56 protein-coding genes (1 of these 56 running past the window's edge) are annotated in these 57,671 nt (G+C 42.6%); 52 read left to right on the top strand and 4 right to left on the bottom strand.

Annotated elements, in window-relative coordinates; translation table 11 throughout:
- The 5 genes from CVV21_00280 to CVV21_00260 all read left to right on the top strand — a co-directional run.
- A protein-coding gene (locus CVV21_00280) for an MBL fold metallo-hydrolase (GenBank protein PKL92819.1) crosses the window boundary here: on the top strand, positions 1–97 show its 3' portion. The gene continues 674 nt to the left of window position 1, outside the view; the window shows 97 of its 771 coding nt (coding positions 675–771); its start codon lies off the left edge, out of view; its stop codon occupies positions 95–97.
- A 3-nt stretch (positions 98–100) separates the two neighbouring features.
- Positions 101–553 (top strand): ribosomal-protein-alanine N-acetyltransferase, encoded by a 453-nt coding sequence (gene rimI, locus CVV21_00275; protein ID PKL92818.1) that lies wholly within the window; start codon positions 101–103, stop codon positions 551–553.
- Positions 554–646: 93 nt separating this feature from the next.
- Entirely contained in the window at positions 647–1,222 is a 576-nt protein-coding gene (locus CVV21_00270; GenBank protein PKL92817.1) for a hypothetical protein, read from the top strand.
- Positions 1,219–1,692: a hypothetical protein gene (locus tag CVV21_00265; protein PKL92816.1), complete on the top strand. Its 474-nt coding sequence runs from the start codon at positions 1,219–1,221 to the stop codon at positions 1,690–1,692. Before CVV21_00270 ends, CVV21_00265 begins: the two co-directional genes overlap by 4 nt.
- 25 nt (positions 1,693–1,717) lie before the next feature.
- Positions 1,718–2,176 carry a hypothetical protein gene (locus tag CVV21_00260; protein PKL92815.1) on the top strand — a complete coding sequence of 153 codons (459 nt, stop codon included), beginning with the start codon at positions 1,718–1,720 and terminating at the stop codon, positions 2,174–2,176.
- 113 nt (positions 2,177–2,289) lie between these two features.
- On the opposite strand, the gene CVV21_00255 is transcribed toward CVV21_00260, so the two are convergent.
- Positions 2,290–2,556: a hypothetical protein gene (locus CVV21_00255; protein PKL92814.1), complete on the bottom strand. Its 267-nt coding sequence runs from the start codon at positions 2,554–2,556 to the stop codon at positions 2,290–2,292.
- A 431-nt stretch (positions 2,557–2,987) separates the two neighbouring features.
- Between CVV21_00255 and CVV21_00250 the strand changes: the two genes are divergently transcribed.
- The 13 genes from CVV21_00250 to CVV21_00190 all read left to right on the top strand — a co-directional run bounded on the left by CVV21_00250 (position 2,988) and on the right by CVV21_00190 (position 18,972).
- Positions 2,988–5,000, top strand: coding sequence for a hypothetical protein (locus CVV21_00250; protein ID PKL92813.1), 2,013 nt, complete (start codon positions 2,988–2,990; stop codon positions 4,998–5,000).
- A 33-nt stretch (positions 5,001–5,033) separates the two neighbouring features.
- Positions 5,034–7,172: a hypothetical protein gene (locus tag CVV21_00245; GenBank protein ID PKL92812.1), complete on the top strand. Its 2,139-nt coding sequence runs from the start codon at positions 5,034–5,036 to the stop codon at positions 7,170–7,172.
- Between the two features lies 1 nt (position 7,173).
- Positions 7,174–8,337, top strand: coding sequence for a hypothetical protein (locus CVV21_00240; protein ID PKL92811.1), 1,164 nt, complete (start codon positions 7,174–7,176; stop codon positions 8,335–8,337).
- Positions 8,334–9,383, top strand: coding sequence for a hypothetical protein (locus tag CVV21_00235; protein ID PKL92810.1), 1,050 nt, complete (start codon positions 8,334–8,336; stop codon positions 9,381–9,383). Before CVV21_00240 ends, CVV21_00235 begins: the two co-directional genes overlap by 4 nt.
- Positions 9,380–10,270: a hypothetical protein gene (locus CVV21_00230; GenBank protein ID PKL92809.1), complete on the top strand. Its 891-nt coding sequence runs from the start codon at positions 9,380–9,382 to the stop codon at positions 10,268–10,270. Before CVV21_00235 ends, CVV21_00230 begins: the two co-directional genes overlap by 4 nt.
- Positions 10,228–12,150: a hypothetical protein gene (locus CVV21_00225; protein PKL92808.1), complete on the top strand. Its 1,923-nt coding sequence runs from the start codon at positions 10,228–10,230 to the stop codon at positions 12,148–12,150. The genes CVV21_00230 and CVV21_00225 overlap by 43 nt, the downstream gene beginning before the upstream one ends.
- A 39-nt stretch (positions 12,151–12,189) precedes the next feature.
- A complete protein-coding gene (locus CVV21_00220; GenBank protein ID PKL92807.1) occupies positions 12,190–13,218 on the top strand; it encodes an undecaprenyl/decaprenyl-phosphate alpha-N-acetylglucosaminyl 1-phosphate transferase in 1,029 nt (342 codons plus the stop codon).
- Positions 13,215–14,483 carry a hypothetical protein gene (locus tag CVV21_00215; protein ID PKL92806.1) on the top strand — a complete coding sequence of 423 codons (1,269 nt, stop codon included), beginning with the start codon at positions 13,215–13,217 and terminating at the stop codon, positions 14,481–14,483. The genes CVV21_00220 and CVV21_00215 overlap by 4 nt, the downstream gene beginning before the upstream one ends.
- Positions 14,484–14,486: 3 nt before the next feature.
- Positions 14,487–15,611, top strand: a complete 1,125-nt coding sequence (locus tag CVV21_00210) for a hypothetical protein (protein ID PKL92805.1) — start codon at positions 14,487–14,489, stop codon at positions 15,609–15,611.
- A 197-nt stretch (positions 15,612–15,808) separates the two neighbouring features.
- On the top strand, positions 15,809–16,384 hold the full coding sequence (locus CVV21_00205; protein ID PKL92804.1) for a hypothetical protein: 576 nt from the start codon (positions 15,809–15,811) through the stop codon (positions 16,382–16,384).
- A gap of 30 nt (positions 16,385–16,414) precedes the next feature.
- Positions 16,415–17,017, top strand: a complete 603-nt coding sequence (locus tag CVV21_00200; GenBank protein PKL92803.1) for a penicillin-binding protein activator LpoB — start codon at positions 16,415–16,417, stop codon at positions 17,015–17,017.
- A 6-nt stretch (positions 17,018–17,023) separates the two neighbouring features.
- Positions 17,024–18,310: a hypothetical protein gene (locus CVV21_00195; protein ID PKL92802.1), complete on the top strand. Its 1,287-nt coding sequence runs from the start codon at positions 17,024–17,026 to the stop codon at positions 18,308–18,310.
- A 68-nt stretch (positions 18,311–18,378) separates the two neighbouring features.
- Entirely contained in the window at positions 18,379–18,972 is a 594-nt protein-coding gene (locus CVV21_00190) for a hypothetical protein (GenBank protein ID PKL92801.1), read from the top strand.
- Positions 18,973–19,019: 47 nt separating this feature from the next.
- On the opposite strand, the gene rsgA is transcribed toward CVV21_00190, so the two are convergent.
- Positions 19,020–20,102, bottom strand: a complete 1,083-nt coding sequence (rsgA, locus tag CVV21_00185) for a ribosome small subunit-dependent GTPase A (GenBank protein ID PKL92800.1) — start codon at positions 20,100–20,102, stop codon at positions 19,020–19,022.
- Positions 20,103–20,267: 165 nt separating this feature from the next.
- Here rsgA and CVV21_00180 point away from each other — a divergent pair, with 165 nt between their 5' ends.
- From CVV21_00180 to CVV21_00110, 15 genes are all read left to right on the top strand, one after another.
- Entirely contained in the window at positions 20,268–23,051 is a 2,784-nt protein-coding gene (locus CVV21_00180; GenBank protein PKL92799.1) for an isoleucine--tRNA ligase, read from the top strand.
- Between the two features lie 29 nt (positions 23,052–23,080).
- Positions 23,081–23,425, top strand: coding sequence for a hypothetical protein (locus CVV21_00175; protein PKL92798.1), 345 nt, complete (start codon positions 23,081–23,083; stop codon positions 23,423–23,425).
- 15 nt (positions 23,426–23,440) lie between these two features.
- Positions 23,441–24,367 carry a hypothetical protein gene (locus CVV21_00170; GenBank protein PKL92797.1) on the top strand — a complete coding sequence of 309 codons (927 nt, stop codon included), beginning with the start codon at positions 23,441–23,443 and terminating at the stop codon, positions 24,365–24,367.
- A gap of 10 nt (positions 24,368–24,377) precedes the next feature.
- Positions 24,378–24,866, top strand: coding sequence for a signal peptidase II (lspA, locus tag CVV21_00165; GenBank protein PKL92796.1), 489 nt, complete (start codon positions 24,378–24,380; stop codon positions 24,864–24,866).
- Positions 24,847–25,611: a prolipoprotein diacylglyceryl transferase gene (lgt, locus tag CVV21_00160; protein PKL92795.1), complete on the top strand. Its 765-nt coding sequence runs from the start codon at positions 24,847–24,849 to the stop codon at positions 25,609–25,611. Before lspA ends, lgt begins: the two co-directional genes overlap by 20 nt.
- Positions 25,587–26,549, top strand: a complete 963-nt coding sequence (locus tag CVV21_00155; protein PKL92794.1) for an RluA family pseudouridine synthase — start codon at positions 25,587–25,589, stop codon at positions 26,547–26,549. Before lgt ends, CVV21_00155 begins: the two co-directional genes overlap by 25 nt.
- A gap of 42 nt (positions 26,550–26,591) precedes the next feature.
- A complete protein-coding gene (locus CVV21_00150) occupies positions 26,592–27,119 on the top strand; it encodes an Appr-1-p processing protein (GenBank protein PKL92793.1) in 528 nt (175 codons plus the stop codon).
- Between the two features lie 161 nt (positions 27,120–27,280).
- Entirely contained in the window at positions 27,281–27,502 is a 222-nt protein-coding gene (locus CVV21_00145; GenBank protein PKL92792.1) for a SirA-like protein, read from the top strand.
- Between the two features lie 183 nt (positions 27,503–27,685).
- Complete coding sequence (locus tag CVV21_00140) at positions 27,686–28,153, top strand: hypothetical protein (GenBank protein ID PKL92791.1); 468 nt, start codon at positions 27,686–27,688, stop codon at positions 28,151–28,153.
- A gap of 63 nt (positions 28,154–28,216) precedes the next feature.
- Positions 28,217–29,488 (top strand): transcription termination factor NusA, encoded by a 1,272-nt coding sequence (gene nusA / locus CVV21_00135; GenBank protein PKL92790.1) that lies wholly within the window; start codon positions 28,217–28,219, stop codon positions 29,486–29,488.
- Entirely contained in the window at positions 29,489–31,678 is a 2,190-nt protein-coding gene (locus CVV21_00130) for a translation initiation factor IF-2 (protein PKL92789.1), read from the top strand. It begins immediately after the preceding gene.
- A 40-nt stretch (positions 31,679–31,718) separates the two neighbouring features.
- Complete coding sequence (locus tag CVV21_00125; protein ID PKL92788.1) at positions 31,719–32,090, top strand: ribosome-binding factor A; 372 nt, start codon at positions 31,719–31,721, stop codon at positions 32,088–32,090.
- Positions 32,068–33,039: a bifunctional oligoribonuclease/PAP phosphatase NrnA gene (locus CVV21_00120; GenBank protein PKL92787.1), complete on the top strand. Its 972-nt coding sequence runs from the start codon at positions 32,068–32,070 to the stop codon at positions 33,037–33,039. Before CVV21_00125 ends, CVV21_00120 begins: the two co-directional genes overlap by 23 nt.
- Positions 33,040–33,041: 2 nt before the next feature.
- Positions 33,042–33,986 carry a hypothetical protein gene (locus CVV21_00115; protein PKL92786.1) on the top strand — a complete coding sequence of 315 codons (945 nt, stop codon included), beginning with the start codon at positions 33,042–33,044 and terminating at the stop codon, positions 33,984–33,986.
- On the top strand, positions 33,983–34,582 hold the full coding sequence (locus CVV21_00110; GenBank protein ID PKL92785.1) for a hypothetical protein: 600 nt from the start codon (positions 33,983–33,985) through the stop codon (positions 34,580–34,582). The genes CVV21_00115 and CVV21_00110 overlap by 4 nt, the downstream gene beginning before the upstream one ends.
- A 124-nt stretch (positions 34,583–34,706) precedes the next feature.
- On the opposite strand, the gene CVV21_00105 is transcribed toward CVV21_00110, so the two are convergent.
- Positions 34,707–35,624, bottom strand: a complete 918-nt coding sequence (locus CVV21_00105) for a hypothetical protein (protein ID PKL92784.1) — start codon at positions 35,622–35,624, stop codon at positions 34,707–34,709.
- A 169-nt stretch (positions 35,625–35,793) separates the two neighbouring features.
- Between CVV21_00105 and CVV21_00100 the strand changes: the two genes are divergently transcribed.
- From CVV21_00100 to CVV21_00015, 18 genes are all read left to right on the top strand, one after another.
- Positions 35,794–37,098 carry an amine oxidase gene (locus CVV21_00100; GenBank protein ID PKL92783.1) on the top strand — a complete coding sequence of 435 codons (1,305 nt, stop codon included), beginning with the start codon at positions 35,794–35,796 and terminating at the stop codon, positions 37,096–37,098.
- Between the two features lie 12 nt (positions 37,099–37,110).
- Positions 37,111–37,815 carry a glycosyltransferase family 2 protein gene (locus CVV21_00095; protein PKL92782.1) on the top strand — a complete coding sequence of 235 codons (705 nt, stop codon included), beginning with the start codon at positions 37,111–37,113 and terminating at the stop codon, positions 37,813–37,815.
- A gap of 13 nt (positions 37,816–37,828) precedes the next feature.
- Positions 37,829–38,788, top strand: coding sequence for a hypothetical protein (locus CVV21_00090; GenBank protein ID PKL92781.1), 960 nt, complete (start codon positions 37,829–37,831; stop codon positions 38,786–38,788).
- A gap of 66 nt (positions 38,789–38,854) precedes the next feature.
- Entirely contained in the window at positions 38,855–40,315 is a 1,461-nt protein-coding gene (locus CVV21_00085) for a hypothetical protein (protein PKL92780.1), read from the top strand.
- Positions 40,316–40,390: 75 nt separating this feature from the next.
- The gene (locus CVV21_00080) at positions 40,391–41,302 is read left to right on the top strand and encodes a hypothetical protein (protein PKL92779.1); all 912 of its coding nucleotides are present in this window, start codon (positions 40,391–40,393) and stop codon (positions 41,300–41,302) included.
- 53 nt (positions 41,303–41,355) lie between these two features.
- On the top strand, positions 41,356–42,450 hold the full coding sequence (locus CVV21_00075; protein ID PKL92778.1) for a hypothetical protein: 1,095 nt from the start codon (positions 41,356–41,358) through the stop codon (positions 42,448–42,450).
- A 157-nt stretch (positions 42,451–42,607) separates the two neighbouring features.
- Entirely contained in the window at positions 42,608–43,162 is a 555-nt protein-coding gene (locus CVV21_00070; GenBank protein PKL92777.1) for a hypothetical protein, read from the top strand.
- A gap of 127 nt (positions 43,163–43,289) precedes the next feature.
- Positions 43,290–43,922: a site-2 protease family protein gene (locus tag CVV21_00065; GenBank protein PKL92776.1), complete on the top strand. Its 633-nt coding sequence runs from the start codon at positions 43,290–43,292 to the stop codon at positions 43,920–43,922.
- A 17-nt stretch (positions 43,923–43,939) separates the two neighbouring features.
- Complete coding sequence (trpS, locus tag CVV21_00060; protein ID PKL92775.1) at positions 43,940–44,917, top strand: tryptophan--tRNA ligase; 978 nt, start codon at positions 43,940–43,942, stop codon at positions 44,915–44,917.
- A gap of 3 nt (positions 44,918–44,920) precedes the next feature.
- Positions 44,921–45,664, top strand: coding sequence for a hypothetical protein (locus tag CVV21_00055; protein PKL92774.1), 744 nt, complete (start codon positions 44,921–44,923; stop codon positions 45,662–45,664).
- A gap of 40 nt (positions 45,665–45,704) precedes the next feature.
- Positions 45,705–46,535 (top strand): SMC-Scp complex subunit ScpB, encoded by an 831-nt coding sequence (gene scpB / locus CVV21_00050; GenBank protein PKL92773.1) that lies wholly within the window; start codon positions 45,705–45,707, stop codon positions 46,533–46,535.
- Positions 46,536–46,580: 45 nt separating this feature from the next.
- Entirely contained in the window at positions 46,581–47,336 is a 756-nt protein-coding gene (locus CVV21_00045; protein PKL92772.1) for a pseudouridine synthase, read from the top strand.
- Positions 47,314–48,387: a prephenate dehydratase gene (locus CVV21_00040; protein PKL92771.1), complete on the top strand. Its 1,074-nt coding sequence runs from the start codon at positions 47,314–47,316 to the stop codon at positions 48,385–48,387. Before CVV21_00045 ends, CVV21_00040 begins: the two co-directional genes overlap by 23 nt.
- Positions 48,388–48,424: 37 nt before the next feature.
- Complete coding sequence (locus CVV21_00035; GenBank protein PKL92770.1) at positions 48,425–49,444, top strand: phosphoribosylformylglycinamidine cyclo-ligase; 1,020 nt, start codon at positions 48,425–48,427, stop codon at positions 49,442–49,444.
- A gap of 75 nt (positions 49,445–49,519) precedes the next feature.
- Positions 49,520–53,326: a hypothetical protein gene (locus CVV21_00030; GenBank protein PKL92769.1), complete on the top strand. Its 3,807-nt coding sequence runs from the start codon at positions 49,520–49,522 to the stop codon at positions 53,324–53,326.
- Positions 53,327–53,876: 550 nt separating this feature from the next.
- Positions 53,877–54,431 carry a hypothetical protein gene (locus CVV21_00025; protein PKL92768.1) on the top strand — a complete coding sequence of 185 codons (555 nt, stop codon included), beginning with the start codon at positions 53,877–53,879 and terminating at the stop codon, positions 54,429–54,431.
- A gap of 15 nt (positions 54,432–54,446) precedes the next feature.
- The gene (locus tag CVV21_00020; protein PKL92767.1) at positions 54,447–55,334 is read left to right on the top strand and encodes a zinc metalloprotease HtpX; all 888 of its coding nucleotides are present in this window, start codon (positions 54,447–54,449) and stop codon (positions 55,332–55,334) included.
- Between the two features lie 108 nt (positions 55,335–55,442).
- Positions 55,443–55,670: a hypothetical protein gene (locus tag CVV21_00015; GenBank protein PKL92766.1), complete on the top strand. Its 228-nt coding sequence runs from the start codon at positions 55,443–55,445 to the stop codon at positions 55,668–55,670.
- A 181-nt stretch (positions 55,671–55,851) separates the two neighbouring features.
- Here the strand turns inward: CVV21_00015 and CVV21_00010 are convergent, their stop codons facing one another.
- The gene (locus tag CVV21_00010) at positions 55,852–56,799 is read right to left on the bottom strand and encodes an NAD(P)-dependent oxidoreductase (GenBank protein ID PKL92765.1); all 948 of its coding nucleotides are present in this window, start codon (positions 56,797–56,799) and stop codon (positions 55,852–55,854) included.
- A 46-nt stretch (positions 56,800–56,845) separates the two neighbouring features.
- Here CVV21_00010 and CVV21_00005 point away from each other — a divergent pair, with 46 nt between their 5' ends.
- Positions 56,846–57,454 carry a hypothetical protein gene (locus CVV21_00005; GenBank protein PKL92764.1) on the top strand — a complete coding sequence of 203 codons (609 nt, stop codon included), beginning with the start codon at positions 56,846–56,848 and terminating at the stop codon, positions 57,452–57,454.
- Positions 57,455–57,671 lie beyond the last annotated feature (217 nt).

The raw sequence follows: 57,671 nt of genomic DNA, 5'->3' as shown, positions 1-57,671 counted from the left end.
TAAACCGGAATACTTTAAAAAAGTAAAAAAAGAACTTGCCGCCATACCGGGGCTTAAAGTGACGCCTTTGCAGGAAAAAAAGGAGTACACAGTTTAATATATGGATTTTTATATAAAGAATGTATCCAAGAATGACCTTGCTGAAATACTGGAAATTGAAAAGGTATGCCACGCCAGGCCGTGGGATGAAAAAGCTTTTAATGTGGAAATTTCAAAGTTTTTCAGCGCCCTTTCATTTTTCTTTGCCGCCAGGGATAAGGCGTCAGACAGGCTTTTGGGTTATATAATTGCTGATAAAATTGCGGATTACGCACATATTTCAAACGTGGCTGTCGCGCCGGAATTCAGAAAAAACGGCATAGCCACAGGGCTTTTAAAGCAGGTGGAAAGGCAGGTGTTTGCTGCCGGGCTGTCTTCGCTGACCCTTGAAGTAAGGGAAAATAATGAAGCTGCGCTTGAAATGTATAAAAAATTCGGGTACGAAATTAAGGGCAGACGGCCTAAATTCTATGAGGATAAATACGACGGCCTTATAATGTGGAAAAGGCTTTAATTTATACCGGTTGACAGGGTCTGTTTTTGCTATAAAATAAGGTGTAATCAAAAAAACGGTTACGGGCGTCTAATTTTTAAGAAAGGATACTAAATGGACAGAGCGGATCTGGAAATTATAATGGATATAAAGTCCGGCAAAAAGGGCGCGGCAGATGAGCTTATTATAAGATACCAGAAAAGGGTATATAATATGGCTTTTGGCCTGACGGCTGATTACAATAAAGCCTGGGATATTTCCCAGGAAGTGTTCATTAAAGTCATAAGAAATATAGGCTCTTTCAGGGGCGACAGTTCTTTCTGGACATATTTATACCGTATTACAATGAACGCTTTTTATGACAACGGCAGAAAACAGAAAGTGCAGTCACGGTTCAGGAATATGACAGATATGGAAAGTGATGACCCGGATGACCGCGGGTTTGACATAAAGGACTGCGTTAATATAGAAGAAGATTACGAAAAAAAATCACTAAAAGAGAATATAACTGACGCCATGCAGGGATTGACAGATATTCAGCGGCAGGTGTTCATGTTAAAGAATCTTGAAGGGTATAAGATAAGGGAAATTTCAGGAATTATCGGAATATCAGAAGGTACTGTAAAGTCCCATTTAAACAGAGCGATGGAAAAGATAAAGAATGCTACAGAAGGAGGTAATCAAAAATGAACAAAGAGTGTAATGATAAAAAAGAGCTGATTCTGGATTATATATACGGCGAGATTCATGACGCTGCAGAGGTTTCAAAAGTAAAGAAACACATAGAAACCTGTGCGGACTGCGCGGCTGTTTACGCGTCATATAAAAAAATAGCGGATGCGGCTTCTGAAATAAAAGTGGATTTTCCTGATTCGGTATGGGCCATGCACAGGAAAGGGATTCACGAAAAGATTGAAGCGCAGAAAAATAGAAAGTTCGCGTTTATAACCGATTTGTTCCGTTCCAGCACGTTTAAGAGGGCAGGCATAGCCACTATAATGGCGGTTTTTGTGGCGGGAGCGGCTTTTCAGTACGTAAGGACGCAGGATAACCTGCGCAGCCAGGCGGAAATCAGAGAAAAAATGGAAATAATACAGAACATTGAAATACTTGAAAGGCTTGATTTTTACGAATCTTTAAGCAGGGCAAACGGAGCATAATAAAAGATTTTTTATGGAGGTATAAATGTATAAAAAAATTATTCTGGCGGCGGTAATGGTTATTTTTGCTTCTTTTACTTTTGCGGCGGATGTTAAATCCGCGGCGGGTGATGAAAACGCAGCTTCAGTGAAAAAAGAAACAAAAGAGTCATGGGACGCGCTTGAACCCGGTGAAAAAGAAAAGATAAGAAAAATATACAGCGACTGGGAAGAGGTTTCCCCTGAAAAAAAGATGTGGATAATGAAGAACCATAAGAAACTTAAAGAGATGGACCCGGAAGAAAAAGAAAGGTTAAAAGAAGCGTACAAAGAATGGGAAAAACTTTCCCCTCAGATGAAGCAGATTTTAAAGGAAAAATACGAGCAGTGGAAAAAACTGTCTCCCGAAGAAAAAGAAAAGATAAAAAAGGCATATGAAAAATATCAGAAAATGTCGCCCGCAGAACGCAAGGCTTTAAGGGAAAAGGCAAAAGAAAAGAAATAGTTTTGAATTTATAATTTAAGGAAATAACCTTAACAGTTCGGCGGGTTTTATTATCTTAATCTTATTATAGTGTTTAAGGTTCAAAAGATGCTTATCTCCGGACACTATATAATCTAAATTGACTCCGGCCGCGTTTGTTTTGCACTTCTTTTAACCCTATGTACCGCTTTGTTGATATCTTCTTTGGTCATAATGGATGCGGCTTTTGCTTTTTTACCCCCAAAAGCAGCCAGTTCCTCATACTCTTCCCTAAGTACATATTCCCGCACAGCTTCTGTCACTATGGCGCTGCAATTTTTTGTTTTGTGTTTTTGAAGCTGTTTCAGAGAGCGCGCCAGTTCTGTTGGGATCGTAACGCTTATTGTCTGTGTGTTTTTCATTTCTCACCTCCATGTATTATATAGTTATATCATAAAATTTAATCATGTAAATATTGATGTTGTCTTTTTATTTATTTTAATAATAATAGTTATGTTCTGGTAGCCGCATCCCTTTAAGGCGCGTTGTTTAGAATTATGTAGTGGTAGACGCGGGTCTTCAGCCCGCGGCAGTTTATTTTGAGTTTTAGTATTGGTAGGCGCACCTTTTAAGGTGCGGCAGTTGATTTGACAGCACTAATTAAAACGCGCGGGCTAATGATCCGCGTCTACCAAACCTACACCCCGACGAACTGCCGCACGTTGAAGCGGATAACCATGGCTGTGAAATAGTATTAAACTATACCTGCCTTGAAAACCATCCCCCATAATGTTATTATAGTATTCATATATATGGTAAATATGAGGAAGCAGCTGAATGCGCGGGGTGATAAGTGAAATACGCGAAACTTGCGGAAAAGGGATTTGAAATATCTGTTTTATTAACCGCTTTTATGTCTGTGCTGGTGGTTAATCCTGCCGGTTCTGACCCTTTTTGGGTGGCTGAAAAATATTTCTTTACGGCGTCTGTTATGCTGTCAGCCGCTTTTTTTGCCGCGTCCTGTGCTTTATCGCGCAGGGTGATAATCCCGCGTTCCCCTTATGGATTCCCGTTGTTTATATTTATGGCGGTAAGTTTTTTTGGTGTTTTTGCTGTTTTTAACACGCATGAATTTTTTGACAGGTTATTCCTAAACCTCTGTTACATCATATTTATGTACCTTATCATTGCCGCTTCAGCGGCGGATGAAAAGGGGAGCTTTTTTGAAAAACTGCTGTCAGTATACCTTTTATCGGCATTTATTGCCGCGCTTTACGGGATAATGCAGTCTGCCGGAATGGATTTTATGCCGTGGTCTACCAACTTTGACCGTAGGGCATCTTCCACGCTTGGAAATCCCAATTTTCTTGCAGGGCACCTGCTGATTTTTATACCCGTTGCTTATATGTTTACCCTGGAAAAAAACGGGCTTCAAAGGCTGATATACGGTTTAATGGCGGCGGTTTTTACCGCGGCTCTTTTTCTGACACAGACAAGGGGTGCTTATCTTGGCTGGTCGGTTTCGGTTATTGCCGCCGCAATACTGTTATTAAAGATGAAGGTAATTAAAAAAAGGCTGGTACTTACATTATCGGCAGCGCTTATTTTTGCAGGCCTTTTGTTTATTGTAATGAACCCATCAGCTCTTGACAGGATAAAAAGCGCGGCTTCAATGGAAGACGAATCCGGCAGAATACGCGTGATACTTTGGAAGAATTCAATCAAACTGATTTCAGAAAAGCCAATATTCGGGACAGGCGCGGGAAACTTTCCCATTACCTATCCCTTTTATCAGTCGGCCAATATGAAGCCTGCGGATTTTGAAAAGGCGGATTATTACAAATCCGGCCACGCGCACAATGATTTTATTCAGTTTGCGGCTGAATACGGGCTGCCCGCGGCAGGTCTGTTTTTTATGTTTATTTTTATATTTTTCAGGAATGTGTTTATTGCATATAAAGAAAATGAAGAAGGCCGTTTTGTTGCCGCGGGAATATTTGCCGGCATATCCGGCTTAATGGTTCACGCGTTTTTTAATTTTCCTTTTCAGATCGTGCCCACGTGCGCGTCTTTTTTTGCCATGGCCGCGTATGCATGTGTTTTATCCGGCAGGGCTGAATTTGAAGAAAAAGAGATTAATAAAAAGGGTTTTATCCTATGGATAATTGCACTGCTGATAATTGTTATGGCAGCTTACGGGTCCAAAAGGTTAACGGCGGATGATTATTTGAGGAAGGCGAAAGAAGCGCAGCATTACGGAAATCTTAACGGCTCTTTTGAATATGCCAAAGACGCTGTCCGTGTTTTCCCCCAAGGCCACGAATACCTGTATTATGCCGGTACTGCCGCAAGGCTGGTTGAAGATTCAAATGTATCTATGGAGTATTTTAAAAAAGCATTTGATTTAAACAGGGGCGATTGGGATTACAGTATGAAATTGTTTGAAGAATACGTTCTAAGGCGTATGACTGCGGAAATGCTTCCTCCGGCAGCTTCGTTATATATGGTTTCACCGTATTCGCCCAGGGCGATAGGCGCTTTTGGATATTCGCTGTTTGTAAATTCCAAACTGCAGGAAGCATCTGTGGTCTTTGAAAAAGGAATGGCAATGTGGCCGGACAGTTATGATTTTCCTTACCAGGCATCCGCGGTATACGGGTCAATGGGTGATAATGAAAAGGCGCTGTCATACGCGTCCAAAGCCGTGGCTATGGCGCCAAACCATTCAGGCGCGCTTTTTAACCTTGCGGTGGCTTACTATAAAACCGGAAATAAAATACAGGCGGTAAAAATAGCGCGCGACCTTATCAGAATGTTTCCGGACGAAAAACAGAAAGCGGAAGATTTTATAAAAGCCGCAAAATAATACGTAATTAAATTTAATGAGAGGCAGTCCATTATGGCAGTGATGCCTGATAAAAAAGCCGTCATAGCAGCGTTTGTTTTTACCGCGGTATTTTTTATGTACCTGCATACCTTAAATCCGGTATTTCATGCCAATGATTCGCCTGAAACCGCGGCATGCGCGGTTACTCTTGGTATTCAGCATCCGCCCGGCTATCCGCTCTTTTCCCTTGCGGGAAAAATATTTACCTTTATCCCCGCGGGAAGTCCCGGGTTTCGGGTTAATCTTTTGGCTGCTTTCTGCGGCGCGTCAGGCGCTGTTCTGATATTTCTGATTATTGCCGGAATTTTCCGCAGAAAAGAAAAGATGCTTTCCGTTTACGCTGTATCAGCCGCGGCAGCATTTGTTTTTGCAATGACATATACCGTATGGTCGGAATCCCTGTCCTCCAAAGGCGGAATTTATACTTTAAACGCGATGCTGTTTTTACTGGTTGTTTATTTTCTTTTTAAATGGGATAAGACGGCAGAGAACCGGTATTTTTACGCGGCTTCCCTTATATACGGCATCTCTTTGGGAAATCACTGGGAAAGTATGGCGGTTGTGCTGCCGGGAATTTTTGTTTATGTGCTGCTTGTTTTTAAAAAAATGAAATTAAATATTACACAGATAATAAAAAAACTTGGCACCGCTTTTGTATTCGTGGTGCCGGGCATTTTTCTTTATATGTACCTGATAATAAGGTCCAATTCCGGCGCATTATTAAACTGGGGAAATCCCGCGGATTTAAAACAGCTTTTATGGGTAATCTTCAGGGCGCAGTACACGGACATGGAAAAAGCCAGGGATTTGGCTGTAATCATAAAACAGTCGGCAAGGGTGGTGTCGCACCTTATAAATGAAATGACACCGGCAGGGCTGCTTCTGGCCATAACAGGGGCTGTTGTCCTTTATATATCTAAAAGAAGAAAAGAACTTGCGCTTTTCGGGGTAATTCTTATTTCTGTCTGCGGCGCGCTGGCTTTATATTTTAACCTTAAGGATGAGATGATATGGATAATGGATGTTTTTATGATTCCTGTTTATGCGTCAATGGCTGTTTTTGCAGCCGGGGCGGTTTTGTGGCTGGCTGACAAAGCCGGCAGAAAAGCGGTACTAGTCATCTGCATTTTTTTTATACTTCCTTTTGCCATGGCGTCATCGACATACAGAAAAGCTGACCAGTCCCGGTATTATTATAATTATGATTTTGGAATGAACATAATAAAGTCCGTGGATACTCCGGGAATCGCGCTTTTAGAAGGTGATTTTAACGTGATGCCGCAGATGTATTTTAAATACGTGGCGCATAAAACGGAATTTTGCCCGGTTACAACGCTTTTTCTTTATGTGCCATGGGGTATTGATAATTTAAAGAGGGAATGCCCCGGCGTGCTTTTAAATCCCGGCAAGGATTTCAACTACTCGCAGAAAATAGATAACCTTATGGCCAACAATTACCGTACTTCTGATATTTATGTCTCTGTTTTCAGGAAAGCTTTTGAAGAATTTTATCCGGCAGGTAATAATATGCTGGCGCCTAACGGGCTTATGATGAAATTCACCCCGGACAGAAAAGGTAATTTAAAAAAAGCAGAGGCAAATTTAAAAAAACTTTCATACAGAAATGTTTATTATGACAGGCTGTATATGAACAACACCACCGAATTCTGCGTGTCCAATTATTCCAGCGCTTATACCGAACTTGGCAACGCTTTCAGGGATTATAATATGGATGAGAAAGCGGCATATTATCTGGAACAGGCCGTACAGCTTGCGACATCGCCCACGAAAGCGGAAACTCTTACTCATCTGGGCGTGCAGTATTCAAAGATGCTAAGATATCATGACTCCATAAAAGTTTATCTTGAAGCAATATTGATAAAACCATCCGTCATAGAGGCGTATTCAAACCTTGCAGGGGTTTATAACAACATAAAAGAGTATGACAAGGCAATTGATATATGTGAAAAGGGAATACGGCAGAACCCCTCGTTTGCAGAGGTTTACAATAACATGGGTATAGCGTATTATTACAAGGGGAATAAGCAAAAAGCGGTTGAACTGCTGTCAAAATCACTTTCGCTTAATCCTCAAAGCGCAATGACAAGGCAGAATCTGGAAATAATAAAAAAAGAAGCCGGCGGTAGATGACATGAAAATTCTTGTGATTTCACCAGTGTATCCTTATCCGCCGCATGATGGCGACAGGATCCGCGTAAACAGTATTTTAAAAAGGCTGGCAAAGTCAAATACGATAAGGATTGTCACTTTTGCGGGTATTAATGAACTTACAAAGCCGGTGGACTTTAAGTGTGAAAAAACAGATGTGGTGCGGATAGGCAGGTTTGCCATACTGTCAAATGTAATACGGGCTTTTTTTACAGGCAAGCCGATGAATGTGGCGGCGTATGATTCCGCAGACATGAGAAAGGCCGTGAAAAAAGCCGTGGCGGAATTCAACCCTGATGTGATTTACTGCCACCGGATAAGAACCGCCCCTTATGCGGCGCTTTATAATATACCTGCTGTAATTGATGTTGTGGATTCGCTGGGGTTATACCTTCAGAGGCAGTCAAAAAAAAGCACAGGACTGATAAGAAAAATATATGCGGCCCTGGATAAAAACAGGGTGTTAAAGTTTGAAAAAAATCTTGGTAAAAAGTTTAAAAAAGTATTTATCAACTATGAAGAGGATGCGCAGTTTCTAAAACCAACAGATGTAATTCCGGCGCCAAATGGCGCGGACTTATACGGCGCGAAAAAAACGCAGGTTAAAAATAAAGGCGTATTTACCCTTGGTTTTTTTGGCGACTTTAATTACGCACCCAACAAAGACGGGCTTAAAATACTGCTTAAAAAGGTATGGCAAAAATATTATAAATCTGATAAAAGTATAAGGTTAATAATAGCCGGAAAAAACTCTGAAGCTCTGTGTTCTACGGGTAATAATATCCTGGTAAAAGGCTATATATCCGATATGGAAAAAGAGATAAAAAGCTGGGACGCGTCCATAGCCCCCGTATTTTACGGGGCTGGCAGGCAGAATAAAGTGCTGTTATCCTGGGCGTGCGGAGTGCCGGTAATTGCGTCCGATTTCGCCGCCAAAGGCGTGCTTGGTAAAGACGGCATAAACCTTTTATCCGCTGCTTCGCCGGAAGGCTTTGCAAAGGCGGTTGAAAAGTTAAGGCGTAATAAAACCCTTGGCTCAAAACTGGCAAAGGGCGGCAGAGTTACTTTAAAAAGAAATTTCAGCTGGGACAAATCAGCGCTGATAATTGAACGTGAAATTAAAAATGCGGTACGGAGAAAAAAATGAAAAGATTAGTGATAGCGGTATGCGCTGCGGCGGTTTTTACGGCTTCTTCGTGCACCACCATGCAGAAACATAAAGTGGTTCCGGAACCCAAGACAAAGCAGGAAGAGGTAAGCCTTGAAACGCAGGCTAAAAACTATTATGAAGACGGAAAATACCCCGAAGCTATAGATAATTTAAGGGCGCTGTTAAAAAAAGACCCAAAGAATCCCAAATACTGGAGCCAGCTTGGCAGCGCGTACGCGCAGATAAATCAGCTTGACTATTCTATTGAATCCTTTAAAAATGCCATTAAACATGACCCTAAAAATATTAAAGCGATGTACAACCTAAGCATTGTTTACGGCGAAAAAGGCAATCCTACACAGGCGTTAAAGACGGCAAAACAGGCGTTAAAACTTCAGCCTAAAAATCCCCTTCTGCAGGCAAGCCTTGGCAATTCGCTGATTGATACGGAAGATTATAAGAACGCGAAGAAGGTTTATACCAATATTGTAACCGCAAAACCGGACTTTGAAACCGGCCATTTTAACCTTGGCATAATTAATTATAAAGAACGCAACCTTGATGACGCGGAAAAAAATTATATGGAAGCTCTTTCTTTAAACGGCAGCGATGTGGACGCAAGGCAGAACCTTTCCGCCATATATATTCTGCAGAATAAATATGAAGAGGCGATACAGCAGCTTAATGAAGTTATTGCAATGAATCCTGAAGATGACATCACGCTGGAAAATGCCTATTTCAACCTGGGTGTTGCGAATTTAAGGCTTCAAAGGTATCCGCAGGCGCTGAAAGCTTTTGAAACCGCCATAGATATAGAACCGTGGGATATGGCGGCGTATGTTAACGCTGCTATACTGGCTGAAGAACTGGGGCAGAATGAAAAAGCAATCAAGTACTGGACAAGGTACGACAGGCTTCTTCCGGTTAACAAAAGAAAGAAAGAGATAAAGGCAAAATTAAAACAGCTTGGCGCAAAAACCAAAACGCAGGCTGAACCTGTCACCGGCACGGGCAAGCCCGTTTCAGAGGGAAACAAACAGTGAAACGGTTTCTTTTTGCGTTTGTTTTTCTTTTTGCGGCGGTAAGCGGGTTTTGTTCGCCGGCGGAAGAAATGGTTAACCGCGCTGATGTACTGATGGAAAAGGGAATGTTCAGCGAAGCCGCGGCTTCATATTTAATTGCGGAAAAAACCGCGCCTGATAATCTGCTTATGGGTATATACCTTAATCTGGGAATATGTTACAGGCAGATGAATGACAATGACAAAGCGATATCATATTATAAGAAGGCGGCGGTTATTTCGCCCAAAATGGCGGATATATATTACAACATAGGGCTGGCTTACTATTATAAAGGGGAATACAAAAATTCCATTCCTTTTTACAAGAAAGCAATAAAGATTTCCCCTGAATATACAGAAGCGTACGGCGCTCTTGCCATGGCTTACAGGGAAATGGGAAATTCAGGGGCTGCGGTTTCAACTATACTAAAAGCCATTAAAATAAATCCGGGATACGCCGGCGGGTATAATATTCTGGGCAATTGTTATGAAGACAGGAGAAATCATACAAAAGCCATAGAAATGTACAAGCGGGCCATAACCCTAAGGCCTAATTACAGTTCCGCGTTTTTTAACCTGGGCGTGGTTTATGATGAAATAGGGCAGTATATAAATGCCATTGACGCGTATAATCAGGCGGCGGCAATGGAAGTAAAAGATCCGGGTGTTTTTTATAACCTTGGCAATACTTTTATGAAAGTGGGAAACTGGTATGACGCGGAGGATTCTTTTAAGAAAGCGATAAGGCTTGATCCGGAACATGAGGCATCTTATTACAATCTTGTTATAAGCCTTAGAAAAAATAAAATGGGAAGGGAAGCGGATAAATGGGAGCAGATAAGAATACAGCGGTTTGGCGCAAAGCCTTAAATCTGACAGCGGCAGGCGCGGTACTTGCGGCGCTTGTGCTTTATTACGCGGCATATCCCGTACCTAAAAATATTTTATACCACTTTTCTTCTGCGGCCGGGGCCGCGGTAATTATTATTATCTACATTTTGACCGGTGCGGGAATAATGAAACTTTTCGGGGCAAAAGTTAAAACGGGCGGGGATTACGCCGCGGCATTCGGAATATCTTACATACTTACCGGTACTATTTTCTTTGCCGCGGGTTTTTTTCATCTCTATAACATATATTTTGCCTACGGGTATGCAATTGTAATGTGCGCGTTTTTTGCCCCGATGGCTTCGGAGCTTTTAGAAAATTTAAAAAAGAAGTACTTGGAGATAAAAGCATCAAAGTTTACCGCGGCAGATATTGTATTTGGCGCTTTTATCGGCGCGGCAGTGCTGCTGGTTTTTCTTACCGTGATTACACCCGGGACTTATTATGACCAGCTTGTTTATCATCAGGGAATACCCGCAAGGTATGCCGCGGAAGGCGGGTTTGTAAGCACTCCCGAAAACATCTTTTCATTCTTCCCGCAGCTGCACATGATGAATAATCTTTTTATATCATTTTTTGCCTATGAGCTGACGGTTAAAATAATAAGTTTTGCCATGCTTGTTTTTTCGTTTCTGGCATTAAGAAGCGCCGTAAAAGCGGTTAAAGGTAATCAAAAAGTGCTTGCAGCGCTGTTTTTTACCGCCCCTTTGGTAATAATAAACGCGACAAGGACCGGCGCGGAATTTCCAATGGTATTTTTTACCGCCTTAATTATTTATGCCGTATATTCCGGCAATAAAGAACGCTATCTGCTGGCATCGCTGTTTGCGGGGGCATGCATGGCTGTAAAATACACAGGTATTTATATATATGTTTTTACCGCGTTTTATTTTGTTTATGAAGGTTTAAAACGAAGGGAAAAAGCTTTGCGGCTGCTGATTTATCTTGCGGTAGGGGCGCTTATAACTGTGCCGTACCTGGCAAAAAATTTTGTTTTAACGGGAGACCCCGTGTATCCGTTTTTTGCGGGACTTTTTGGCGTTAACGGCTATATGTTGTCAGACGCGCAGAATTACATAAAACATGTATCAGATTTTGGTATTGGAACAGGAATAAAAGAGTTTTTAATTTCGCCGTTTATTGCCGTGTTTAAAAATATGGCGTTTGGAGGCGATGCGGTTTCTGCGGCGCTTGTAATAGCTCCGCTTGCCTTGCTTGTAAGCGGAATAAAGAATATGTGGTTTCCAGCGGCTTTCGCGGTTTTTTATTATACGGTATGGTTTTTTACCGCAGGCGTTTTAAGGTTTATGGCGCCTGTAGAGGCGGCTGCGGTGTTTATAATTGCCGCTTCATACGCCCGTTTTGCGGAGCGTAATAAAGGGGCATTTCTGAAAATTCTGGCTGTTCTTCTTGTAATTTCTCAGGCCTCAATGACCTTGTATTTTGCGGAAAAATATTTATCTCCGCTGTCGTTTTTTACTCAGGACAGGGAAAGCTATCTGGCAGGTAAACTTTCTTATTATGAGCCGTGCAGAAAAATAAACGCGTTACCTGAAAATGGAAGGGTATTATTTTTGGGAGAGGCAAGGACTTTTTACTGTGAAAAACCGGTTATAGCGCATACGGTTTTTAACACAAGGGAGTACCTGCCGCTGGAAGAAAAAAACTTTATAACTTATTTAAAGGAAAAAAACGTGGGATATGTATTTGTTAACAGGGTAGAACTGCAAAGGCTGAAAGACGGCGGCTTTGGCGACATATATGAAGCTGTTAATTCTTCTGTTTTTAAGAATATTATGGACAAAAATTTTGAAAGTATATATAGTGATAACAATTGGGGAATATTTGAACTTAAAAAGTAACATTTAAGAACCGCTTATTACTTAATTTATGGAGGCAATATGGAATATTTTGTAATTGGAACCGCTTCTTTTATTCTTGGGCTTATACTTGTGCCGCTGGCCATGAAAATAGCCGGCGTATACGGCGTTGTGGACAAACCCGGAGGAAACCTTAAAAAACATAAAAAACCGGTGCCGTATCTGGGCGGGCTTGCGATATTTCTGGCTTTTGCCATACCGGTAATTGCCGCAAAGCTTATTCTGCACCAGTCGATAATTGGTGTTGTGGGAATAATGGCGGGCGCGACAATAATGGTGGTGATGGGACTTATTGACGACATAAAAGGGCTTACCCCTTATGTAAAGCTTGCGGTTCAGCTGGTAACCGCCCTTATAATTATAAAAGTAAACATGAACATAAAATTTATGGATAATAATATATTAAACATGATGCTGACCGTGATATGGGTTGTGGGAATAACCAATGCCATGAACCTTCTTGATATTATGGACGGCCTTGCCGGCGGGGTTGCGGCGGCGGCGTCTGTGGCGTTTTTCATAGCGGCGTATCTTGCGGGTAGGACAAATAATATGATACCCGCTATAGCACTTTTCGGCGCGTTGTGCGCTTTTCTTGTTTATAACTGGAAACCGGCAAAAATATACATGGGCGACGCGGGGTCGCTTTTTCTTGGTTTTATGATGGCGTCACTGGCATTAAATGAAAGTTATTCAAAGACAAACTTTGTATCTGTTTTAAGCCCGCTTTTAATTCTGGGTGTGCCTATTTTTGATACTTTCCTTGTAATGATGATACGTATGGGCAAAGGCATACTTCCTATTTATGGAAGCAATGACCACACCGCGCAAAGATTATTAGTGATGGGATTTTCAAAACAGGGCGCTGTGCTTGCTATGATTGGCATGACGGTTCTGCTGTCCGCGCTTGCCATAGCGGGTACTTTTATGAAAATCAATTCTGCCACGTTATTATATCTGGGTGTGGCGGTGGCGGGAATGATGCTGGCAATGCTGATAGCGTCGGTTGATATGAAAAACTACCATAAGGTCGTGCACAAGAAAAGATGAAAACTGTCATAATAGGAGCGGGTTTGGCGGGGCTGTCCGCGGCGCATGTGCTTAAAGATAATTATATTATACTTGAAGCCGCCTCAAGGCCGGGCGGACTTTGTAAAACAGAGATAAAAGGCGGTTTTACATTTGATTACACGGGGCACCTGCTGCATCTTAGGCATAAAGAAACAGAAAAATTCATCTTAAAACACACTCGCGTAAAAATGAACAGGCTTTCCCGCAAGTCGGTAATTTTCAGCAAAGGGGTATATACAAAATACCCATACCAGGCAAATAATTACGGGCTTCCCCCGGCAACAATAGAAGAAAACCTTACCGGTTTTATCAGGGCAAAACTTGCCGGCAAAGAAGATAAAAGTAATTTTAAAAACTGGTGCATGTCAGTAATGGGGGAAGGCATATCAAAAAACTTTATGCTTCCTTATAACTATAAACTGTTAAAGCATCCGCTGGACAAAGTATCCCTGTCATGGCTTGGCAGATTTGTGCCAAGGCCGGAAATTGAAGACATAATGAAAGGCATAGAGGAATCCGGAAAAGAGGGTGCGGGATACAACGCGTATTTTTATTATCCTGAACAAGGCGGCATTGAATCTGTAGTCCGCGGCATCTATGAGCCGGTTAAAGAAAAAGTGATTTTAAACACCGCTGTTAAAAAAGTTGACCTTAAAAATAAAATTGTTTACTCCGCATCAGGCGAAATGAAGTATGACAGGTTAATTTCCACAATGCCGCTTAAGAAGTTTTTAAAAATAACAGGCAATGCCGGGTATATAAAAGCCGCATCCGGGCTTAAAGCCCGTACCGTGTATTCGCTTAATGCGGGTTTCAAATCAAAGGAACCGACGGATATCAACTGGACATACGTGCCGGAACCTGAATACCCTTTTTACAGGATAGGCTTTCCGCACACGTTTTCACCTTATAATGCGCCTGCGGGTTTAAGTTCTGTATTTGCGGAAGTGTCAATAAAGGGCGCGGTTCCAAAAAACATTAACGCGGAAATAATAAACGCGCTTATAAAAATGAAAGTGCTGGAAAAGAAAAGCGATATAAAAACAACACTTCCGCTGTTATTACCTGACGCGTATGTGATATATGACAATTACAGGGACAGCACGGTGCCGGAGCTGGAAAAAAAGTTAAGCGCGCAGGGCGTGATTCTTGCCGGCCGCTGGGGCAGATGGGAATATTCATCCATGGAAGACGCTATAATGGAAGGGTTTGAAGCGGGAAAAAAAGCAGGGGAAGCCGGATAATTTATGAAAAAAAATATAGCAATAGTAATCACAAGGCTTGATTTGGGCGGGGCGCAGAAAGTGGCGCTTTATCTTGCGGACCATCTGGATAAAAAGAGATTTAACGTCCACTTATTAGCGGGTGAAGGCGGGTATCTGGATAAAGAGGTTTTATCCAAAAAATCCGCTGTGATATTTAAACTGTTTAAAGAGATAAAACATCCCATAAGCCCTGTTGACGACGCGAAGGCGTTATTCAAATTAAAAAAATATTTCAGGGATAATAAAATAGACATTGTTCACACTCATTCTTCCAAGGCAGGGATTCTGGGAAGAAAAGCAGCGTGGCTTGCCGGTGTTAAAAAAATAGTCCATACAGTTCACGGTTTTTCTTTTCATGAACATCAGAATTTTTTAATGCACGCCATATACAGATTTCTGGAAATATCCATGGCATCAATAACAGATGATTTAATAGCGGTCGGGGAAGATGTGGCGGATTACGGCATAAAGATGGGTGTCGGCAGGGGGGGCAAATATACGGTAATAAGGGCCGGTGTGGAATTAAAAAAATTTAAAAAAGCCGCGTCTGATGCAAAAGCGGCAAAAAAGAAATACGGTATAAAACCCGGGCAGTATGTGGTTGGCATGATAGGCAATTTAAAAAAACAGAAGAACCCGCTTGCGTTTATTGAAATAGCAAAAAGGGTAATTGAAAAAAAACCAAAAGTGCTTTTTAAATTCGCGGGTGACGGCCCGCTTAGAAAAAAAGCCGAAGAACTGATATCGCGTTATGGGTTAAGCAATAATGTGGAATTGTCGGGATGGGTGGAAAAACCCGAAGAATTTATGGCGGCGTGTAATTTATTCCTTTTAACCTCACTGTGGGAAGGGCTTCCGTGTACGCTTGCACAGGCCGCGGCTGCCGGTAAAATCTGCGTGGCCTCTGATGTTTATGGCAATAGAGAGATTATAAAAGGGTTAGGCGCGGGTTATCTGTTTAAACCTTCGGATTATGATTCTGCCGCAGCTTATATAATAGAAGAAATGTCCAAAAAAAGCAGGTATAATCCGCAGTCGGCAGAGTATCTTTCTCAGTTTGACGCGGATTTAATGGTTAAACAGCACGATAAATTGTATCTTTCATAACAGGGATAGCGCGCCGGCATTCAGGCTGTAATAGATAAATTTTTTTATTATTACGTGTAAACCAAAATACGGCTTTTGTCGTCATATATTCATACAAAGCGTAAAGTAACAGGATAAAACCGGCAGTATTAGATTGTTCACTTTTACAATATTTTATGATATATTTAAATTCCAATCAAAAAAAGGAGGGCAAGGAAATGAAAAGAGTAAAAAGTGTATTGTTTTTAGCGGTTTTCTCGGTTTTTGCGGCAGCGGTATTTGCGGGTGTGACTGAAAATGCGGAAGGCGGATTTAAGGGTTCTGTAACTGACAAGGTGGAAAAATTAATGGCCACAAATCAGGACACAGAAAGGACTTATTACCCAAGGGATATGAGGCCGAATGACCTTGCAATTGTCGGCGGAATGCCTTTAATCGCGGGTGTGGCTTATGGTTACAACATTAACCCTAATTTCCAGATAGCGCTTGGCGCCGGTGCGTTTTTCCCGGGAATCACGGCAGACTTATCGGTAAAATGGTTTTTTATGCCTACCACTGTCACCCCTTACATCGCGGCCGGTATGACCTATGTCGGCGCGCTTGACAAAACTGTTATGGCGGGCCATTTTGACGCGGGTGTTGACGTGGCTTTGGAAAACGCTCTTGGAATAAACCTTGGAATGGTTTACATGAGAAGTTTTTCCGACATGGCAGACCCGTTTAAGACAGCGTGGGGCGAAACAAACAAAATAGACAACCTTGGTCTTCAGGGCGGAATACACATCAGATTTTAATTAAAACATTTTATAAAGGAGGAAGGTATTATGAAGAAGTTGGCAATGATTTTTGCGGTACTTGCAGTCGCCATGGTGGCAATTTCATGCGCGGGAACATCCGTTAAAAGGGTGGAAACAGACACTGTTATGGACTTGTCCGGAAGGTGGAATGACACTGATTCCCAGCTTGTATCCGAACAGATGGTAAAAGAGATGCTTGAAAGGCCGTGGCTTAGAAGGTTCTTAAAAGAAACAGGAAAAGAACCAAGGGTAATAGTGGGCGACATCAGGAACAAAACGGACGAGCATATTGAAGTGGAAACATTCAGAAAAGATATTGAAAGGGAACTTACCAATTCCGGCGATGTGCGTTTTGTGGCCAGCAAATCGGAAAGGGAAGAAATAAGGGACGAACGCGCGGACATGCAGGAATATTCATCAGAAACCACGGCAAAGAAGTTCAAGAAAGAATCTGCCGCGGACTATATGCTTAAAGGCGTAATTACATCCATCTCTGACGCAGCTGCCGGCAAAAAGGTCATTTTCTATCAGATAGACCTTGAACTTTTTGACACGGAAAGCAATGAAAAGGCGTGGGTAGGGCAGAAAAAGATAAAGAAAGTAATAGACAAGCCGGGAATAGGATTCTAATTTAACATGAAACGTTTAATAGTCATCGCGGCACTTACCGCCCTTTTTATGGGCGGCTGTGCCGCGATGAATTTTTACAAAAAAGTGGACGTACATATGGGCGCGGGGCAGTTTGCACAAGCCGACAAAATAATTGAAGAGTCAAAAAACAATTATAAGGGCGAACACGAACTGCTTTATTATTTTGACAAAGGCTCCATACTGCAGATGATGGGGGAATATAAACAAAGCACCAAATACCTTGAAGAGGCTGAACTTAAGGTGGAATCGCTTTATACCAAAAGCGCCACGCAGCATATAGGTTCTTTTCTTACAAATGATATGAGCCTTCCATACGAAGGCGAGGATTTTGAACAGGTAATGATAAATGTTTTAAAGTGCCTTAATTTTTTATACGCCGGTGACGCGTCCGGTGCGCAGGTAGAGGCAAGAAAAGTAAACAACAGGCTTAATCTTATAAATGACCGCTATGAGGGCAAATCAATATATAAACAGGATGCGTTTGCAAGATACCTGTCAGCCATAGCGTTTGAATTAAAAGGCGATTATAATGACGCGTATATTGATTATAAAAAAAGCCTTGAGGGCTATATGAATTACGCTTCACTTTATAATACGGAAATACCGGGCAGGGTAAAGCAGGATATTTTAAGGACTGCGGAAGCTGTAAGGTTTTATGATGATGTGGAAAGATATAAAAAAGAATTCGGTATCCAGGCATATACAAAGCACGCGGAAGCCAGGTCAAAAGCGGAAGTGATATTTGTGGTGTATGACGGAATGGCGCCGTATAAGGTAAGCAAGCAGGTTAACGCGGCGACAAAAGATAAAAACGGAAAACCGTATGTGATTAAAGTTGCTTTTCCTTCGTTTGTGCCAAGGGGAAGCGTGGTAAATTCAGTGTCGGTGGATGGAACTAATTCGGGTTTTGACGCGGAAAACGTATCTGCAATAGCCATGAAAAATCTGGAGCACAAAAACGGCCTAATATACGCGAAAGCGGTGGCAAGGGCGGCTGCCAAATATTTTGCGTCGCAGGCGCTGTCTAATAACGGTAAAAACAGCACAATGAGCCTGCTTATGAACATATACACTTACGCGTCGGAACAGGCGGATACCAGAAGCTGGAGGACGCTGCCTTCAAGGTTTATTATGATAAGAAAGTATTATGAACCCGGAAAAAAGACCGTGAAGGTGGAACTTGACACGGTATCCGGGAAGAGGGAACAGTCGTATGACCTTAAACTGAAAGCCGGCGGAAAGAAAATAATTCCGATATATGCTTTTAACTGAAGTAAACAAAAGATGGGTTGCTTCCGTCAAATAGACAGAAGTAAAAAATGAAAAGGAGGAACAGAAAAATGAGACTAAAAACAGCGGTAACGGCGGTGCTTGCGGTTCTTACTGCGGCGGCGGTTTATGCCTACATACCGGAAAACACGGAAGAGAACGGCTTTGACCAGAGGGTGGTAACGGCATCAGAGGATGTTTCCGTGCTGGTGGAAGACGGCGTAAAAGCTATAAGGCAGGAAATTGTAAGTTCCAGCTACAACAACGAGCGTACAAGCGAACTTGCAGGGCGCGGGGTTAAAGAAAGCGAAAGCGGCAGCGAAGAAGTAACTTCGAAAGAGGTGCTTTATTTTGAGCCCAAAGAAGAGATATATGAAGCGCAGGAAATGATGGATGAAATGCTGTTGTGGCTTGAAGTTTACAAGACCACTGCCGGCGAAGATGTGGTTATCTTTAAAAAGGTGAAAGAAATAATTAAATCCAAAAAAGACAATATTGATAAGTTAATAGACGCGCTTAAATATCAGAAAGACAACAAGGACGCTGTGCTGGAATTAAAGAGGAAAGTAAAAAAGAATGACAAGGACCTTAAGTTTAATTTGAAAAGGCTTAAAGGGGAGATAAAGCTTGTGGCGGGAAAACCCCTTCCTGAACCAAAAGAATAAAAAGTTAAAATAGATTTAAAGGCCGGAGCGTTTGCTCCGGCCTTTTTTTATCTGCCTTTTACTTCCTTTATATCTTTAAGAACATTTTTGACGTATTTCCCGAATTTCTTTTCTTTTTGTTTTCTTTCCAGCGCCGCGGCTTCATCAATTTTTGACCGTGTATATTCCATCTCTTTTTTTAACTTAAAATAACTTTTCAATATTTCCGGCGGTATTAATCCTTTATCCGCGGCCTCTTTAACGGCGCAGCCCGGTTCGTTTTCGTGAAGGCAGTCTTTAAACCTGCAGTTCTGCGCATATTTAAGGACAATATCAAATTCGGGCGCGGATTTTCCGTCATCATCCCAAAGCTGCAGCTCCCTTATGCCCGGGGTGTCAATTACCATTCCGCAGTTATCTATAAAATAAAGCTGACGGGCAACAGTTGTGTGCCTTCCCCTGGAATCGTCCTCGCGGACTTCGTGCGTCTCTGCGACCTGCTTTCCGGCAAGGCTGTTTATTATGGTTGATTTACCCGCGCCTGATGACCCTACAAAGACGGATGTCATGCCGTCGCGCATGAAACTTTTAAGTTCGTCAATGTGATTACCTGTTATCGTGCTTATTCCAATAACAGGGATGGCGCGCAGAAGTTCTTTTGTTTTTTCAAGTATCTGCACGGCGTCGGGATTAAGGTCGGATTTGTTAAGGACAACAACGGGCGATATTCCCGTACCTTCAATTGAAGCCGCGTATCTTAACAGGCGCATGGGGTTATAATTATTATCAAGCCCCTGGACAATAAAGATATTGTCAATGTTTGCCGCCATAACCTGTTCAACTGTTTTTGCGCCTGCGGCTTTTCTGGAAAAATAAGTGTGACGCGGCACAAGGCTGTGTATTATGGCTTTACTTTCCTCCGGAAAAACGGATGCTGCGACCCAGTCGCCTGTTTTTGGGTATTCCGAAGGCGTCTGCGCGGTAAACATAAATTTACCCGATACTTCACCGGCTATTTCGGCTTCACCGGTGTGTAATATATACCTTTCCCTGTGCTCCGCTATTACGCGCGCGGGATTAAGCCCGTCTTTTCTGAAAGGTTCAAAGTCCTCTTCAAACCTGCTGTTCCAACCCAGTTGTTCAAGTGTCATGGATAAATATTACCACTGCTATGGTTTTTTATCAAGATTTTGGCCGGGTTAAAATGGTTTTGTGCATATGGGGGCAAAACTCCTTGTATATGCCGCGGTTTTATGATAAAAATGTATATTCCCGTATAAAACGGAGATTTTGATATTTCAGGAGCGTATACACTGATGGAAAAAAAAGATACTGCCATACACATGCCAAAGACGGACTTTCCGATGAAGGGAAACCTAAATCAGAGGGAGCCGGAGTTTTATAAGAAGTGGGAAGATGATAAAGTTTATGAAAACCTGCTTGAAAAACGAAAGAAAGAAAACGCCCCTTCATACATACTTCACGACGGGCCGCCCTATGCCAACGGCAATATTCATATGGGGCATACTTTAAACAAGGTTTTAAAGGATATTGTTGTCCGTTACCGTTCGTTTAAGGGTTATTACTCTCCGTACGTGCCGGGATGGGACTGCCACGGAATGCCTATTGAACACAAGGTCGCGGAGAATCTTGGCAGCAGGGCAAAGACAATGACAAAGCCGGAAATACGCAGGCTGTGCCACGAATACGCTATGAAATACGTGAAATTACAGGGAGACCAGTTTAAAAGGCTTGGAATAATGGGCGACTGGGAAAATCCTTACCTTACGCTTAATAAAGAATATGAAACCAAGATGGTTGATATTTTCTGGGAAATGTATAAAAAAGGCCTTGTCTACAGGGGCTTAAAACCTGTGTACTGGTGCTGCAGATGCGAAACCGCGCTGGCAGAAGCGGAAGTGGAATACGCCGACCATAAATCCACGTCTGTATTTGTAAAATTTAAAATCAAAGATGATTCAAAGTCAAAAGCAAAACCGGGTAAAGATACTTACGTGGTTATCTGGACTACCACACCGTGGACGCTTCCGGCAAACGTGGCAATAGCATTGCATCCGGATTTTGATTACGCGGTATATGAAGGTGCGGGCGAAAAATATATTTTAGCCAAAGGTTTAAAAACACAGTTTGAAGAAAAAACCGGAATATCAGGACTTAAAGAAATATCCGTGTTTAAGGGCAAAGATTTAGAACGCGCGGTCTGTCAGCACCCTTTTGTGGACAGGGATTCGCTTGTAATTAACGCGGATTACGTCACTTTAGAAACGGGTACGGGCTGTGTTCATATAGCGCCGGGCCACGGCCATGAAGACTATGTGGCGGGATTAAAATATAACCTTCAGATACTAAACCCGGTGGACGCCTGCGGCCGGTACACAAATGAATTTGAAATGATGAAAGGCGAGCATGTTTTTGCCGCCAACGAAAAAATAGTTGAACTGCTTAAAGAAAAAAATGTACTGCTTGCGCAGGAACAGATAACCCATTCGTACGCGCATTGCTGGCGCTGCAAAAGCCCCATTATTTACAGGGCTACCAACCAGTGGTTTATTTCCATGGAAAAAGATAATTTCCGCGCACAGGCGCTTAACGAAGTTAAAAACGTAAAGTGGTTCAATGAATGGGGAGAAGACAGGATAACAAAGATGATTTCCGGCAGGCCGGACTGGTGCATATCGCGCCAGCGTTCGTGGGGTGTGCCTATCTTTGTTTTTACCTGCAAAGACTGCGGCGAATCAATAGTGACTGAAAAAACCATAGCCAAAGTAAGGGCGCTTATAAAAGAAGAAGGCAGCGACGGATGGTTTAAACATTCGGCAAAGGAAATTTTAGGTGATGACTGCAAGTGCCCCAAGTGCGGTTCTGATAATGTGGATAGGGGAAGTGATATTTTTGATGTGTGGTTTGATTCCGGTGCTTCAAGTTTTTCCGTGCTTGAAACCAGAGATGATTTATCCTGGCCGGCCGACCTTTATCTTGAAGGGTCAGACCAGTACAGGGGATGGTTTCAGTCATCGCTTCTTGCTGCTGTCGGCTTTAAGGGCAAGGCACCGTATAAATCGGTTATCAGCACAGGCTGGGTTGTTGACGGTCAGGGCCGCGCCATGCATAAATCACTTGGCAACGTAATTGACCCGCTTAGCCTTATTAAAAAAGGCGGCGCTGATTTATTAAGGCTTTGGGTGGCTTCTGAAGACTTCACAACAGACCAGCCGATATCAGATGAAATTATGTCAAGGGTTACGGATTCTTACAGGCGCATAAGAAACACTTTCCGCTATATGTTAAGCGCGGTAAATGATTTTAAAAAAGAAGATATGGTGCCGTATGAAGAACTGTCATCATTTGACAAATACGCCCTTCATAAAATGCAGGTATTATTGGACTCTTTGGATAACTATTATGAAAATTTTGAATTCTACAGGGTTTACAGGGAATTTTCCAATTTCTGCTCGTTATTTCTGTCTTCGTATTACTTTGATGTCTTAAAAGACAGGCTGTATACGTTTAAAAGTGACGGCAAACAGCGCAGGGGAGCCCAGACCGTTATTTATAAAATGCTGATTAACCTTACCAAAGCCATTGCGCCGGTGCTTGCGTTTACAGCTGATGAAGTGTGGCAGTTTATACCGCAGGAGTTAAGAAATGAAAGCCACATTCAGCTTGAAAAGTGGACGGTGGAAAAAGAGCCCCTTTTAGACGCGCAGACAGTGGAAGAGTGGGAGACGTTTAATAAATTAAGGGATGCAGCCCTGAAAAAAATAGAGGATAAAAGAAAAGAAAAGCTTATAAGCCATCCGTATGAAGCTGTGGTAAATATTAAATACGCTTCCGCCAAACTTGACAGGATTTTAAAGAAACTGTCAAAGGAAGAAGTGGAACAGATGATAATTATTTCCGGTGTGTCATACAGCCCTGCCGAAAAACTGGAAGAAAAAGAGTGGGATTTTGGACTGGAAATAACAGCTTCAAAGTCTGAAGGTATTAAGTGCGAAAGGTGCTGGAGATACGTTGATGCTGTGGGCAAAGATTCCGAATATCCGGGGCTTTGCTCCAGATGTGTTGAAAATTTGGGATAACATAATTTGTTAATCCTTGTGAGAATAAAATGAATAAAACAAAAAAAAATGAAAAAGAAAAAAAGGCATCTAAAGTAGAAAAGGTTCTTGCCTATGACATGAAGCTGATGCAGAAAGTAGCAGCTATGCTGGAAGCAGGCAACATAGAAGAGTTTATTGACATAAAAAGCAGGCCTTTAAAACTTATTTTTTTGAATTTTGTAATTGGTTTGTCCAGGGGAGTTGGTTTTTTGCTGGGTGCAACGGTAGTAGGCGCAATAATCCTGGCGATTATGAAGGGTGTATTTGTGAAACTTGGCGGTATGCCGTGGTTTGGCACGCAGATAGCGGACATACTTGTTTATATTAAAAGTATTACAGAACAGGCGCAGTAGGCGGGGAAGTGAAAAATGGAAGACAGGCTTAAACAGAATAAGCGCAGCATAACATATATAAGGGCTGTTTTAACCCTTATAATAATACTGCTTGGCATATATAATTTTGGCGGCATAATAGAATCTTCAGGTTTCTTATTTTTCTATATTGCCGTTGTTATCATATCCAATATATTTTTTGGACTGCTGCCGGAAAAAATGTATGAAGGCATGAAACTTCATTACATTATATTCGTCCTTGATATTATACTGGTGTCTTTTGGGGCATACTGGCTTGCAGGCCTTACTTTTAATATGCTGATGGTTATTTTCCTTGCGTTATTTATGGCTGCCATAGGGCAGTCTGTGGGTTTAAGTGTGGCAATTGCCGCGGTGACGACCCTTGTGTATTTTTTCATAAGGTCGTCAGGTAATGATGCCGGCTTTGCCGGATTCATGCAGGAAAGAGAGATACTGAATATTCCCTTTATATTTGTCGTATCGCTTCATGCCAGTTTTCTTGCCGAAAAAGCAAATGAAGAGATTGAAGAAAAAAAGAAAATGAAAAAAGCATACGGCGAACTTTCCGAGAAACTTAAAGATTCGCATGAAGACCTTGAAGGTATGCTGGAATTTCACACCAGGGTATATGATTCGCTTAAAAGCGGATTTATTATTATGGACGCTTCCGGAATAATAAAAGTTTTTAATGCCAGGGCAGAGGAAATATTCGCCCTGCGCGGACATAAGGCCAGAAATATGCACTTTAAGCATTTGGAAGCAATAGGTGATGCTGCCGAACTGATAAATAATTTAATATTAAAAAGACAGCCGTCAGAAAAAGTATCTGTGTCCATACAGGCGGCCGGAATCATAAAAAAACTGCTGGTCAGTACATACCACGTTAAAGACAGGGAAAATAATATAACAGGGTATATCTGTTCTGTTGAACAGGTTTTTTAAAGGAGAAAAAATGAGAACTTTGATAATAACGGCAATTACAATTTTAGGACTGGACCAGGCAGTAAAGTTTTTTATTAAATCTACGATGAAACTGTACCAGTCAATACCTGTCATAAAGGGTTTTCTTAATATTACTTACATAGAAAATAGCGGCGTTTCTTACGGCATGCTGGGCAATGTGGACCACCCCGCTAAAAGGTGGGTATTGCTTGGGATAGTCGCGCTTGCCATGGCCGCAATTTTAACTTACTGGTATAAATACAGAAGCCCTAAATTTCTGTATAATTTCAGCTGCGGCCTTATTATAGGCGGCGCGCTTGGTAATTTTACAGACAGGCTTTTAATTGGAAGCATTACTGATTTTATAGAGGTCTATCACAAGTCCTGGCATTTTCCGGTGTTTAATGTGGCGGACAGCGCGATAAGCGTGGGTGTTGTCTTCTTTATATTGTTTATGCTTATTCACGGAGAGGAAAAAAATGCACCCCATAATAGCTGATTTTGGTTTCTTTGAGCTTCGTTCCTATGGATTGTCCACCGCTATAGGTTTTCTTGCGGGAATTCTGCTTGCCGGCATGCTGGCAAAAAAAGAAGGGTTTAAGGGCGACCCTGTAACTGATATTGGCCTTGTATCCATAATCGGAGCTGTAATAGGCGCGCGCCTTTTATATGTGGGAATATGGTGGGATGATGTCTATTCAAAAAATATTGCTGATATTTTCAAGGTCTGGGAAGGCGGGCTGGTTTTTTATGGCGGCTTGATAGGGGCTATTATAAGCGACCTTGTATGGTTAAGGCTGAAAAAACTTCCTATACTAAGGCTTGGCGATATATGCATGCCGTTTGTGTCCCTTGGGCACGCTATAGGCAGAATAGGGTGCTATTTTAACGGCTGCTGCTACGGTTCTGTTGATGATAAGTGCGGGGTTGTTTTCCCGTCCATCGGCGACAATCTTCCGCATCTTCCGGTGCAGCTTTATGAATCCGCTCTAAATTTTCTGAATTTTTTATTTCTGCTGCTTTTTTTCCGCAGGGTCAAACATATTAACGGGGTTATCTTTTTTCTTTATTTTATGAATTACGGAATAATCCGTTTTATAATGGAAATCTTCAGGGGAGACGCGGAACGCGGACAGATAATGAAACTGTCAACCTCCACTTTCATAAGCATCTTTATGATAGCGGCAGGTGCGGCAGGCGCCGCGTTTGTGTTTTATAAATGGAAAAAAAATCAGTTAAAGTAACTTCGGATGACAGGCAGAGGATAGATGTTTTTCTAAGGGAAACTTCCGGCCTTTCAAGGTCGCAGATTAAGCACATTATGGATAATGGAAATGTCTCTCTAAATGGTAAAATAACCGGTTCCCCCGGGTACAAATTAAAGCGGGGGGATTATCTGGAATATCTGGAAGAACTTCCAAAAAAATTTGAACTTATAAAACAGGACATCCCTTTAAACATCATATATGAAGATGATAATATGATGATAATCAACAAACAGGCAGGCCTTGTAGTGCATCCCTCGCCCGGGCACAGCGACGGCACTTTGGTAAATGCGCTTGTCGGGAAACATATTAATGAAGAGGATTATGAAGGCACAAGCAGCAGGATTGGGATAGTGCACCGGCTGGACAGGGACACTTCCGGGCTTATGATAATAGCAAGAAACGGGGATGCGCATCACAAACTTGCCGCGCTTTTTAAGGAAAAAAAAATCAACAAGACATACCGCTGTATTGTACACGGCAGGGTGGAACAGGTGGGGCACATAAATACCCACATTGTACGTGATGCGAACAACAGGCTTAAATATACCGCTAAATATTCCGGAGGCAAGGAAGCGTATACGATTTTTGAACCTGAAGAAATATTTTCAAACACCACTCTGCTGAAAGTAAGAATCCTTACCGGCAGGACGCACCAGATACGCGTGCACATGAATTACATAAAGAACGAGGTCGTAGGCGACCCTGTGTATGGCAATAAATCAAAGGACAACGATCTTGCAGGGTGCCTGGGATATGATATAAAAAGCAGGGAAGACCTTTTGCCGCGGCAGATGCTGCACGCAAGCGAACTTGAATTTGAAAATCCTTTTAACGGTAAAAAAATGTTTTTCAGCGCGGAAATCCCGGATGATATGAAGCGCGTGCTAAGCCTTCTTAGGGCCAGGGCAAGGTGATACTTTAAAGCTGGAATATAAGAAATAAAAGGGGAGGTTATTATGCAGGCAAAAAAACTTCAGCACATTGTGATAGAACTTGTGCATGGCGATATAACTTCAGTTCCGGCGGATGTAATTGTAAACGCGGCAAATAATGAATTGTGGATGGGATCCGGTGTCGCAGGCGCGATTAAATTAAAAGGCGGGCGAGAAATAGAACAGGAAGCTATGGGTAAAGCGCCGGCAGATTTGGGGGAAGCGGTAGAAACCAAAGCCGGGAAACTTGCCTGCAGGCACGTCATTCATGCCGTGGTGATGGGGCAGGATTTAAAGACAAGCGGCGCGGTAATAGAAGAGGCGGTGTCAAATTCGCTTAAGCTTGCGGAAAAATTAAAGTGCGTTTCTATCGTGTTCCCGGCATTAGGCACAGGGGTAGGAGGCTTTTCAATTGAAAAATGCGCGGCAATCATGATAAATGAAGTGAAGGCGTTTGACCTTGCGCAGCCAAAGCACTTAAAAAAAGTTATTTTTGCCCTCTTTTCCAAAAGGGCTTTTGAAATATTTGAAGAGCGGTATAGAAAGCTTTAATTAAGAATCTGTGGTTTTTATCATAATTATACCGGGGTTGTGTATATTTTTTCAGCGCGTCCTGTCCGGTAAACTTGATTTATAAAAATCCTCCGCTATACTTAACACAGGCGTGATTTCTTCAGGCTGTAAGGGGATATGTAAGCGGGGAGGTAATTGTTATGGGTACGGTTCATGTGGATTGCAGCGGACTGAAATATCCGCTGCCGGTTTTAAGAATTGCCATATATGTCCCGGATATGAAACCCGGAGATGTGATGGAAGTAAACGCGGATTGTGATAATTTTGACAAGGATTTAAAGGAATGGTGCGGGCATACCGGCAAAAAACTGATATCCTGCCGCAATGAATCCGGAGAATATAAAGCAAAGATTCAATTTTAGGAGGACATACGCTATTTGTTCCGTATTGTAAAACAAACGGCTTTTTCAAAGGCGAGGTAAATACCGCCTTGATTAAGTCTGTTGTTTCTGCTATAATTTCAATAAGCTAAAGCCTGCACATGTGCTTAAACATAAGTGGGGAAGTTTTTTTCCCCACTTTTATATTTTTATAGAGGTTATCAAATGGAAGAAAAGGTATCATTAAGGGAACTTATAGAAAAAGAGATAGAACCGCTTATCAAGGACAACTTTATGGAACTTGTGGACATTGATGTGTCCACGGGACAAAGAAAGTTGTATATCCGCATTAAATTGGATAAGATAACCGGCGGAATAAACCTTGATGAATGCGCCATGATGAGCCGCATGATAGATGATTTATTATTTGAAAAAAATACAGTGCATTCTGATTACAATCTGGAGATAAGCTCTCCCGGGATGGACAGGCCGCTTAAAAGCCCGGCGGATTACAAGCGTTTTGAAGGTAAACTGGCAAAATTATCGTTATATGAACCTATAGAGAATGAAAACTGCCAGATAGGGCATATTAAGGAAAGTACACAGGAAGATGTAACGCTGGCAACAAAAAAAGGCGACAGAAAGATACCTTTTTCAAGCATAAAAAAAGCGAATCTGGAGATTGATTTTTAGACGGATTCGTTACAGAGACAGAAGCCGGCAGGCCCGGTACAAAGAGAGAGTGAGGTAGAAAAGATGGGAAACGAAATTTTACAGATGCTTCAGCAGGTGGAAAAACTAAAAAACATAGATGAAAAGGAACTTATAGACGCTTTTGAACGCGGCATCACATCCGCTGCCAAGAAAGTCTACGGTATTAAGCCTGAAATAAGGGTGGAGTTTGGCGAAGAGCTGAAATTCTTCTGGAAAAAAACAGTTGTGGAAAAAGCTTCAAATGATTTTACCGAGATAAGCCTTGATGCCGCCAAAGAAATAAAAAGTGACGCCGTATTTGGCGATATTATAGAAGTGCTGTTCTATCCCAAAGAGTTTGGCAGGATAGCGGCACAGACCACGAAACAGGTTATTACACAGAAAATCCGCGAAGTTGAAAAAGAGCAGATTTTTCAGGATACAAAGAAAAAAGAAGGGGAAATAGTAACAGGCACCGTTCATACAATTGAACACGGCGATGTGGTTGTGGACTTAGGCGCCGTGGAAGGCGTGCTTAAGGTAAGGGAACAGGTGGCGCATGAAAAGTACAGGATAGGCGAAAGAATAAGGGCGCTTGCGCTTAAGACAGTGCGCGGCAAGGAAGGCGCTATTCTGGAACTGTCAAGGACTCATCCCAATTTTATAAAACGTATTTTCGCGCAGGAAGTAACCGAAGTAGACCAGGGGACTGTGGAAATAAAATATGTGGCCAGGGAACCCGGCGTTAAAACGAAAGTGGTTGTTACATCCAATGATTCGCATATTGATCCTGTAGGCGCGTGTATCGGCGTAAAAGGAAGCCGGATACAGACTATTATCAGGGAACTTCACGGCGAAAAGGTGGACGTTGTACTGTATGATGAGGATATAAAAAAATATCTCCAGAGCGCCATTGCGCCCATAGAGATAAAAGATATATATATTGACCAGGAAAATCATTACACAATTATTGCTGTTTCTGACGAACAGTTCTCGCAGGTTATAGGCAAAAACGGCATTAACATGAGGCTTGTGGCAAAAATTACAAAGTGGAAAGTATCCGTACTCCGTATTAACGAATTTAACAAAGAAAAGATTGATGAGATGAAAGGCAGCTTTGAACAGCAGGTGGCTTATGACCTGTTTAAACTTGGGGATGACATTCCCGTTAAGCAGTTAAAAGAACTTAAGAAAGCGGGAATAAAGAACCTGTTGGATTTTGAAACTGCCGGTATTCCGGATATTATAAATGTCCTTGGCTGCGATGAAAAAACGGCGGAAAAGCTGAAAGAAAAGGCCCAGGCACTAATCGAAAAAGAAGAGCAGGGTGAATAAATGAGAATATACGAATTTGCGAAAAATCACGGCAAAGATAACAAAGATATAATAAAGATACTGACTGATATGGGTATAGAAGTAAAAAGCCATATGAGCAGTATGCCGGAAGAGGTAATAAAAAAAGTTGAAAGTATGCTGGGAACTTCGGTTGCGCCTTCAGCACCTGCGCCTTTGGCTCCGGCTCCTGTGGATAAAGCTTCGGCTTCTACAGTGCCTTCAAAACCTGTGCCTGCACCTTCGGCGGCGGCAAATAAAACTCTGGATAAAAAACAGCCCAATGTTGAAGTGAAAAAAGCACATGAAACAAAGGCCGCGCCTGCTCCTACACCTGTGCCTGCACCTTCGGCGGCACCTGTTGTTCCTTTGGAAACTGCAGAGACATCTGCGCCGGTTGAAACACAACCACCGGCTGCGCCTGTTGAAATTGTTAAAGAGACAATTGAAATAAATAAAAATATGACTGTAACAGAATTTGCGGCCTCGCTTGAAATAAGGCCCGTGGAGCTTATTAAAAAACTTATGAGCATGGGCGTAATGGCCACAATGAACCAGGTGTTAAACGAAGAAGAAGTCCAGATAATTGCGGATGAATATAATAAGATATTGAAATTTAAAGACATATACGGCGACGACATATTTGCAGAGGTTCCGGATAAACCGGAAGACTTAAAACCCCGCTGCCCTATAGTGACAATTATGGGGCACGTTGACCACGGAAAGACATCCCTGCTGGATGCCATACGCGAATCAAATGTTGTAAGCGGCGAACACGGCGGTATTACGCAGAAGATAGGCGCCTATAAAGTTTCCACAGGGCACGGTGATGTGGTATTTCTTGACACGCCCGGCCATGCCGCGTTTACGGCAATGAGAGCCCGCGGAGCAAAAGCCACTGACATTGTAATTCTTATTGTGGCGGCGGATGACGGCATAATGCCGCAGACAAAAGAAGCTATTGACCACGCGAAAGCGGCGGGAGCGCCTATCATAGTCGCAATAAATAAAATTGATAAAGAAGGGGCAAACCCGGAAAAGATAAAACAGGAACTTACAAAATACGGGCTTGTACCTGAAGAGTGGGGCGGAAAGACGCAGGTTGTTGCAATTTCAGCCAAGAAAAAAACAGGCATTAATGACCTTCTTGAGCGAATCCTGCTTGAATCTGAAATGCTTGAACTTAAAACCAACCCTGATACTTACGCGCAGGGAGTGGTTATAGAAGGAAGGCTTGATAAAGGCCGCGGCGCTGTTGGTACTGTGCTTCTTCAGAAGGGCACCCTTAAGATAGGGGACGCCTTTATTACTAATTATACGTACGGAAAAGTAAGGGCTATATTCAATGATCAGGGCAAAAGGTTAAAAGACGCAAAAGCCGTAATGCCCATTGAAGTGCTTGGATTTGAAGACGTACCGAACGCCGGGGACAAGATTAAAGTTTTCCCTAATGACAAAGAGGTAAAACAGATAGCGGCAAAACGTTCAACTGATATAAGGCGTTTCCAGGTTGATAAAAAGAAAAGAAAGATGACGCTTGAAGACCTTCATAAGAAAATAGAATCAGGCGCGGAAAAGAAGCTTCAGGTAATTATTAAAGGCGACGGTATTGGTTCTGTTGAAGCGCTGTCCGAAGCCATTGAAAAAATTTCCACTGACAGTGGAATACAGGTACAGGTAATACATAAAGATGTGGGCGACATTACCGAAAGCGATGTTCTGTTAGCGGATGCGTCAGACGCGGTAGTAATTGGTTTCTTTGTATCCGTGCTTCCCGCGGCCAAGGATCTGGCAAAGCAGGAAGGCGTTGAAATAAAAATATACCATATCATATACGAAGTTGTGGATTCCATAAAAGCCGCTATGGAAGGGCTGCTGGAGCCGGAATATGAATTTGTTGAAATCGGCGAGGCCGAAGTAAGGCAGGTCTTCAAAGTTGAAAGCGAAGGCGTAAATATAGCCGGAAGTTACATGAAAAAAGGCAAGGCATATCAGGATTCCACGGCTGTGGTTAAAAGGAACGGGTATGAATTATTAAAGGCCGAGGTTAAGACGCTTAAGAGGTTCAAAGACACGGTAAAAGAAGTTAAGGAAGGTTATGAATTTGGAGTTGTAGTGGAAGGTTATAAAGAACCGGCTGTGGGCGATATGGTAATTTTCTATGAAGAAAGACAGAAATTAAAAAAACTGTAGATAAAACGGCAGAAGGCCGGAATTGGTTTAAGGCGGATAAATGCAGGGTATAAGAAAACAAAAAGTTGAAAGTCTGATGAAAAGGGAAATAAGCACCATCATCATGAGGGAAGTAAAAGACCCAAGAGTGGGTTTTGTAAGCGTTCATTCTGTCAGCCTTACAAATGACCTTAAGTCCGCGCATGTTTATATCAGCGTTATGGGCGATGAAGATAAGAAAAAAAAGTCACTGGAAGGGCTGCAGAAAGCGTCCGGTTTTATAAGGGGCCAGGTGGGCGATGCCATTAAGATACGCTATACTCCGGAGATTATTTTTAAACTGGACAATTCCTATGAAGAACGCCTTAGGGTTGAAGGCCTTTTCAGGCAGATAGAAGAGGAAAAGAAGAATGACAAAAAAACAGGCGAGTGATATTGCCGCGTTAATAAAAAAATCCCACAGTATACTGCTTACCACGCATATCAACCCTGACGGCGACGGGCTTGGTTCCGGTTCCGCGCTTGTAAGCGTGCTTTCAAAGATGGGAAAAAAAGTGGATTTTATCAACAGGGATCCGCTTCCGGATATATACAGATTTCTGCCTTCAAGCGGAAAAATTAAGAATATCAATAAGGTTAAGGGCTGTTATGACCTTGCTATTTTTCTTGAATGCCCGGATCTGGCAAGAAACGGACATATAATTGACCATATAAAACAGGCAAAGCGGACCATTAATATAGACCACCATCTGGGAAACGTCATGTACGGCGATTTAAATGTGGTGGAACCAAAAGCCGCGGCCGTAGGCATGCAGCTGTATCAGTTTATGCAATTCAACGGGTGGAAAATAAGCAAAGATGTTGCCTGCGGTTTATATACCGCGATAGTTACAGACACAGGGTCTTTTGCTTATTCCAATACCTCGCCCGAAGTTCATCAGGTGACAGCGGAACTTATTAAGGCCGGGGCAAATCCCAATCAGATATCAGGCGAAGTTTACGCCACAACGCTTTCCAGCACCAGGCTTATGGCAAAAATGCTTACCGCTTTAAAGTTTGAAGGCAAAGCGGCGTGGAGCGTGGTGACAAAAAAGATGTTTAAGGAAACCGGCGCCAAAGAAAGCGATACGGATAATTTCATAAATTCAATCAGGTCGATAAGGGGCGTTGATATCGCCGTGCTTTTTAAGGAAGTCACCGCTGATTCCGTAAAGGTCTCTTTCAGGTCAAAACACGGCGTTGATGTCAATATGATAGCCACGGAATTAAACGGCGGCGGGCATAAGTACGCGTCAGGATGCTTTATAAAAAAACCGGTAAAAGAAGCGGAAAAACTTGTCATTTCAGAGATAAGGAAATACTTTAAGACAAGAAAGAAGTAAAAATGAAGATTATAAAAACTGTTAAGAACCTTAAATTAAAAACCAAAAGCGCCGTAACAGTCGGAGTCTTTGACGGCGTTCACACCGGGCATTTATCCCTGATAAATGTCGTGAAAAAAGAAGCGGCCGCTATTCATGGGAAAAGCATACTTGTTACATTTTCCGGACACCCTGACAGATATTTTTCAAAAAATACCGAACTTAAACTCATAAAAAAGCACTCACATAACATTGAAATTATAGAAAAACACGGTATTGATATCTGCGTTCTGCTTGATATTTCAAAAGTATCGCGTGTAGAACCGGAAAATTTTGTAAAAGATATCCTGTGCGGAAAACTTAATATGAAATCTATAGTGGCGGGTTCGGATTTTGTATTTGGCCGCGGCGGCCGGGGGAATGTGGCACTGTTAAAAAAAATGTCAAAGGAACTGGGCTTTTCTGTAAAAATAGTTCCGGATAAAATGGTGGATGGTTACAAAGTAAGCTCCACAATCATAAGAGAAAAACTTGCGCAGGGAGACATAAAACTTGTAAATAAAATGCTTGGCAGGCCTTATACAATTGACGGGGAAGTGATTGAAGGGCGGCACATAGGCAGGGACATTGGATTCCCCACCGCCAATATTAAGATAAAGTATGAAGAAATACCGGCAAGGGGCGTGTGGGCGGTAGCCGTGGATTATAACGGCCACAGATATACAGGCGCGGCAAATATTGGTTTTGCGCCGACGCTTAAGCAGGAAAAGGCGGCGCTTATAGAGGTTTTTATATTTGATTTTGATTCAGTTATTTACGGCAAAAAACTGAAAGTGGAATTTTTAGAGCACATAAGGGACGAAAAGAAGTTTAAGAATAAGGATGCGCTTATTGCAAAGATAAATCAGGATATAAATTATATAAGGCGTAAATATAAAAAAGCGCCAAAAGGAAGTAAAACCATATGAAAATAAAACTGGCTGTTGAAAAGCCGATACAGGCATTAAAGAAAGAACCGGTTTTTATATTGCTGGCGGGTTTAACGGCGGGTATGCTGTCTTCGGTGACGCTGGGAATCTTATATCCTGTTATGGCAGCGGGGCTTGCCAATGTAATTATAAAAATATCCGCGGGAGAAAAAGCGGATTTTCAGGACCTGTTCAAATTTATGAATCTTCTTGCGCCCATGTTTGGCCTGGGGCTGCTGATATTTATAATGTCCGCAGCCGGACTTGTTTTTATTATATTTCCGGGGCTTCTTATTATGGCCTTGTTTGTATATGCGCCTTATTATATGGCTTTTGAAAATCAGGGGATTATGGCTTCGTTGAAATTAAGTGCAAAAGCGGCAATTGCAAATAATCTTATGGGGCATGTGGTAATTGTGCTTGTCCTTTGGCTGATAAACCTTATCGGGATACAGATGCTGGCAGGCTGGATTCTTACCTTCCCGCTTACTGTGGGATTTTTGTATTTTTTATTTGAACAGACGAAGAAAGACGGCAGCTCAGCTGCTCAGCAGCTTAGCGGCTCAGAAGAACCTGTTGACGGGAAAGTTGGTTAAGTAAAATCAGAAGTTTTATTAACAATATAATTTTTGTTTTTGTAGGGGACGTGCTCCTGCGCGTCCCGCAGAATTTCCAAGCCTCCAAGTATCCAAGCATCTAACCCTCCAACCCTCCAAGCATCTAAACTCCCTCGTACATCCTTACCTGATTTCTTCCGTTGCGTTTTGCCGTATACAATGCCTCATCCGCGAATTTAACCAGTTCTTTTACGGATGGTGTTGTATTGTTCCACACAGAAATTCCTATGCTGATTGTAATGTTGAATTTAATGTTATTACATGCAAAGTCTTCTTTTTCCACTGCCGTACGAATCCTTTCTCCAAGATATAGAGCTGATTTGTAGTCGGATACAGGGCCTATCACCATGAACTCTTCTCCGCCGTAACGTCCCACAACATTTATGGCGCGGGATTTATCTTTAAGTATTGCGGCTATTCTTTTTAACACATCGTCGCCGCACTGATGGCCGTAAGTATCGTTGACCTTTTTAAAGAAATCAATGTCAAGAAACATCACTGTCATCGGGTTGCCGGAGCGCTTTGAAAGTTCAAACTGGTACTTAAGCTGTTCTTCAAGGTACCCTTTGTTAAAGAGCCCCGTTAAAGGGTCGCGGTTGGCTTTGTCTTCCAGTGTCTCTGTTTTTTCTTCCAGCATATAATAACTTTTACGGAGCGCGTTTGTTATATCACGGTAGGAAATTATGCCGATTAATTTATCATTTTTTGTGATGGGTATTCTTCTTATCATATTAAGCGACATTAAGGTGGCTGCTGTTTCAATATCCTGGTCAGGTTCCAGCGTAAGCACAGGGGAGCTCATAATATCCTGCGCCTGTTTATTAAGTGTCTGTTCCTTATATACGGTAATGGAGCGTATTATATCCCTTTCGGAGACTATTCCGACAGGGTAATGGTTATTATCCACAATCACAATAGCGCCTATGCGGTGCGCCTGAAGCCGCTTTGACATATCAAGGATTGTATCTGTTTTTGCGGCTGTCAGAACATCTGTCATCATAACATCACTGATTTTTACCATAAGTACCTCCTGTTGTTAAGATTTTAGGTCAAAGTGCGGTATTTGTCAAACGGGGAAATGCCTTAATTTTAAAAGGAATTCAGGGGCTTCTTCCCGTTTAAATTTCGTATACCAAGAAAGCTGTCATATATGATATACTCTCTTATTATATGTATTTAAAGGAGGAATTATGTTGACAGGCGTGGTTGGCGGAGGCATAGCAGGGCTGGTCGCCGCATACAGATTATCAAAGGCAGGGCACCAGGTATTTGTTTTTGAAGCGGAAGAAAAACTTGGCGGGCTTGCGCAAAGTATGGATTTTGCCGGCACAAAACTTGACATGTTTTACAGGCATATTTTCAAGAGCGACCTTGATATAGTAAATTTAATTGATGAACTTCAGCTTGAATCGCAGATGATGTGGATAGAATCAAAAGTGGGTTTTTATACCGGCGGAAAAACATATCCTTTTACCACCCCTATGGACCTTTTATCATTCCCTGTACTTCCTATTATTGACAGGATAAAACTTGGGCTTATGGCGCTTTACCTTCAGCGCGTAAATGATTGGAAAAAATATGAAAAAATTACAGCAAAAGAGTGGGTCTCTAAATATGTGTCAAAGAATGTTTATGATAAAGTATGGGGCCCTTTAATGAACCAGAAGTTTGGGCCGCTTGCGGACACAGTGGCAATGACGTGGCTGTACGGCAGGATTCATTCAAGGGTGGCGTCGCGTGAAGGCGGCGGGGCCAAGGAAGTTCTGGGTTACATGAAAGGCAGTTATCAGGTGCTTGTGGACACCCTTGAAAACGCTGCATTAAAAGAGGGCGCCAGAATAATGAAAAACACCCCTATCAGTAAAGTGGTGCTGGACAACGGCAAAGTAAAGGGTGTTGTGGTAAACGGGCAGGAACATATAATGGATTCTGTTGTCTTAACCTGCGCTCCGGCTATTTCGCGCAAACTTGTATCTTTTGATAAAGAGTATGACGAAAGGCTTTCAAAGATGAAATATCACGGCGCGATGAATTTAATTATGAGGACAAAAAAATCGCTAAGCAAAACCTACTGGCTTAATGTGGCGGAAAAAGACAGCCCGTTTGTGGCGGTAATTGAACACACCAACCTTGTGCCCGGGGAATTTTACGGCGGCGACACGGTTGTATATTTAAGCAAGTATCTTAATACCGAAGATGAACTTTATAAAGCTTCAGATGAAAAGGTTAAAGACACGTTCTTTGACTATCTTAAAAAGATATTTCCGGAGTTCAGCTCGGATGATGTGCTTGAATACAGGGTGAAAAGGGCGCCTTATTCCCAGCCTATAGTGGGGCTTGAATTTTCAAAAATCAAGCTTGATTACAGGACGCCCATAAAAGGGCTTTATTCCGCCAATATGACGCAGGTATATCCCGAAGACAGGGGTATGAGCTACAGCGTAAAACTTGGCAACGAAGTAAGCAATATAATGATGGAAGATAATAAAGCGTAACGGAGGTAATACTTGAAAATATCAGCTTTTTTTCCGGCATACAACGAAGAAGCAAACGTAGGCGCTCTTGCGCTTAAAACCTCAAAGGTACTTGCCGGTATCTGTGAGGATTATGAAGTAATAATAGTAAATGACTGTTCCAAAGACAAAACTAAGGAAGCTGCGGAAGAAGTGATAAAGCAGGACAGCCATATAAAACTTATTAATCATGAAAAGAATAAAGGATATGGCGGCGCGGTAAAGTCCGGGTTGTATGCATCTAAATTTGAATGGGTGTTTTTTACTGACGGCGACGCTCAGTTTGACGTGGCGGAAATTCCCCTTCTGGTAAATATGACGGATAAATACGATTTTATAAATGGGTACAGGATTAAAAGGCAGGACCCGTTTAACAGAAAACTTAACGCGTTCATGTGGGGGCTTCTGGTAAAGACCCTGCTTGGATTCTGGGTTAAGGACGTTGACTGCGCGTTTAAGCTTTTCAGGAAAGAAATTATAGACAACGCGCAGCCGGAAGCCGAGGGCGCCATGATATCCACGGAACTTCTTGCAAAGACAAAAAAGCTTGGGTATAAAATAGGGCAGATAGGCGTGCACCACTATCCAAGGGTGGCGGGAACGCAGACCGGTGCCAAGCCCGGTGTAATTTTAAAGGCGTTTAAGGAACTTATCAGGCTTTACGGAAAAATTCAGAAAGTAAAAAAAATTAAAAACTGATTTATGGAGAACGATGAATAAAAAATTATTAATTTTATCCCTGTTCACGCTGACACTGCCTGTATTTATTTTTAGCGGCGGCGAAACAGGCGGCGATGTGCTTAAAGTTGAAGCCGGAAACAGGGCGGCCGGAATGGCAGGCGCGTATACGGCAGCCGGCAGCGGAACTGAAGCAATCTTCTATAATCCGGCAGGTATTTCATCGCTTACAAAAACACAGTTTGTTTACAGCCATATGTTTTCATACGCTTCAATGTCTGTGGAACATATTGCATTCGGCAGGTATGTGGACACTCCTCTGATAGAAGGAAGCGCGGGCATATCTGTCCTTTACAGGCACATGCCTGCAATATCCAACGCGGACGCGCAGGACGCCCCGGTTGAATTTTATGATTTTGTCCTGGCAGGCGTTTTTGCCAATGACTTTTACAGTATAATCAGGGAAGAATTTTATAAAGATTTAAGGTTTGGAATTGCCGCCAAGCTTATCTTTGAAAATATAGGCATATATAAAGCCACCACTTACGCGGGCGATATAGGGATTAAATATATCTTTCAGCAGTCGGGTTTCGCTGTTGGGGCTGCGGTACAGAATATTGGCGCTCCCATAAAAATAATTTCCGAATCCGCGCCGCTGCCTTTAACTGCAAGGATAGGCGCCCGGTATCAGTTTGATTTTGACGAGGACAACAAAATTGATATTGCGCTGGATTACATACACGATTTTTATGATTATCCCAGGGTGGCCTTTGGTATGGAAGACCGCCTGCTGGATATGATTTATTTAAGGCTGGGTTTTAACACCCCGTTTGATTCAAGGTCATTATCTTTTGCGTCCGCGGGCTTTGGGATTAAAATCACCCAGTTTGACGTGGATGTAACGCTTAATTACACATATAAACCCGTTTTTATGAGCGGTTTTAATATGATTGAATCAACACACTCCGCCGGAATGACGGTGGAACTGCCTTAAAATATTTTTATTCAAAAGTGGCTGTATCAGTGCCTTGACAATACAGGGCGGCAAATATATAATTTTATGGGAATCAATTACCGCGAAACGCGGTATAAAAATGGAGGTAGTATGAAAAAAACACTTTTCTTAATGCTGGTTTCTTTTGTGATTTCATCAGCGGTTTCGGCTAACACCCTTTCGGCCATTAATACTTATGATTCCGGGCTTTATCCAAGGGGGATTGTAATAGCTGATATAAACGGAGACGGTAAAAATGAAGTTCTGGTTGCTAATTTTGGTGAAGATACGCTTATCGGGCAGGGAAGCGATGTCACCCCCACTTCGTCAATATCAATTTTTAGAAACGGCATGAAAGACGTGATTGCCGCGGGAAATACACCCAGGGGTCTGGCTGCAGGTGACTTCAATAATGATAAGATAACAGATTTTGCCGTGTCAAATTATGAAGACGGCACTGTGATGCTGTTTCAGGGAAATAATTCCGAAACTGTTGAAGTCGGAAAATACCCGGTGGGTATAGCCATAGGTTCAATAGACAATGAAGGCGTTAAAAAAGATGATATTGCGGTGGCGGTTTATGCGGACAGTAAAGTATCCGTGCTGGTAAGGGACAGCAAAGGCGCAATTGAAAAAATTGATATTGCGGTTCCGGGAAACCCCACGGACGTGGCAATAGGCAGGCTTAATAATGAAAGGGTTATTTTATCTGCAAATTATTCCGCAGCCACAATTAGCGTAATTAAAAAACAGGACGGTGTTATAACCAAGACTGCGGACATACCCGCGGGGTCAGGGGTATGCAAGGTAAAAATTGCAGATGTCACGGGCGACGGTAATGAAGATATTGTGGCGGCAAATTTTCACGATAATACTGTCTCTGTTATAGAATTTAAAAATGGCATTGCGCAGGAACAGACGGTTTATAAACTGAACGGATTAAGGCCTAACGGAATAGCGGTGGGCGATATTAACGGCGACGGGCTGCTTGATGTGGTAACCGCAAACCGTGACAGCGACACAATTGATATCCTTATTCAGAAAGACGGAAAGCTTGAACTTTCTCAGAGTATATCCGTAACTGAAGATGAAAATAAAACCTACGGGCCGGTAGAAGTGGCAATTGGCGATGTTAATGCAGACGGCCTGCCGGATATTGCCTTTACTCACATGAGGACGGGCACGTTAAAGGTTATATATCAGGAAAAAGAGAAAGAGGAACAGCCGGTATTAATTCCCGAAATGAATAAGGCCACTGTTTTTAATTACCCCAACCCCGCAAAGACACAGACAACTTTCAGATTTCCTCTTCAGGAAAAACAGGAAGTGAAAATCGCGGTTATGGACATCAAGGGAAACCTTGTATGGAGCAGAACAATATCCGAAGCAGAAGCCGTAAAAGGTATTAATTACATAACATGGAACCTTGTTAATGATATTGGACAGGGTGTTTCCAACGGCGTATATATTCTTAAGGTAATCACAAAAGAAAAAGTCATAAGTAAAAATATTGCAATAGTAAAATAGTTTTTTATCTGTATAAAAAGCAGACAGGGCGGTATTTATCCGCCTGTCTGCTTTTTAAATTTAATGGAGATTTAATTGAAAAAAACGATAATGATTATAATGGTCTTTATTATTACCTGCAGCGCTCAGGCGGCAGGTACAGGCGGCGGGGCAGCGGCATTTTTGCGCGCGGGAGCCGGGGCAAGGGCGCTTTCACTTTCCGGTGCTTTTTCCGCTTCGTATGATGACGCTTCGTGCGGATATTGGAATCCGGCTGCTGTTGCGTTTACGGGAAGGCCGGGCATCTCTACCATGTACTCGCTGTTATCCGATGAAAGGGCATACAATTATGCGGCGATAGTTTATCCGACGCCGGCAGGCGCATTTGGCTTCAGTTTCTTAAATTTCTCAATCGGCGGAATAGAAGGCAGGACATCTGATACGGAAGGGTACACGGAGATAAAAGATACAGAAAACGCCTATTCTATAACGTATGCTTATCCGATTACCCGCTGGTTCAGCGCGGGCGCAAATTTTAAAGTATTACAGATAACTCTTGGCGATTACAGCGCCGGTGGCATAAGTTTTGACGCGGGTGTGATATTGAAGGCAAGTGAAATAGTATCTGTCGGTGTTTCTTTAAGGGATGCCGCGGGTTTTTTAAAATGGAACACAGGGTATAAAGAAGATATCCCGATATTAATGCGGATTGGAACACAGGTAAAATTATTTGATAATATTTTAAATTTATCCGTTGACGCGGAAAAGAACGAGTTTGAAGGTCTGGCAGTAATGTCAGGGGCGGAAGTGTCATTATTTAAAATGTTTTTCCTGCGTGCCGGCTTGTCATACGGGATGGACAGTTACGAATTTGATTATACCGCCGGGATGGGTGCAAGAGTGCCTGTTTCCACGTTTTTAATACAGGCGGATTACGCTTTCCAGAAAGAGGAATATTTTACATCGTTTCAGGCACAGCACAGGTTTTCCCTGTCGGTGTACTTTTAAGCGGTAACCCCCAAAGAAATTAAAAATATTCATTTGAAAGTAAAAAGGATAAAATGGCTGATAAAATCGGAAGGCAAATAGAGAAAGGCATAAAAAGTTTTTTTATAAATTTCCTGTCTTTTGTTATTCCTGAAAACGCAAAATCAAAGCTGAAACCCATAAACCGGATAAAGTCGGTGCTTGTAATAAGGCCTGACAGGCTGGGTGATTTTATACTTACGGTTCCCGCAATACAGCTATTAAAGAAAAATCTTGCACCGGGGGCAAAACTCACTATTCTTTGCGGGGAGCGCGGCCTGGACATTGCGAAAATGTATTTCCCTAAAGACAGAATAATATTAAGAAAAAAAGGCATTTTAAATTTTAAGATGTGCGTGATTAAAACCGCTTTCAGACACGATGTGGTGATTAATTTTCACTCTTATCCTTTTTCCATGACATCCGCCATGCTTACGCTTTTTACCTTTTGCGCCGCCAGGGTGGGTTTTAAAGAAACCGAAAACGTAAAAGTTCCGCTTGCCTGCAAAGTTTACAATAAAGGTATTGTATTAAATGATGATGCAATGCATGAAACAAAGAAAAATTTCGCTCTTCTTTCGGTCTTTGGTATTAACACTGAAGAAGCACCTGTATTGATTAACCCGGAGATTGATGACGGGATAAAAACTATTGTAAATAAATATTTTTTGTCTCTGGGGCTGACAGAAAAACCGGTTATCATTCACCCAACGCTTATGAAAAAAGATAACCGCTGGGAAAAAGAGAGGTATGTTCAGTTTGCCAAAATGGCATCTGAAGCGGGTTTGCCGGTGATAGCGGTATCCGGAATGGGTGAAGACGCACAGATGGAAGAGTTTAAGAAAATATCCGGGGATTTAAAAGGGCTTTATTATTATCCGTACAGGGAAATACAGTATCTTATGGCGCTGGCTGAAAAAGCCGCGTGTGTGGTATGTAATGACAGCGGAATTATGCATTCGTTGTCGCTTGTCTCCCCGGTTGCGGCGGTGTTTGGCCCAAGCGTGCTTTCAAGGTGGAAGCCAATAGGGCCGTTTAAAAATTATTGTTTTCAAAAAGATGACGGCGAATGCATGTCGGTAGCGGCAGAAGAGGTTATGCAGGCTGTGAAAAATATTGCGGCAATGTAAACTAAAAAGTTATTTATTACGTCTGATTAAATAATGAATTTATTGTTCTTAATAAAGGCAAAACCAATAAAAATCTTGAAATTGCAGAAAATTGGTATATAATGGTTGTATGCCAATTAAGGAAGAAAAATAAAAAGGAAAAGAAGGGGAGGAAATTATGAAAAGAACGGTTATGGCAGTTATGGCTTTTGTTTTTGCGGTATCAATGGTTCAGGCGGCTTCGTGGACTGTATATGAAGACTACACAGCCTACAAAGCTGTAAAGGATGCTGCAGCAAAAGCATCAGATGAGGGCAATACCACAGCATCAGTTGCAAAGTACAAAGAAGCGGCTTCACTTGCGGCAAAATCAGCCACAAAAGAAATTCAGGCATGGCAGCTTAACAGCGCGGCGTATGAGTTAATTAAAGTTTTTAAGAAAAATACTGATTATTCCGCTAAAATTGAACAGTTATCAGGAATGACTCCAAGCAAGGAAAAGTTTGCCGCACAGAAAGACATCGCGGTAATTCTTGAATCAAACATGGGATTACTTGATGAGGCAAAGGGCATACTTGAAGAGGCAAAAGCACTTGAAGGCGGAGAAGGCCCTGCGGAAAAAATAGCAAGTAATCTTGATTTTATATCCTGGGTAAATCAGTTCCTTGAAGATACAAAGAACCCTGTGGAAAAAAAGGTTGAAGCAGCTGTAAAAGAAGAAGTTAAAAAGTAATAATTTAATACAGGATATTTTCAAAAAGGCGGCCTTTTAAGGGCCGCCTTTTTTCATTATAGAATTGAATAAACTATGCTATAATAATTTGCGTTTTTCATATTGTTTATAAGGAGAAAATTGGTAAATGGACAGGCTTTCGGAAATTATTATTCAGATTGTTGTGCTTATATTTGCCGTGGTGGTGCATGAAGTTTCTCACGGCCTTGTGGCAAACAAGCTTGGCGACCCGACCGCAAAAGACATGGGAAGGCTTACTTTAAACCCGCTTCCCCACATAGACCCTTTTATGTCCATTATCCTTCCGGCTATGCTTATATTTACGGGCTCTCCATTTGTAATAGGCGGCGCAAAACCGGTGCCTGTAAATCCGGCATATTTTAAAAACCATAAAAAAGATATGATGCTTGTAAGCCTTGCCGGCCCGGGTTCGAATATATTATTGGCGGTTGTTTTTGCGCTTATACTTAAAGCTGTGCTTTTATTCCCGGCTTTGGAATCGCAGGGATTATTTATGTTTCTTAAATACGGAATAATGCTTAATGTAATTCTTGCGGCGTTTAATCTGATTCCTATTCCGCCGCTTGACGGGTCCAAAGTGTTAATGGGTTTTATGCCGGACAGGATGATGTACAGCTATATGAAGCTTGAACCTTACGGGCTTTTTATTGTGATAGGGCTGCTTGCTTTTGGCATTCTTGATGTGATTTTTAAGCCGATATATTATGCGATTATGAAACTGATATCGTTTATTCTTTAATAACAGGGAGATTTAAAATGGAAAGTGTATTAAGCGGAATGAGGCCTACAGGCAGGCTGCACCTTGGCCACCTTGAAGGCGTGCTAAAAAATTATGTGGAAATGCAGGATAAATATAAGGCTTTTTATATGGTGGCTGACTGGCACGCTTTAACCACTGATTATGAAAAACCGAAAAATATCACAGAAAATACAATGGAAATGTATATTGACTGGCTTTCTGTGGGGATTGATCCGAAAAAAGCCGTGATGTTTGTGCAGTCCGCGGTAAAGGAACACGCGGAACTTTTCCTGCTTCTTTCAATGATAACCCCTGTGCCGTGGCTTGAAAGAAATCCCACGTATAAAGAGCAGAAACAGGAGCTTAAAGAAAAAGACCTTTCTACTTTTGGTTTTTTAGGATATCCCGTGCTGCAGGCGGCGGACATACTTGTTTACAGGGCGAATAAAGTTCCCATAGGCGAAGATCAGCGCCCGCATCTTGAACTGGCGCGTGAAATTGTAAGAAGGTTTAATAATTATTATGGTGAATTTTTTCCGGAGCCAAAAGAGATACTTACAATGTATCCCAAACTGCCGGGCCTTGACGGAAGGAAAATGAGCAAAAGTTACAACAATGCTATTTATCTTGCGGACAGCGCTGAAGAAACGGAAAAGAAAGTAAAGATGATGTTTACAGACCCTTTAAAGGTAAAAAAGAATGACCTTGGACACCCTGAAGAATGCGTAGTGTGCGCTTTTCATAAAATTTATAACGGTGAAGGTATTGATACTGTAGAAAAAGAGTGCAGGGAAGGCACGCGCGGATGCGTTGACTGCAAGAAACAGCTGACGGTATTTTTAAACGCAAGGATGGCGCCTATAAGGGAAACGCGCGCGCAGTTCGAGAATAAACCTGATTTAATCAGGGATATCATAAAAGACGGAAATGCAAGGGCCGCTGCTGCCGCAGTTGAAACAATGGCAGGCGTAAGGCACTGCATGAAGCTGGGGTAAAAAATGGACGGCGATTATCAGCTGAAGCTTGCGGTTTTTGAAGGGCCGTTTGACCTTCTTCTTTATTTAATAAGAAAGAATCAGATAGATATTTATGATATTCCCATAGCCAAGATAACAGAGGAATACCTTGAATATATAGATATGATGCGCAAGTTTAATCTTGAAGTGGCGACGGAATTTATTGTGATTGCCGCCACGCTTATTTATATTAAAGCCAAAATGCTGCTTCCCAAAGATGAACTGCTGCAGCAGGATGAAGAAGACCCAAGGATGGAACTTGTACAGCACCTTCTTGAATACAACACGTTCAAGGAAGTATCGGAAAAGATGAGGCTGTATGAAGCCAAAAAAAGGGACATGTTTGAAAGGTTAAATCCGCTTAATATCAGCGCGGATGACAAAGAATTGTCGTTGGATATTTACGCGCTGGCAAAAGCCATGGATTCAATTTTAGACAGGTTAAAGGAAAGAAAACTGATAGTGATACCGGGCGAAGCGATTAAGATAAAAGACAGAATGTACGAACTTTTGGATGTGCTGCAGACCGTGGATAACGTAAGCTTCTTCAATATGTGCGAAAAAAATAATAACAGGCTTTATATTGTGGCGCTGTTTATGGGCATACTGGAACTGTTAAGGCTTAAAGTTATCAGGGTTTATCAGGACTTTACTTTCGAGGATATAAGGATAGATATTATAGACAGGAACTTTGACAGGGCAGTACTGCAGAACATGGGCGATTAGCCGCAGGTTAAAAAAGTGAAATCATAAGGACGGTAATAAAATGGCAAAAATAGACAATGACAGGATAATAGAGGCGCTTTTATTCGCAAGCGATAAACCTTTGCCGGTGCAGCTGCTGGCGCAGGTAATGGAACTTCCCCATAAGGAAGTGGTGGCTGCGGTAGAACAGCTGACAACAAGGCTTAAGGAAACTGATTCTCCGGTGACGTTAAAAGAAATAGCCGGCGGGTACGAACTGTTGACTCTTCCTGATTATGCCCCTTACATTAAAAAACTTTATAAAAATAAACTGATGTCACGCCTTACCCGCGCCGCACTTGAAGTGCTTGCGATAGTGGCGTACAAACAGCCCATTACAAAACAGGAAGTGGAAATAATAAGGGGTGTTAATTCTGACGGCGTATATCACACGCTTTTAGAACGCAAACTTATAAAAATAGCCGGCCGTAAGGATGCTCCGGGAAGGCCGCTTTTATACACCACCACCAAAGAGTTTATGCAGTATCTTGGCATTAACACGCTTGATGACCTGCCAAAATTGGATGAGATTAAAACCATACTTGAAAAAGATGAATATATTGAAAAGTGGGAAGATAAAATAGAAGTGGCAAAGAATCAGACAATGATTAATTTTGATGATGAAGAAAGGCAGAAACTTATGCACCGGCAGTCAACTGAAGAAATGCTTGCTGAGGGTGATGAGAATAATTCTTCTGATGAAATTCAGGGTGAAGACAAGAAAGAAGTTCTTGATGAAGAGTTAATCCCCGAAACGCTTGATGACGACGAAGAAGATGAAACTAAAATTAGAATAAAAGATGAAGATGAAGATGAAGATGAAGATGAAGATGAAGATGAAGATGACAAATAGGGCAATTCAATATAATTTTTTAACTTGTATTTAAAGGAGTACTATATGATGAGGCTTCAGCAGTATATAGCACGCTGTGGTGTTACTTCGCGCAGAAAAGCGGAAGAACTTATGACACAGGGAAGGGTCACTGTAAATGGCAAGTTTATACGTGAATTAGGCTTTAAAGTGGATGCGGCAAAAGATGCTGTTAAAGTGGATGGCAAACTGTTAAGAAAAGAGACCCCTGTATATATAATAATGCACAAACCTGAAGGGTGCGTGTGTACAGTTGCGGATGAAAAAGAAAGGCGAACAGTACTGGATCTTCTTCCTGTGCATGTGGTTGACAAAGGCAGGCTTTTTCCTGTGGGAAGGCTGGATTACAACACCACCGGCTGCCTGTTTCTTACAAATGACGGCGACTGGGCCAACAGAATTACCCATCCTAAATATAAAGTTGATAAAGTATATATGGTTAAATTAAAAGGCAGGGCAGATACAAAGCAGTTAGACCGCCTGAAAAGGGGCGTAACCGTTGACGGCGTATATGTAAAGGCAAAAGAGGCGGCGCCAATTCATAAAAATGAACAGAACGATGTGCTTAGAATGGTTATTACGCAGGGATTGAATCATCAGGTAAAAAATATGTGCGCTGCAGTGGGTTTAAGCGTGGTAAGGCTTAAAAGGGAAAGTGTGGGAAAAGTAAGTGTTGCCGGCCTAAAGCCGGGAGAGTTTCGGTACCTTACAAGGGATGAAATAGATACATTTGCCCCCCTAAAAAAAGAGGTGAAGCCCCGTGAAAAGAAAAAAAGACCTTAGCCAATACAGAAAACAGATTGATGCGGTAGATAAAGAAATAGTTACGCTTCTGCACAGCCGTGCTGAAAGTGTAAAAAAGATAGCGCAGCTTAAAAACTCCGCCAGTATGGAAGTATATGACCCGGCAAGGGAAGCCGCAGTGCTGGAAAATTTAAAGAAAGTTAAAAAGGGCCCTTTCCCGTTAAAAGGCATAGAAGCTGTTTACAGCGAGATTTTTTCGGTTTCTAGGTACCTTCAGCGCGGGGTAACAGTTTCATATCTTGGGCCCATTGCCACTTATTCGCACCTGGCAGCGGTAAATCGGTTTGGAAAAATGACAAATTATTCCCCGGCAGTCAGCATTAAAGAGGTTTTCTCTGAAGTGGAAAAAGGCAATGCTGATTACGGATGCGTTCCCATCGAAAATTCCACTGAAGGCGCTGTAAATTACACTTACGATATGTTCGCGGATTCTGATCTAAAAATATGTTCAGAGATTCTTTTAAAAATAGAACACTGCCTGTTGTCAAAAGAAAGCAGGCTTTCTGCTGTTAAGACGCTTTTTATACACCCGCAGACGCTGGGGCAGTGCAGGGAATGGATAGAAAGCAATATTCCCGGCGCGGTAATTAAAGAGGTATCAAGTAATTCGAAGGCCGCATTGGAAGCGTCAAAAATTAAAGGCGGCGCCGCAATTGCCGCGGAACTTGCCGCTGAAATTTACGGGTTAAAAGTGCTGGCAAAATCCGTGCAGGACATGACGGATAACTATACAAGGTTTTTCATAATAGGCAAAACTTTCAGCAAAAGGACGGGCAGGGATAAGACATCAATAATGGTATCGATTAAGGACAAGCCGGGAGCGCTTTACAGGCTGCTGCAGCCCTTTGATAATTACCACGTGAATCTTTCCAATATTGAATCCAGGCCTTCTAAAAAAAAGGCGTGGGACTACCTGTTTTTTGTTGATGTGGAAGGTTACGCGGAAGATAAGAATGTTAAAGACGCGCTGGAAGCCGTGGCGCGTGAAGCAGGCTCTGTAAAAGTCCTTGGTTCGTACCCAAGGTTTTAATTTACAAATATTAAATAATAAACAGATTGGAGAACACATGGCAAAAAAACTTTCATACAAAGCAGCAGGGGTAAATATTGACGCGGCAGTTGACGCGCTTTCTAAAGCAAAAGCACACATAAAATCCACTTTTAATAAAAAAGTGGTAACAGACATAGGCAGTTACGGCGGCGTGTTTGATATGGGCGGCGGACAATGCACCGTTGCCAGCACAGACGGCGTGGGCACCAAACTTAAAATTGCACAGAGTATAAACAAACACGATACCGTGGGGCAGGACATTGTAAACCACTGCGTGAATGACATACTTGTGATGGGCGCAAAGCCCCTGTTTTTTCTTGATTATTTCGGCTGCGGAAAACTTGAAGGCAAGGTGCTTGTGGACGTTATATCAGGAATGGCAAAAGCGTGCAGGGAAAACGGAACGGTATTAATAGGCGGAGAGACGGCAGAAATGCCCGGTGTTTATAAAGAAGGTGAATACGACCTTGTGGGCACGATAGTCGGCGAAGTGGAAAAGAAAAAAATATTAACAGGTAAAAAAGTTAAACCGGGAAACGCGGTTATTGGCATTGGTTCTTACGGGCTTCAAACCAACGGGTTTTCTCTTGCAAGGCGCGTATTTGAAAGCAAAAAAATACCATATACAAAATATATTCCGGAATTAAAGACCACGCTTGGGCTTGCGCTTTTAGAACCCCACAGGTCTTTTTTAAAATCCGTGTATCCGCTTGTACAAAAAGGGCTTATTAACGCAATGTCGCATATAACCGGCGGAGGTTTTTATGATAATATAGTCCGCGTGCTTCCGGGTAATGTGGACTGTGTTATAAAAAAAGGGTCATGGGAAATACTTCCCATATTTAAAATGATACAGAAGCTTGGGGGGATTGAAGACAGGGAAATGCACCGTGTATTTAATATGGGTGTGGGAATGGTTCTTATTGTTCCTGCTGATAAGGCGAAAACGGTTGTCTCTTCACTTAAAAAGTCAGGCGAGCGCGCGTGGCTTATAGGCAATATAACCAAAGGGAATAAAAAAGTTACTGTCGTTTAAACGCAACTTTTTACTTTTTCGCGCGTTATAATAAGTAGATACAGTTTTGCCCGTTTTAAACAAGAAGGAGTATCTATGAAGAAGTGTCTTATTGCCGCTATAATATTTTTAACCGTTTACCCGCTGTACGCGGGTATGTTTAACTTTACCCTTCCGTGGGATGATGATTCCAACACAGTAATCAATCTTAGTTATTTAAATCATAAACCTGCCGGGGTTTCCGGATATGTCACTGCAGCGCCTGACGGCCATTTATACGTGAATTCCGGCGCTTCAAGGATAAAATTTCTTGCGGTTAATGTCACATCCACAAATTGTTTTCCGGCAAAGGCGGACGCTGACAAAATAGCGCGCAGGTTGGCAAAATACGGAATTAATCTTGTGCGGTTTCATCTGGGGGATGCTTCGTGGGGGCAGTCATTCATTGATTACACCGGTTATCCGGATTCAAGGCATTTAAACAGCGCAAACCTTGATAAATTTGATTACTTTGTTTCGCGGTTAAAAGAACACGGGATTTATTCAAACATAAACCTTCTTGCGGGGCGTGATTTTAAAAGCGCTGACGGACTGCCCGCTTCAATTGATTTAATGGCGTGGAAAGACAAACAGACGCCGGCAATGTTCAGCCCGGCGATGCTTGACCTTCAGAGGGAATTTGCCATGAATTTGTTAGACAGGGTAAATCCTTATACCGGAATTAAGTACACGCAGGACCCGTGCGTGGCTTTTGTGGAAGTGTGCAACGAGCACGGATTAATACACGCATGGCATAACGCCCAAATGGATGTACTGCCCGCTGAATTTAACACGCAGCTTCAGGGAATGTGGGACGCGTATCTTGCGGAAAAATACCCTTCTTTTGCCGCTCTGCAGAGTGTGTGGGGAATGTCGGCGCCTTTGGGTGATGAAAAACTTTTAAACGGTGATTTTGCTTTGGGTTTAAACTCATGGAACAGGGAGACAAATCTTCCGGCTTCTGCCGCATTCACGGTAATTGCAAACGGGCTTGCGCCCGGGAAAAATTCCTGTCAGGTCAATGTTTCCGCTTCAAGCACCATAAACTGGCACGTGCAGCTTAATCAGGGAGTCACTTTAACCGCTGGCAGCCCTTATACACTTTCCTTTTCCGCCAAAGCAGACAGGGCTGCCACAGTGGATGTCATAGTGCAGGAAGTAAACGGCAGCTGGCAGACCTTTTTTACGCGGACTTTAAACCTGACAACCGACTGGCAGCGGTTTGAATTTGTCTTTGCCGCCACAAAAACGACAATATCGGCAAGGGTCAATTTTACGGATATGGCAAAAGCAATTGCGGTATATTCTTTTGCCGATGTTTCTTTCAGGCAGGGCGGTACAATTCCGGGGACAAACCCGGATGAAACTGATTTTAATTCTGTTAAGATTTTTAAAGCTGCCGACAGGTCGGACAGGACAGGCGCGGCAAAAACAGACTGGGTGGATTTTTTATGGCAAAAAGAGTTTCATTACTGGGGCTCTATGAACAATTACATAAAAGTTTCGCTTTCCGCGAAAGCGCTGACAACAGGGACTGTTGTCGGAAATTCAACCCCGAATTTAATGGCGGTTTTTGATGTGGTGGATTCTCACGCTTACTGGCAGCATCCTTCATATGATGGCGAGCAGTGGGTTTCTCCGTGGTGGGTCAACAATTCTTCCGTCTTATCAAAAAGCGACGGCGGTACTGTTTCGGCAATGTCCGTAAAAAGGGTGGAAGGAAAGCCTTTTTCCGTTACCGAATACAACCATCCTTTTCCGAACTCGTTTAACGCGGAAGCGTACAGTGTCCTTGGCGCTTACGCGGCTTTTCAGGATTGGGACGCCATTTACGGATATACATACGGGGACGGCAATATAAACTGGAGCGAAAGCAAACAGGACGGTTTTTTTGACATAGATATGGACCCGGGCAAATGGGCAAATATGCTGCACGCGGCTTTAATGTTTCGGCGTAATGATATATCACCCGCTTCTTCTGCGGTGACAGTGCCAATGGATAATGCTAAGGAACTTGAACTTTTAACAGGCGCCGGGCCATGGCGGTTAATTGACGCGCAGGATGCAGGCATGCCACTTGCGGCATCGCTTATGCACCGCACATCCATAATAACGCAGGGCGGCATTAATCCTTCAGGCGCGCTTTCTCCCGCGGATATAACTGTTCCGGGTTCGGGAATATATACATCAGATACAAACCAGCTAAACTGGGATTCATCCGCAAGGGTTTTAAAGATTGATTCCCCCAAAACAAAAGGGGTGATAGGTAATAATATCGGCGTGGAATATAATTTGTCAGGCGTTATTATAAGGCCCTTATCTTCAATGCAGAACTGGTCTTCAATTATGCTGAGCGTGGCGCAGGGCGGAACTTTTGCGTCAGGCGCGGAAAAAATATTTATAACGGCCGCGGGATTTTCTTCAAATACCGGTGTTGATTACAGGCTGTATCCTTCAGGCGCTTCCGCGGGTTTTCCTCCCGCGGCGAATGCGGATATAAATACAGTTTCATTTGGAACCGGGCCCACTACAACGGAAGGCATAGGCGCGGAATTTGTTTTGCCTTATGCTGCCGCGAATGTAAAAGTATATTCTCTTGATAATACGGGCGCGCGGATTCTGTCGCTTCCGGTGTCTGATGAATCCGGCAATGCCAGGTTTCAGATAAGCGGTACGCGCGGCGCTATATGGTATGAAATTGAGATTTACCCCGGCCCCGCGCCCACGGACACGCTTACGCTGACGCCCACTATGACAAGAACCCCCGGCGGCCCTACAGAAACGGTAACTCCCACTGTTACGTTTACGCCCACATTACAGGCGCTTTTAATTGATGACTGTGAAAACGGAGACAGCGTAAACCTTCTTGGCGGTTACTGGTATGATTACGCGGACAGCTTAAGCACCATAAGCCCTCCTAAAACTTCGCCTTATGTTATGACTTCGGGGGGCGCGGAATCTTCAGCTTACTGCGCAAGGATATTCGGACATATTGCAGCGCAGCCTTCGCCCGATGTTTATCCTTCGGCAGGTTTAGGGACAAATTTAAGGGCCGATTCTGGCTCGCCGTCCTACACGGTTACTGATATAAATTCCTTTGCAGGAGTAAGGTTTTATGTTAAAGGAGGCGGACAGTATACTTTCAGGATACCGTATTTAAACGGGGCTGACGGCACTTCAATGACCGGATACAATGACTACAAAGTTGTTTTCACCGCGCCGGCGCAGTGGGAAATGATGCAGATTCCATTTTCTTCGCTTACTCAGGAAACAGGGTGGGGCGCTTTGTATCCGCTTTCAGAGGTGCTTGCAAACGTAAGGGATATACAGTGGCAGGTGCTGGGTTACGGCAGGGATTTTGACCTGTATGTTGATGATGTTGAACTTTATAATGCGCCGCCGCCTGCAACGTTTACTCCGACAATAACGATGACCGCAACGCCCACGGTATATTTAAGTGAAACGGTGACTGTCACGGTTTCTGTCACCCGTACAATAACCGTGACGCTGACAGCGGTAATTCCTTCGCCTACCGTAACCGCTACAATTACAAATACGCCCCTTCCTGCCGTGCATGCCGCGGATAATCTGGATGAAGCTTATGTTTACCCGGCGGTCTATGACGGCACAAACGGTCAAAAGGGCATTATGTTTGCCAAACTTACACGCAGTTCAGAGATACAGATATTCAACCTTAAAGGGGAACTTGTGCATTTTGCACGGGCAGATTCCGCGGACGGCACGTATCTGTGGAAACTTGAAGGCAGAAGAAAAAATATGAAGATGGCGCCGGGAATGTATATTTATGTTATTACTGCGGATGACGGCGCCGTGAAAAAAGGGAAGCTGGCAATAGTGAAGTAGAAAAATGTTATTCTGAAAAAATAACTTGTTTTAGCTTTGGTACTGGTAGGCGCGTCCCTTTAGGGCGCGGTAGTTGATTTATTTTTGCTTTTTCTTCCGACCCTCCGTGCGTCTGTCCCTCGGCTTTACAGGGCTTGGGTATATTTTTTCAGTACGCACCGCGAAATTGGTATTCTTGCAGTCAAACAAACTTGAAATATTCACTTGGTTAACGTCAATAGCAATCGTGAGCCCGCGTCACATCCGGATTTGCCGGCGCCGCATTAAACCGCCCCTGCCGCATAAATGCTGTGCTTGCGCGGCACGCACTGAAAAAACACACCCAACCCCTGTGGTTTTCTTCCAATTTTCGAATCTCGAATTTTCGTCATTTGTTTTTGCATTCGTCCCCGGTATTACCGGGTTTTGGGTATATGCAGTGGTAGGCGCGTCCCTTTAGGGCGCAGCAGTTGTTTTGTTCTTACTTCCGACCCTCCGATCCTCCGTGCATCCGTCCCTCGGCTTTTATTTATGGTATAATAATTTTAAATTAAAACCGCGGAGGTGAAATATGACAGTGACTGCGATAGTTCTGGGGATTGTTTTTTTTGTGGTTGTTTTTGTAATAGCCATATTCAACAAACTGGTAGGTTTAAAAAACCGCAACAGTGAAGCTTGGGCGCAGATTGATGTTCAGCTTAAACAGAGGACAGACCTTATTCCTAATCTTGTAGAAACCGTTAAAGGATACGCGGCTCATGAGAAAGACACGCTTGAAAGAGTAATTCAGGCAAGGGCTGCTTTAACCGGAGCCGGCGCTGACGTGGCAAAGACCGCGGCCGCTGATAATATGTTAACAGGCGCTTTAAAATCGCTTTTTGCCGTAAGTGAAAATTATCCTCAGCTTAAAGCGGACGCTCATTTTACGCAGCTTATGACGGATCTTTCAGGAATGGAAAGCAAGATAGCATACGCAAGGCAGTTCTTTAACGAGACTGTGCGCGTGTACAATGAATACCAGCAGGCGTTTCCGGGAGTGATATTTGCGGGAATTTTCGGACATACCCAAAAGCAATTTTTTGAAATACCTGAAGAGGACAAAAAACCGGTTTCAGTTAAGTTCTAAGAAACGGGAATATAAATGGTATACGAAGATATAGCAGCCAATAAAAACAATACTTTTATACTGTTGTTTTTCTACGGCGTCCTAATCGCCGGGCTTGGCTGGATTATAGGAGTGCTGTACGGCGACCCGTATTCGGGGATTGTGATAGGCGTAACTGCGTCATTTGTTATGACGTTTATATCGTACTTCAACAGCGATAAGCTGGCCATACTGTCATCAGGCGCTGTAGTGGCGGACAGAAAAATATACCCCGGGCTTTATTACGCCGCAGAGGGTATGGCGCTGGCAGCCGGGCTTCCCGCGCCAAGAGTTTACGTCATGCAAAGCGAAAGCATCAATGCTTTTGCTACAGGACGGGATCCAAAACATTCCGCAATAGCCGTTACAACAGGTGCTTTAAAAAAACTTACCAAACTGGAATTAGAAGGCGTAATAGCCCACGAAATGAGCCATGTAAAAAATTACGACATTCTTGTAAGTACTGTGGCTGCGGTAATGGCAGGGGCAGTTTTTATGATTTCCGACCTTATTAAAAGAAGCGCGTTCCGCGGACGCGCGGGAAGGGCTGGGATTATTTTTGTCATACTGGCAATTGCGGCTGCGATACTTGCACCGATTGGAGCTATGGCCATTAAATTTGCCGTTTCCAGGCAAAGGGAATATATGGCGGACGCGTCAGCAGTTCTGCTTACAAGGTATCCGCAGGGGCTGATTGACGCCCTTGAGAAGATAAAAAAAGAGAGTTATCCGGAAGAAGAATATAATTCAGGAATGCAGCATATGTACTTTGCAAACCCGTTCAGGTTCAGGGCAGATCAGCTTTTTTCCACACATCCGCCGCTGGATTTAAGGATAGAACGCTTAAAGGGGAATATATATAAAGAAAACCCTAAAATGGGTTAAGGTTTCTTGACAACCGTTTAAAATAATTGTATTCTTGAAACTTGACTTTTAGGAATAAAAATGACATAATATCACAAAAGAAGTGATATACATTCAGGAGGTAATAACATGAAAGAAAAAGTGAAAGCGGTTATAGAAGATTTAAGGCAGTACCTTCAGGCAGACGGCGGGGATTTAGAACTTGTAGATGTGGATGAAAAAACCGGCATTGTAAAAGTACGCCTTCAGGGAGCCTGTCAGGGATGCCCTATGTCACAGATGACTTTAAAACAGGGTGTTGAAGCCCGCCTTAAAGAAGAAGTACCGGGAGTCACAGAAGTTATAGCTGTTCCGTAAAAGGCGCGTTAATGCAGTCGTCATTCTGTAAATATGAAAATAAAGAAGAGTGCATGCTGTTAAAGGGAAAGTGCGACCCGGGCCGTAAAGGGTGTGTGATAAGCCGCAAGTTTAAATTTACGGATAAACCGCGGGCAGAAAATGTAAAAGAAAAGAAAGTAAGAACAATCCGCGGCGGCAATTAAAGGGAAAGGATATATTTTATGTGTTCCTTTACCTTTTCCTGTGAGTTAAAAGTAAGCCCAAAGTGTTTGTTCATATTTTCCACAGAGAACATAACAGGGTCTTCGGAATAGCCGCAGTCAAATACTTCCAGTTTGCTTTTGCTGTTGGAATATTTTATGGCCCACTTTGCCGCCTGTTCCCAGCTTAAAAAATTCCTGCTTAAACCGTAAAAGGTTTCCTGTTTAAGGTTTGATTCAAGGACTTTTCTGTATAATACGGCCAGATCGCCGGCCCATATAAACTGTGTGCCGTCATTTTTAATTACCTGTATTGTCCTGCCGGCTTTCGCGTCCGCGCATATCTGGCGGAACCTGTTATCGGGCTGCATTGAAGAACCCGGCACCACGGGGTTTCCAAAGGTGTAACCTGGGCGGATTATGTTAAATTTCAGTTTGGGGTAATAATGGGAATAAGCCGAAATAAAAAGTTCAACTGCGCCTTTGGTGGCGCCGTAAAAATCCGCCGGGATAAGGCGGCAATCTTCGGTTATGCGTTTCTGGTAATATCCGGAAGCCGCGGTGGAAGAAGTATAAAGTATTTTCTGCGCGCCTTTTTTAATTGCAAGTTCAATAAGGCGGACAGAATTTAAGGTTTCGTTTTCTATTATTTCCGGCCCGGTGTCACCCCAGCAAAGGGCAATGTGTACAAGGGCGTCAGGTTTTTTTATTGCCGCTGAAAGCGCTTTAAAATCCTTCATATCCGCTTTAACAATCTTTATGTTTTTTATCTTTCCCAATGCAGGGGCTTTTTGTGGGTTTCTTGCCAGAATTATAACTTCATGGCCGGCCTTGGCCAGTTCCATAGCTGTAAAACTGCCAATAAAACCCGTTCCGCCTGTCAGATAAACGCGCATAAACCCTCCTGCATATTGACAAAACTGATGTTTGTGATAATATGTTAACACAAATCATAAAGGAAGAGGAAGTTAAAAAATATTTTGGAGGGTCTAAATGAAGAAATTGTTAATTGTTTTGGCAGTAGTTTCACTTCTTGTAGCACCGGCATTTGCAGCAAAGTCAAACAGTTTTGAAAAGGCAGTTAAAGGGGAAGGGGTAGACTGGGCAACACAGCAGAACGTTTTAACAGTAAACCCGCTTATTTTTATTGGTATTTTAAGTGCACATTATGAAATGGCAATGGGAAAGACAAATGGACTTGGATTTAACGCGCTGTTTAATTGGTTAGCTATCGGAGATTGGAGCTGGACAACAATTGGTGCAGGAGCAGAATATAACTGGTATTTTCAGAATCACGCTTTAAATGGCTGGTTTGCAGGACCTCAGGCACAGGTAACGATGTCTATGGTAAGTTATACATATACAGAATGGAATGATACTTTTACTGAACTTGTAGAAAAAACAGGAACGGGTTCTGCTATTATGTTTGGTCTTGGTGGTCATGGCGGATATAGATGGATATGGGATAATGGATTTACGCTTGACCTGCAGGTGGCTTTAAGTTACAACATTGGCAGCTCTGTTGAAATTAATGGCGTAAAAGCATCAGGTTTCGGCGGAGTTGGATTTAGCCCGGGGCTTAATTTAGGATATGCATGGTAATTTAGTAATACAAAAAACTGTATTTTCAAAAAGGGCGGCAGAAATGCCGCCCTTTTTTTATTTATGTTTTTGTAGGGGACGCGCTCCTGCGCGCCCCGCGGATACAATATTATGACATTGCCTCTTGCCTTTAAAAAAAGGGATTCTGAAGGACATCATATACACCTTTATACAGGTATTTAACTTCAGAATCAAGGTTTCTCATATCTTTAACAAA

The sequence above is a fragment of the Candidatus Goldiibacteriota bacterium HGW-Goldbacteria-1 genome (genome assembly GCA_002839855.1).
In the GTDB taxonomy this organism is placed as follows: domain Bacteria; phylum Oederibacteriota; class PGYV01; order PGYV01; family PGYV01; genus PGYV01.
This window is presented reverse-complemented; position numbering and strand designations above follow the sequence as displayed.

What these genes read in the sequence shown, in the direction of transcription:
- CVV21_00190 (PKL92801.1), top strand. Translation starts at nt 18,379, where the DNA reads ATGAGACTAAAAACAGCGGTAACGGCGGTGCTTGCGGTTCTTACTGCG.
- scpB (PKL92773.1), top strand. Translation starts at nt 45,705, where the DNA reads ATGGCAAAAATAGACAATGACAGGATAATAGAGGCGCTTTTATTCGCA.
- CVV21_00245 (PKL92812.1), top strand. Translation starts at nt 5,034, where the DNA reads ATGGCAGTGATGCCTGATAAAAAAGCCGTCATAGCAGCGTTTGTTTTT.
- CVV21_00005 (PKL92764.1), top strand. Translation starts at nt 56,846, where the DNA reads ATGAAGAAATTGTTAATTGTTTTGGCAGTAGTTTCACTTCTTGTAGCA.
- CVV21_00015 (PKL92766.1), top strand. Translation starts at nt 55,443, where the DNA reads ATGAAAGAAAAAGTGAAAGCGGTTATAGAAGATTTAAGGCAGTACCTT.
- CVV21_00120 (PKL92787.1), top strand. Translation starts at nt 32,068, where the DNA reads ATGACAAAAAAACAGGCGAGTGATATTGCCGCGTTAATAAAAAAATCC.
- CVV21_00220 (PKL92807.1), top strand. Translation starts at nt 12,190, where the DNA reads ATGGAATATTTTGTAATTGGAACCGCTTCTTTTATTCTTGGGCTTATA.
- CVV21_00020 (PKL92767.1), top strand. Translation starts at nt 54,447, where the DNA reads ATGGTATACGAAGATATAGCAGCCAATAAAAACAATACTTTTATACTG.
- CVV21_00235 (PKL92810.1), top strand. Translation starts at nt 8,334, where the DNA reads ATGAAAAGATTAGTGATAGCGGTATGCGCTGCGGCGGTTTTTACGGCT.
- CVV21_00035 (PKL92770.1), top strand. Translation starts at nt 48,425, where the DNA reads ATGGCAAAAAAACTTTCATACAAAGCAGCAGGGGTAAATATTGACGCG.
- CVV21_00175 (PKL92798.1), top strand. Translation starts at nt 23,081, where the DNA reads ATGAATAAAACAAAAAAAAATGAAAAAGAAAAAAAGGCATCTAAAGTA.
- CVV21_00105 (PKL92784.1), bottom strand. Translation starts at nt 35,624, where the DNA reads ATGGTAAAAATCAGTGATGTTATGATGACAGATGTTCTGACAGCCGCA.
- CVV21_00180 (PKL92799.1), top strand. Translation starts at nt 20,268, where the DNA reads ATGGAAAAAAAAGATACTGCCATACACATGCCAAAGACGGACTTTCCG.
- lspA (PKL92796.1), top strand. Translation starts at nt 24,378, where the DNA reads ATGAGAACTTTGATAATAACGGCAATTACAATTTTAGGACTGGACCAG.
- CVV21_00270 (PKL92817.1), top strand. Translation starts at nt 647, where the DNA reads ATGGACAGAGCGGATCTGGAAATTATAATGGATATAAAGTCCGGCAAA.
- CVV21_00255 (PKL92814.1), bottom strand. Translation starts at nt 2,556, where the DNA reads ATGAAAAACACACAGACAATAAGCGTTACGATCCCAACAGAACTGGCG.
- CVV21_00075 (PKL92778.1), top strand. Translation starts at nt 41,356, where the DNA reads ATGGCTGATAAAATCGGAAGGCAAATAGAGAAAGGCATAAAAAGTTTT.
- nusA (PKL92790.1), top strand. Translation starts at nt 28,217, where the DNA reads ATGGGAAACGAAATTTTACAGATGCTTCAGCAGGTGGAAAAACTAAAA.
- CVV21_00065 (PKL92776.1), top strand. Translation starts at nt 43,290, where the DNA reads ATGGACAGGCTTTCGGAAATTATTATTCAGATTGTTGTGCTTATATTT.
- rsgA (PKL92800.1), bottom strand. Translation starts at nt 20,102, where the DNA reads ATGACACTTGAACAACTGGGTTGGAACAGCAGGTTTGAAGAGGACTTT.
- CVV21_00140 (PKL92791.1), top strand. Translation starts at nt 27,686, where the DNA reads ATGGAAGAAAAGGTATCATTAAGGGAACTTATAGAAAAAGAGATAGAA.
- trpS (PKL92775.1), top strand. Translation starts at nt 43,940, where the DNA reads ATGGAAAGTGTATTAAGCGGAATGAGGCCTACAGGCAGGCTGCACCTT.
- CVV21_00125 (PKL92788.1), top strand. Translation starts at nt 31,719, where the DNA reads ATGCAGGGTATAAGAAAACAAAAAGTTGAAAGTCTGATGAAAAGGGAA.
- CVV21_00110 (PKL92785.1), top strand. Translation starts at nt 33,983, where the DNA reads ATGAAAATAAAACTGGCTGTTGAAAAGCCGATACAGGCATTAAAGAAA.
- CVV21_00195 (PKL92802.1), top strand. Translation starts at nt 17,024, where the DNA reads ATGAAACGTTTAATAGTCATCGCGGCACTTACCGCCCTTTTTATGGGC.
- CVV21_00265 (PKL92816.1), top strand. Translation starts at nt 1,219, where the DNA reads ATGAACAAAGAGTGTAATGATAAAAAAGAGCTGATTCTGGATTATATA.
- CVV21_00225 (PKL92808.1), top strand. Translation starts at nt 10,228, where the DNA reads ATGGGAGCAGATAAGAATACAGCGGTTTGGCGCAAAGCCTTAAATCTG.
- CVV21_00215 (PKL92806.1), top strand. Translation starts at nt 13,215, where the DNA reads ATGAAAACTGTCATAATAGGAGCGGGTTTGGCGGGGCTGTCCGCGGCG.
- CVV21_00025 (PKL92768.1), top strand. Translation starts at nt 53,877, where the DNA reads ATGACAGTGACTGCGATAGTTCTGGGGATTGTTTTTTTTGTGGTTGTT.
- CVV21_00210 (PKL92805.1), top strand. Translation starts at nt 14,487, where the DNA reads ATGAAAAAAAATATAGCAATAGTAATCACAAGGCTTGATTTGGGCGGG.
- CVV21_00055 (PKL92774.1), top strand. Translation starts at nt 44,921, where the DNA reads ATGGACGGCGATTATCAGCTGAAGCTTGCGGTTTTTGAAGGGCCGTTT.
- CVV21_00200 (PKL92803.1), top strand. Translation starts at nt 16,415, where the DNA reads ATGAAGAAGTTGGCAATGATTTTTGCGGTACTTGCAGTCGCCATGGTG.
- CVV21_00045 (PKL92772.1), top strand. Translation starts at nt 46,581, where the DNA reads ATGATGAGGCTTCAGCAGTATATAGCACGCTGTGGTGTTACTTCGCGC.
- CVV21_00240 (PKL92811.1), top strand. Translation starts at nt 7,174, where the DNA reads ATGAAAATTCTTGTGATTTCACCAGTGTATCCTTATCCGCCGCATGAT.
- CVV21_00170 (PKL92797.1), top strand. Translation starts at nt 23,441, where the DNA reads ATGGAAGACAGGCTTAAACAGAATAAGCGCAGCATAACATATATAAGG.
- CVV21_00260 (PKL92815.1), top strand. Translation starts at nt 1,718, where the DNA reads ATGTATAAAAAAATTATTCTGGCGGCGGTAATGGTTATTTTTGCTTCT.
- CVV21_00130 (PKL92789.1), top strand. Translation starts at nt 29,489, where the DNA reads ATGAGAATATACGAATTTGCGAAAAATCACGGCAAAGATAACAAAGAT.
- CVV21_00100 (PKL92783.1), top strand. Translation starts at nt 35,794, where the DNA reads ATGTTGACAGGCGTGGTTGGCGGAGGCATAGCAGGGCTGGTCGCCGCA.
- rimI (PKL92818.1), top strand. Translation starts at nt 101, where the DNA reads ATGGATTTTTATATAAAGAATGTATCCAAGAATGACCTTGCTGAAATA.
- CVV21_00090 (PKL92781.1), top strand. Translation starts at nt 37,829, where the DNA reads ATGAATAAAAAATTATTAATTTTATCCCTGTTCACGCTGACACTGCCT.
- lgt (PKL92795.1), top strand. Translation starts at nt 24,847, where the DNA reads ATGCACCCCATAATAGCTGATTTTGGTTTCTTTGAGCTTCGTTCCTAT.
- CVV21_00155 (PKL92794.1), top strand. Translation starts at nt 25,587, where the DNA reads ATGGAAAAAAAATCAGTTAAAGTAACTTCGGATGACAGGCAGAGGATA.
- CVV21_00145 (PKL92792.1), top strand. Translation starts at nt 27,281, where the DNA reads ATGGGTACGGTTCATGTGGATTGCAGCGGACTGAAATATCCGCTGCCG.
- CVV21_00150 (PKL92793.1), top strand. Translation starts at nt 26,592, where the DNA reads ATGCAGGCAAAAAAACTTCAGCACATTGTGATAGAACTTGTGCATGGC.
- CVV21_00030 (PKL92769.1), top strand. Translation starts at nt 49,520, where the DNA reads ATGAAGAAGTGTCTTATTGCCGCTATAATATTTTTAACCGTTTACCCG.
- CVV21_00115 (PKL92786.1), top strand. Translation starts at nt 33,042, where the DNA reads ATGAAGATTATAAAAACTGTTAAGAACCTTAAATTAAAAACCAAAAGC.
- CVV21_00070 (PKL92777.1), top strand. Translation starts at nt 42,608, where the DNA reads ATGAAAAGAACGGTTATGGCAGTTATGGCTTTTGTTTTTGCGGTATCA.
- CVV21_00085 (PKL92780.1), top strand. Translation starts at nt 38,855, where the DNA reads ATGGGAATCAATTACCGCGAAACGCGGTATAAAAATGGAGGTAGTATG.
- CVV21_00205 (PKL92804.1), top strand. Translation starts at nt 15,809, where the DNA reads ATGAAAAGAGTAAAAAGTGTATTGTTTTTAGCGGTTTTCTCGGTTTTT.